Origin of the sequence: Enterobacter cloacae complex sp. P14RS, from assembly GCF_014895895.1 — a bacterium.
Taxonomy (GTDB): domain Bacteria; phylum Pseudomonadota; class Gammaproteobacteria; order Enterobacterales; family Enterobacteriaceae; genus Enterobacter; species Enterobacter bugandensis.
In genome coordinates this window covers 57,358-113,304 of sequence record NZ_JADBQM010000002.1, presented here as the reverse complement: position 1 = coordinate 113,304, position 55,947 = coordinate 57,358, and the positions used below count along the sequence as shown (strand labels likewise).

General features: G+C 59.1%; 55 protein-coding genes, 2 tRNA genes and 1 pseudogene (1 of these 58 only partly in view). 32 read left to right on the top strand and 26 right to left on the bottom strand.

What is annotated here, in order from left to right; all coding sequences use genetic code 11:
• On the top strand, positions 1-507 hold the 3' portion of the coding sequence (nlpD, locus tag IM295_RS01695) for a murein hydrolase activator NlpD (protein ID WP_041908436.1). Its footprint begins 618 nt before the window's first position; only the last 507 of its 1,125 coding nucleotides appear in the window; its start codon lies beyond the left edge, outside the window; its stop codon occupies positions 505-507.
• Between the two features lie 59 nt (positions 508-566).
• The gene (rpoS, locus tag IM295_RS01690) at positions 567-1,559 is read left to right on the top strand and encodes an RNA polymerase sigma factor RpoS (protein ID WP_013098493.1); all 993 of its coding nucleotides are present in this window, start codon (positions 567-569) and stop codon (positions 1,557-1,559) included.
• A 52-nt stretch (positions 1,560-1,611) separates the two neighbouring features.
• On the opposite strand, the gene IM295_RS01685 is transcribed toward rpoS, so the two are convergent.
• A complete protein-coding gene (locus IM295_RS01685) occupies positions 1,612-1,989 on the bottom strand; it encodes a DUF4440 domain-containing protein (protein WP_041908440.1) in 378 nt (125 codons plus the stop codon).
• Positions 1,986-3,188 carry an MFS transporter gene (locus IM295_RS01680; RefSeq protein ID WP_193050570.1) on the bottom strand — a complete coding sequence of 401 codons (1,203 nt, stop codon included), beginning with the start codon at positions 3,186-3,188 and terminating at the stop codon, positions 1,986-1,988. The genes IM295_RS01685 and IM295_RS01680 overlap by 4 nt, the downstream gene beginning before the upstream one ends.
• A gap of 108 nt (positions 3,189-3,296) precedes the next feature.
• Here IM295_RS01680 and IM295_RS01675 point away from each other — a divergent pair, with 108 nt between their 5' ends.
• Positions 3,297-4,184 (top strand): LysR family transcriptional regulator, encoded by an 888-nt coding sequence (locus IM295_RS01675; RefSeq protein WP_193050618.1) that lies wholly within the window; start codon positions 3,297-3,299, stop codon positions 4,182-4,184.
• On the opposite strand, the gene IM295_RS01670 is transcribed toward IM295_RS01675, so the two are convergent.
• On the bottom strand, positions 4,181-4,588 hold the full coding sequence (locus tag IM295_RS01670) for a MarR family winged helix-turn-helix transcriptional regulator (protein ID WP_028014232.1): 408 nt from the start codon (positions 4,586-4,588) through the stop codon (positions 4,181-4,183). The genes IM295_RS01675 and IM295_RS01670 overlap by 4 nt on opposite strands.
• A gap of 173 nt (positions 4,589-4,761) precedes the next feature.
• On the opposite strand from IM295_RS01670, the gene IM295_RS01665 reads away from it, so the two are divergent.
• The 3 genes from IM295_RS01665 to IM295_RS01655 are packed head-to-tail and all read left to right on the top strand — an operon-like array spanning position 4,762 to position 7,013.
• On the top strand, positions 4,762-5,364 hold the full coding sequence (locus IM295_RS01665; RefSeq protein ID WP_028014231.1) for a non-oxidative hydroxyarylic acid decarboxylases subunit B: 603 nt from the start codon (positions 4,762-4,764) through the stop codon (positions 5,362-5,364).
• On the top strand, positions 5,354-6,781 hold the full coding sequence (locus tag IM295_RS01660; RefSeq protein ID WP_193066132.1) for a non-oxidative hydroxyarylic acid decarboxylases subunit C: 1,428 nt from the start codon (positions 5,354-5,356) through the stop codon (positions 6,779-6,781). Before IM295_RS01665 ends, IM295_RS01660 begins: the two co-directional genes overlap by 11 nt.
• Positions 6,782-6,791: 10 nt before the next feature.
• On the top strand, positions 6,792-7,013 hold the full coding sequence (locus IM295_RS01655) for a non-oxidative hydroxyarylic acid decarboxylases subunit D (protein ID WP_003862116.1): 222 nt from the start codon (positions 6,792-6,794) through the stop codon (positions 7,011-7,013).
• 93 nt (positions 7,014-7,106) lie between these two features.
• Here IM295_RS01655 and mutS read toward each other — a convergent pair whose 3' ends face one another.
• Entirely contained in the window at positions 7,107-9,668 is a 2,562-nt protein-coding gene (gene mutS / locus IM295_RS01650; protein WP_045261242.1) for a DNA mismatch repair protein MutS, read from the bottom strand.
• A 113-nt stretch (positions 9,669-9,781) separates the two neighbouring features.
• Positions 9,782-10,012 (bottom strand): SymE family type I addiction module toxin, encoded by a 231-nt coding sequence (locus tag IM295_RS01645; protein WP_041908449.1) that lies wholly within the window; start codon positions 10,010-10,012, stop codon positions 9,782-9,784.
• A gap of 175 nt (positions 10,013-10,187) precedes the next feature.
• Between IM295_RS01645 and IM295_RS01640 the strand changes: the two genes are divergently transcribed.
• Positions 10,188-10,532 carry a nitrous oxide-stimulated promoter family protein gene (locus IM295_RS01640; RefSeq protein ID WP_047364429.1) on the top strand — a complete coding sequence of 115 codons (345 nt, stop codon included), beginning with the start codon at positions 10,188-10,190 and terminating at the stop codon, positions 10,530-10,532.
• Between the two features lie 5 nt (positions 10,533-10,537).
• Here IM295_RS01640 and IM295_RS01635 read toward each other — a convergent pair.
• From IM295_RS01635 to hypA, 10 genes and pseudogenes are all read right to left on the bottom strand, one after another.
• Positions 10,538-11,700: pseudogene (locus IM295_RS01635) on the bottom strand (MFS transporter).
• Positions 11,701-11,716: 16 nt separating this feature from the next.
• Complete coding sequence (locus IM295_RS01630; protein WP_193066131.1) at positions 11,717-12,478, bottom strand: ABC transporter ATP-binding protein; 762 nt, start codon at positions 12,476-12,478, stop codon at positions 11,717-11,719.
• Complete coding sequence (locus IM295_RS01625) at positions 12,478-13,515, bottom strand: iron ABC transporter permease (protein ID WP_061097255.1); 1,038 nt, start codon at positions 13,513-13,515, stop codon at positions 12,478-12,480. Before IM295_RS01625 ends, IM295_RS01630 begins: the two co-directional genes overlap by 1 nt.
• Entirely contained in the window at positions 13,515-14,513 is a 999-nt protein-coding gene (locus tag IM295_RS01620; RefSeq protein ID WP_193066130.1) for an ABC transporter substrate-binding protein, read from the bottom strand. Before IM295_RS01620 ends, IM295_RS01625 begins: the two co-directional genes overlap by 1 nt.
• A 151-nt stretch (positions 14,514-14,664) precedes the next feature.
• Positions 14,665-16,737 (bottom strand): formate hydrogenlyase transcriptional activator FlhA, encoded by a 2,073-nt coding sequence (gene flhA, locus IM295_RS01615; RefSeq protein ID WP_193066129.1) that lies wholly within the window; start codon positions 16,735-16,737, stop codon positions 14,665-14,667.
• A 63-nt stretch (positions 16,738-16,800) separates the two neighbouring features.
• Positions 16,801-17,811, bottom strand: a complete 1,011-nt coding sequence (gene hypE / locus IM295_RS01610) for a hydrogenase expression/formation protein HypE (RefSeq protein ID WP_193066128.1) — start codon at positions 17,809-17,811, stop codon at positions 16,801-16,803.
• Positions 17,808-18,929 (bottom strand): hydrogenase formation protein HypD, encoded by a 1,122-nt coding sequence (gene hypD / locus IM295_RS01605; RefSeq protein WP_192978738.1) that lies wholly within the window; start codon positions 18,927-18,929, stop codon positions 17,808-17,810. Before hypD ends, hypE begins: the two co-directional genes overlap by 4 nt.
• Before the next feature lie 3 nt (positions 18,930-18,932).
• Positions 18,933-19,205: a HypC/HybG/HupF family hydrogenase formation chaperone gene (locus tag IM295_RS01600; RefSeq protein WP_028014219.1), complete on the bottom strand. Its 273-nt coding sequence runs from the start codon at positions 19,203-19,205 to the stop codon at positions 18,933-18,935.
• The gene (gene hypB, locus IM295_RS01595; RefSeq protein ID WP_193066127.1) at positions 19,196-20,059 is read right to left on the bottom strand and encodes a hydrogenase nickel incorporation protein HypB; all 864 of its coding nucleotides are present in this window, start codon (positions 20,057-20,059) and stop codon (positions 19,196-19,198) included. The genes IM295_RS01600 and hypB overlap by 10 nt, the downstream gene beginning before the upstream one ends.
• A gap of 3 nt (positions 20,060-20,062) precedes the next feature.
• Positions 20,063-20,413 carry a hydrogenase maturation nickel metallochaperone HypA gene (hypA, locus tag IM295_RS01590; protein WP_193066126.1) on the bottom strand — a complete coding sequence of 117 codons (351 nt, stop codon included), beginning with the start codon at positions 20,411-20,413 and terminating at the stop codon, positions 20,063-20,065.
• A 211-nt stretch (positions 20,414-20,624) separates the two neighbouring features.
• On the opposite strand from hypA, the gene hycA reads away from it, so the two are divergent.
• From hycA to hycI, 9 genes are all read left to right on the top strand, one after another.
• Complete coding sequence (hycA, locus tag IM295_RS01585) at positions 20,625-21,089, top strand: formate hydrogenlyase regulator HycA (protein ID WP_193066125.1); 465 nt, start codon at positions 20,625-20,627, stop codon at positions 21,087-21,089.
• Between the two features lie 73 nt (positions 21,090-21,162).
• Entirely contained in the window at positions 21,163-21,771 is a 609-nt protein-coding gene (locus IM295_RS01580) for a 4Fe-4S dicluster domain-containing protein (RefSeq protein ID WP_028014215.1), read from the top strand.
• Entirely contained in the window at positions 21,768-23,582 is a 1,815-nt protein-coding gene (gene hycC, locus IM295_RS01575) for a formate hydrogenlyase subunit 3 (protein ID WP_193066124.1), read from the top strand. Before IM295_RS01580 ends, hycC begins: the two co-directional genes overlap by 4 nt.
• A gap of 1 nt (position 23,583) precedes the next feature.
• The gene (locus IM295_RS01570; RefSeq protein ID WP_193066123.1) at positions 23,584-24,507 is read left to right on the top strand and encodes a respiratory chain complex I subunit 1 family protein; all 924 of its coding nucleotides are present in this window, start codon (positions 23,584-23,586) and stop codon (positions 24,505-24,507) included.
• 15 nt (positions 24,508-24,522) lie between these two features.
• Positions 24,523-26,232 carry a formate hydrogenlyase subunit HycE gene (gene hycE, locus IM295_RS01565; protein ID WP_049138413.1) on the top strand — a complete coding sequence of 570 codons (1,710 nt, stop codon included), beginning with the start codon at positions 24,523-24,525 and terminating at the stop codon, positions 26,230-26,232.
• 9 nt (positions 26,233-26,241) lie between these two features.
• Positions 26,242-26,784 carry a formate hydrogenlyase complex iron-sulfur subunit gene (locus tag IM295_RS01560; RefSeq protein WP_193066122.1) on the top strand — a complete coding sequence of 181 codons (543 nt, stop codon included), beginning with the start codon at positions 26,242-26,244 and terminating at the stop codon, positions 26,782-26,784.
• Entirely contained in the window at positions 26,784-27,551 is a 768-nt protein-coding gene (locus tag IM295_RS01555; RefSeq protein WP_028014210.1) for an NADH-quinone oxidoreductase subunit B family protein, read from the top strand. Before IM295_RS01560 ends, IM295_RS01555 begins: the two co-directional genes overlap by 1 nt.
• Complete coding sequence (locus IM295_RS01550; protein ID WP_028014209.1) at positions 27,548-27,958, top strand: formate hydrogenlyase maturation HycH family protein; 411 nt, start codon at positions 27,548-27,550, stop codon at positions 27,956-27,958. Before IM295_RS01555 ends, IM295_RS01550 begins: the two co-directional genes overlap by 4 nt.
• Positions 27,951-28,406, top strand: a complete 456-nt coding sequence (gene hycI / locus IM295_RS01545; protein ID WP_048960103.1) for a hydrogenase maturation peptidase HycI — start codon at positions 27,951-27,953, stop codon at positions 28,404-28,406. The genes IM295_RS01550 and hycI overlap by 8 nt, the downstream gene beginning before the upstream one ends.
• A 79-nt stretch (positions 28,407-28,485) precedes the next feature.
• Here the strand turns inward: hycI and IM295_RS01540 are convergent, their stop codons facing one another.
• A complete protein-coding gene (locus IM295_RS01540; RefSeq protein WP_045261255.1) occupies positions 28,486-29,910 on the bottom strand; it encodes a 6-phospho-beta-glucosidase in 1,425 nt (474 codons plus the stop codon).
• Positions 29,911-29,928: 18 nt separating this feature from the next.
• Positions 29,929-31,380 (bottom strand): PTS cellobiose/arbutin/salicin transporter subunit IIBC, encoded by a 1,452-nt coding sequence (ascF, locus tag IM295_RS01535; RefSeq protein WP_193066121.1) that lies wholly within the window; start codon positions 31,378-31,380, stop codon positions 29,929-29,931.
• 213 nt (positions 31,381-31,593) lie between these two features.
• Here ascF and IM295_RS01530 point away from each other — a divergent pair, with 213 nt between their 5' ends.
• The 4 genes from IM295_RS01530 to IM295_RS01515 all read left to right on the top strand — a co-directional run bounded on the left by IM295_RS01530 (position 31,594) and on the right by IM295_RS01515 (position 36,533).
• On the top strand, positions 31,594-32,607 hold the full coding sequence (locus IM295_RS01530; RefSeq protein ID WP_032644912.1) for a LacI family DNA-binding transcriptional regulator: 1,014 nt from the start codon (positions 31,594-31,596) through the stop codon (positions 32,605-32,607).
• A 133-nt stretch (positions 32,608-32,740) separates the two neighbouring features.
• Positions 32,741-33,286 carry an electron transport protein HydN gene (gene hydN / locus IM295_RS01525; protein ID WP_008499565.1) on the top strand — a complete coding sequence of 182 codons (546 nt, stop codon included), beginning with the start codon at positions 32,741-32,743 and terminating at the stop codon, positions 33,284-33,286.
• Between the two features lie 6 nt (positions 33,287-33,292).
• Positions 33,293-35,509, top strand: coding sequence for a carbamoyltransferase HypF (gene hypF, locus IM295_RS01520; protein ID WP_193066120.1), 2,217 nt, complete (start codon positions 33,293-33,295; stop codon positions 35,507-35,509).
• Between the two features lies 1 nt (position 35,510).
• Positions 35,511-36,533, top strand: coding sequence for a HoxN/HupN/NixA family nickel/cobalt transporter (locus IM295_RS01515; RefSeq protein WP_045261259.1), 1,023 nt, complete (start codon positions 35,511-35,513; stop codon positions 36,531-36,533).
• Between the two features lie 90 nt (positions 36,534-36,623).
• On the opposite strand, the gene norW is transcribed toward IM295_RS01515, so the two are convergent.
• Positions 36,624-37,757 carry an NADH:flavorubredoxin reductase NorW gene (gene norW, locus IM295_RS01510; RefSeq protein ID WP_193066119.1) on the bottom strand — a complete coding sequence of 378 codons (1,134 nt, stop codon included), beginning with the start codon at positions 37,755-37,757 and terminating at the stop codon, positions 36,624-36,626.
• On the bottom strand, positions 37,754-39,196 hold the full coding sequence (gene norV, locus IM295_RS01505) for an anaerobic nitric oxide reductase flavorubredoxin (protein WP_193066118.1): 1,443 nt from the start codon (positions 39,194-39,196) through the stop codon (positions 37,754-37,756). Before norV ends, norW begins: the two co-directional genes overlap by 4 nt.
• Positions 39,197-39,383: 187 nt before the next feature.
• On the opposite strand from norV, the gene norR reads away from it, so the two are divergent.
• Positions 39,384-40,898 carry a nitric oxide reductase transcriptional regulator NorR gene (norR, locus tag IM295_RS01500; protein WP_193066117.1) on the top strand — a complete coding sequence of 505 codons (1,515 nt, stop codon included), beginning with the start codon at positions 39,384-39,386 and terminating at the stop codon, positions 40,896-40,898.
• On the opposite strand, the gene gutQ is transcribed toward norR, so the two are convergent.
• The 7 genes from gutQ to srlA form a co-directional block, all read right to left on the bottom strand.
• Positions 40,895-41,860 carry an arabinose-5-phosphate isomerase GutQ gene (gutQ, locus tag IM295_RS01495; protein ID WP_041908497.1) on the bottom strand — a complete coding sequence of 322 codons (966 nt, stop codon included), beginning with the start codon at positions 41,858-41,860 and terminating at the stop codon, positions 40,895-40,897. The two genes, norR and gutQ, sit on opposite strands and share 4 nt — an antisense overlap.
• The gene (locus IM295_RS01490; RefSeq protein WP_010434430.1) at positions 41,853-42,626 is read right to left on the bottom strand and encodes a DNA-binding transcriptional repressor; all 774 of its coding nucleotides are present in this window, start codon (positions 42,624-42,626) and stop codon (positions 41,853-41,855) included. The genes gutQ and IM295_RS01490 overlap by 8 nt, the downstream gene beginning before the upstream one ends.
• 63 nt (positions 42,627-42,689) lie before the next feature.
• Positions 42,690-43,049, bottom strand: coding sequence for a transcriptional regulator GutM (gutM, locus tag IM295_RS01485; protein ID WP_041908501.1), 360 nt, complete (start codon positions 43,047-43,049; stop codon positions 42,690-42,692).
• A gap of 67 nt (positions 43,050-43,116) precedes the next feature.
• The gene (gene srlD / locus IM295_RS01480; RefSeq protein WP_023294411.1) at positions 43,117-43,896 is read right to left on the bottom strand and encodes a sorbitol-6-phosphate dehydrogenase; all 780 of its coding nucleotides are present in this window, start codon (positions 43,894-43,896) and stop codon (positions 43,117-43,119) included.
• 14 nt (positions 43,897-43,910) lie between these two features.
• Positions 43,911-44,273: a PTS glucitol/sorbitol transporter subunit IIA gene (gene srlB / locus IM295_RS01475; RefSeq protein WP_045261263.1), complete on the bottom strand. Its 363-nt coding sequence runs from the start codon at positions 44,271-44,273 to the stop codon at positions 43,911-43,913.
• A gap of 12 nt (positions 44,274-44,285) precedes the next feature.
• Positions 44,286-45,245, bottom strand: a complete 960-nt coding sequence (locus IM295_RS01470; protein WP_192971695.1) for a PTS glucitol/sorbitol transporter subunit IIB — start codon at positions 45,243-45,245, stop codon at positions 44,286-44,288.
• Entirely contained in the window at positions 45,242-45,805 is a 564-nt protein-coding gene (srlA, locus tag IM295_RS01465; RefSeq protein WP_003862164.1) for a PTS glucitol/sorbitol transporter subunit IIC, read from the bottom strand. The genes IM295_RS01470 and srlA overlap by 4 nt, the downstream gene beginning before the upstream one ends.
• Positions 45,806-46,058: 253 nt before the next feature.
• Here srlA and mltB point away from each other — a divergent pair, with 253 nt between their 5' ends.
• The 11 genes from mltB to IM295_RS01410 all read left to right on the top strand — a co-directional run bounded on the left by mltB (position 46,059) and on the right by IM295_RS01410 (position 55,866).
• On the top strand, positions 46,059-47,159 hold the full coding sequence (mltB, locus tag IM295_RS01460; protein ID WP_170228335.1) for a lytic murein transglycosylase B: 1,101 nt from the start codon (positions 46,059-46,061) through the stop codon (positions 47,157-47,159).
• A 257-nt stretch (positions 47,160-47,416) separates the two neighbouring features.
• On the top strand, positions 47,417-48,070 hold the full coding sequence (locus tag IM295_RS01455) for a metal ABC transporter ATP-binding protein (protein ID WP_193066116.1): 654 nt from the start codon (positions 47,417-47,419) through the stop codon (positions 48,068-48,070).
• Positions 48,067-48,927 (top strand): metal ABC transporter permease, encoded by an 861-nt coding sequence (locus tag IM295_RS01450; protein ID WP_188246054.1) that lies wholly within the window; start codon positions 48,067-48,069, stop codon positions 48,925-48,927. The genes IM295_RS01455 and IM295_RS01450 overlap by 4 nt, the downstream gene beginning before the upstream one ends.
• Positions 48,928-48,941: 14 nt before the next feature.
• Positions 48,942-49,820 carry a metal ABC transporter substrate-binding protein gene (locus IM295_RS01445; protein WP_028014191.1) on the top strand — a complete coding sequence of 293 codons (879 nt, stop codon included), beginning with the start codon at positions 48,942-48,944 and terminating at the stop codon, positions 49,818-49,820.
• Positions 49,821-49,949: 129 nt separating this feature from the next.
• Positions 49,950-50,447, top strand: coding sequence for a nicotinamide-nucleotide amidase (gene pncC / locus IM295_RS01440; RefSeq protein WP_028014190.1), 498 nt, complete (start codon positions 49,950-49,952; stop codon positions 50,445-50,447).
• Positions 50,448-50,536: 89 nt separating this feature from the next.
• Positions 50,537-51,595 (top strand): recombinase RecA, encoded by a 1,059-nt coding sequence (recA, locus tag IM295_RS01435; protein WP_028014189.1) that lies wholly within the window; start codon positions 50,537-50,539, stop codon positions 51,593-51,595.
• A gap of 68 nt (positions 51,596-51,663) precedes the next feature.
• Complete coding sequence (recX, locus tag IM295_RS01430; protein ID WP_028014188.1) at positions 51,664-52,164, top strand: recombination regulator RecX; 501 nt, start codon at positions 51,664-51,666, stop codon at positions 52,162-52,164.
• 131 nt (positions 52,165-52,295) lie between these two features.
• Entirely contained in the window at positions 52,296-54,923 is a 2,628-nt protein-coding gene (alaS, locus tag IM295_RS01425) for an alanine--tRNA ligase (RefSeq protein WP_028014187.1), read from the top strand.
• Between the two features lie 241 nt (positions 54,924-55,164).
• Positions 55,165-55,350, top strand: a complete 186-nt coding sequence (gene csrA, locus IM295_RS01420; RefSeq protein WP_000906486.1) for a carbon storage regulator CsrA — start codon at positions 55,165-55,167, stop codon at positions 55,348-55,350.
• Between the two features lie 342 nt (positions 55,351-55,692).
• Positions 55,693-55,785 (top strand) — tRNA-Ser (locus tag IM295_RS01415).
• Between the two features lie 4 nt (positions 55,786-55,789).
• Positions 55,790-55,866: transfer RNA gene (locus IM295_RS01410), tRNA-Arg, on the top strand.
• Positions 55,867-55,947 lie beyond the last annotated feature (81 nt).

Below are 55,947 nucleotides of genomic sequence, written 5' to 3'. Positions count from 1 at the left end.
GATTCAGGTGATCAGACTGCTAACAAAATGTTGCCGAATAATAAAGGGACTGCGACTGTTGTCACAGCACCGACCACGGCACCTGTGGTTAGCTCTACTGAACCGACTGCAAGCAGTCAGAATGCCAGTTCGTCCATCACCGCATGGCGCTGGCCAACCGACGGCAAGATTATCGAGAACTTCGCAACCTCTGAGGGTGGGAACAAAGGGATCGATATCGCAGGCAGTAAAGGACAGGCTATCATCGCGACCGCAGACGGACGCGTTGTGTATGCCGGTAACGCGCTGCGCGGTTACGGTAATCTGATTATCATCAAACATAACGATGATTACCTGAGTGCCTACGCCCATAACGACACAATGCTGGTCCGGGAACAACAAGAAGTTAAGGCGGGGCAAAAAATCGCTACCATGGGTAGCACCGGAACCAGTTCTACACGCTTGCATTTTGAAATTCGTTACAAGGGGAAATCCGTAAACCCGCTGCAGTACTTGCCGCAGCGATAAATTGACGGGGCATGCCAGCCAGGGTGTCTCGTTCAGGGATCACGGGTAGGAGCCACCTTATGAGTCAGAATACGCTGAAAGTTCATGATTTAAATGAAGACGCGGAATTTGATGAGAACGGAGCAGAGGCTTTTGACGAAAAAGCCTTAGTAGAAGAGGAACCCAGTGATAACGATTTGGCTGAAGAAGAGCTGTTATCGCAGGGCGCCACACAGCGTGTACTGGACGCGACTCAGCTTTACCTTGGGGAGATTGGTTACTCTCCACTGCTAACGGCCGAAGAAGAAGTCTATTTCGCACGTCGTGCTTTGCGTGGTGATGTTGCCTCGCGTCGTCGCATGATCGAAAGTAACCTGCGACTGGTCGTGAAAATTGCCCGCCGTTACGGCAATCGTGGTCTGGCTCTGCTGGATCTGATTGAAGAGGGCAACTTAGGTCTCATCCGCGCAGTTGAGAAGTTTGACCCGGAACGCGGGTTCCGTTTCTCAACCTACGCGACCTGGTGGATTCGTCAGACCATCGAACGGGCTATTATGAACCAGACCCGTACGATCCGACTGCCGATTCACATCGTCAAAGAGTTGAACGTCTATCTGCGTACCGCGCGCGAGTTGTCCCATAAACTGGACCACGAGCCAAGCGCAGAAGAAATTGCCGAACAACTCGACAAACCGGTTGATGACGTAAGCCGTATGCTGCGTCTCAACGAGCGCATTACCTCGGTTGACACCCCGCTGGGTGGCGATTCCGAAAAAGCGCTGCTGGACATCCTGGCCGATGAAAAAGACAACGGCCCGGAAGACACCACGCAGGACGATGACATGAAGCAGAGCATCGTCAAATGGCTGTTCGAACTGAACGCCAAACAGCGTGAAGTGCTGGCACGTCGTTTCGGTTTACTGGGGTATGAAGCTGCGACACTGGAAGACGTCGGCCGCGAAATTGGCCTGACCCGTGAACGTGTTCGTCAGATTCAGGTAGAAGGTCTGCGCCGCCTGCGTGAAATCCTGCAGGGGCAAGGTCTGAATATCGAAGCGCTGTTCCGCGAATAAGCATCCTTTCGTCAAAAAAGGCCCGTCGTGAGACGGGCCTTTTTCTTTTGTGCTACGGCTGGGCCGTTTCGTGCAGCAGACGCCATGTAATCCCGCCGCCTTCCTGATTAAGCACCGCGGTTGACCAGCGCACGTTGACGGGCAGGTCCGGCCGGGTTTGCGTCTCCCGGTAGTGCAGTAGCGCGCCACGATCCCAGCGCTCGATCGTGGATAATTCGTCAATGACGATCTTCAGTCCGGGGCGGCTTCCTCGCTGACTGTGCAGAAAGTCCACAAGGCCGTGATAGTCGATATGAACGCCACCCGGTGGGATCATCAGAAAATCTGGCCGGAAACGGGCGAGCAGGGCGTCGGAGTCGCCTTCGCCTTTGCCTAACCAGTTTTCAAGCGCAATGTGGAGGTCGATAATGTCGTGTTCAAAAGGCGTCATGAATTCTCCTGTCGCAGCTGGGCGAGCACCTGCGTATTGTTAAGTCGGAAAACGTACAGTACAGGCAATAGGGTCATGCCTGCGGCAAAAAGAAACATTCCGTGCCATGCGGCAAGCGGCGCCAGATAACTCTGCGCCAGACTCAGCACCTCTGCCAGCAGCAGGGCTCCGGCAAAAAAGCTCAACTGACGATTGAGATTCCACAGCGCGCTGGCATCCGGCATCTCTTCCCGGCGCGTTGTCAGAAAAGCGCTGCTCTGAGCGGTACTGCTGCACAGGCTTCCCCCCGCGCCCATCAGCGTAAACGCAACGACAGGAAGCAGCGTAGCCGAACTGACGTTAAGCAAAAGCAGAATGCCCGTCGCCTGCAGCAGGCAGCCGATAACAATCAGCGGCTGTGGGCCGATACGATTAAAATAGCGTCCCGTCGCCGTGATGGCGATAAACGATGCCACGGACCACGGCAGCATGAGCATACCCGTTGCGGCTGGGCTCATGTTCGCCTCGTGCTGAAGATAAAACATGCCCGTAACGTTCACCCCGATAAATACGCCAGGAACGCATACATAGACAAGCATGGCAAAACGCAAAAGCGGGTCCGCGAGCAACCGCAGGTTGAGCAGCCTGGCCGCTTTCATCGCGGGTATTTCATGTTTAAGCCACAGGCAGGCCAACAAAAAGGTCACGATGGCCACCGGAAGCGTCGCGAAAAATATCCACCGCCAGCTTAGCATCTGGACCAGCAGGCCCCCGATAGCGGGGGAGCAGGCGGGAGCAAGCAGCGCGACCAGCATGACCGCCGAGGAGAGTCTGGCTCGCTCGTGAGGCTGAAACAGTTGCCAGGTCAGCGCCTGTCCGACGGGGATCAGTAAGCCACCGCCCACGCCCTGCAGCACGCGCCAGGCGATCAGACTTTCCAGCGTTGCAGACAAGCCTGCCGCAGCAGAAGCCGCGCTGAACAGAAAAAGCGAGATCAGGATGACCCGCTTTGGTCCGAAGCGGCGCGTGAGCATGCTGCTAAACGGGATCGCCAGCGTCAGGCCGGCAATGTACCCGTTACTGACCCAGGCAAGCGCTGAAGGCGTGGCGTTAAGAGCTTGCGCCATCGCCGGAAAAGCGACGCTGGCAATAAACATGTTGATCAAATCAAGAAAAAAGCCCAGCAGATAGACAGCGGCGACTTTGCTGCGATACGTCATGGTGGATCCTCCCGTGAGGTGGCGTATCGTATCGACCCCGGAAGCACGGATAAACCTGACAAAGCGCGATATACTGTCAAAAAAATTTTGACGGTAAAAGGCGTAATGATGATTAACCTACAGCGGACGCAGATGTTTGTTGCGGTGGCCGATACCGGCAGCTTTACTGCCGCAGCCGATGCGCTGGGCCTGACAAAAGCCGTGGTCAGCTTCAATATTCGCCAGCTCGAAGCCGAGCTGGGGGTGACGCTGCTGCTGCGCTCCACCCGCCGCCTGACGTTAACCGAGGCGGGAGCGCTTTTTCATCAGCGCAGCGTGGCGCTTCTGAAGGACGCAGAACGGCTGCAGGATGATGTTCGCGCGAATCATGCAGGACTCACGGGGGAATTGCGGATCACCACCACGCCTGAGTATGGTTCGCGGGTCGTGGTACCGTTGCTGGCAAGGTTTAGCCTGCTGCACCCGGAGCTTCGCGTGCGTCATGTTTCGTCTTCACTCCATGCCGACCTGATCTCAGAGCGCTTTGACGTGGCTATTCGGTTGGGAACGCTTACCGACTCGCGCTACCACGCCGCATTGATTTCACATTTTTCCATCCTGCCCGTCGCGACGCCGGAATGGCGGATGAATCATCCGGTTGAATCGCTTGCGCAGCTGGCGCAAGCCGACTGGATTATTCACGAGCGCTTAGCGTCGCCGCTGCGCTGGCAGGTAAAAGATGCCAGCGGTGCGTCTGAAATGCTTGAGATAAAAAAAGCGCCGCGCCTGTTTGCCGACAGCGCGCAGGCGCTTATGGCTTTTGCGCTTGCGGGAAGTGGCGTGGCGTTACTGCCGGAATGGCTGGTGCGCGATACGCTTGATGCGGGAAAACTGGTCCCGGTTTTACCGGAATATACCTTCGCGCGGCAGGGCATCCACGCGGTTTATCCGGATGCCCGGCACGTGCCTGCGAAAGTGCGCACCTTTATTGATTTTATGCGCGCCAGCGTGAATTAATCGTGCATCATCTTTTTGATGAGCGCAGAGAACTGCTCCCGTTCGGCCTTATTAAGACGCCCTAAAAACGCCTCATCCACCTCGTTGCCGACCGGCTGGCAGTCTGCAAGCAGGGCTTCGCCTTCCGGCGTCAGGAAGACAAACCGGCGGCGCTTGTCTGCGGGATCGTGCTCGCGTTTGACCAGCCCGCGCGCCTCCATTCGGCTGAGCATCTCCGCCAGCGTCGCCTTCGTGCTGACCGCCACTTCGGTCAATGCCACCTGCTCAATGCCCGGGTGCTCGGCAATGGAGCGCATAACCGCATACTGCGGCTTGGTCAGTTCCGGCAGGGAATGTTGCCACTTAGCTGTATGCTGTTGAAAAAGCTGACGTAACAGGTGGAACGCCTCTTGTCTTAGTTCCATGAACACTCCGACAGAAAAAATCACCCCCTATGATAGCCGCTAAAGCCCGGGATGATAACGCGGGATTTTTTAGCAATTAATGTGATCGTGTGCGAACGATCTTGTCAGTAGAGCGATCCGGGAGTAGTTTATCTTTAAATGTTCGTACACGAACAAATTGATTGAGGTGATGAATGAGATTGATCGTGGGAATGACAGGAGCAACGGGGGCTCCGCTGGGCGTGGCGCTGCTGCTGGCGCTGAGGGAAATGCCGGAGGTAGAGACCCATCTGGTCATGTCGAAGTGGGCAAAAACAACCATTGAGCTGGAAACGCCTTACAGCGTGCAGGACGTTGCTGCGCTGGCTGACGTTGTTCACAGCCCGGCTGACCAGGCCGCCACCATCTCCTCCGGCTCGTTTCGCACCGACGGCATGATCGTCATTCCCTGCAGCATGAAAACGCTGGCGGGGATCCGCGCGGGCTACGCCGAAGGGCTGGTGGGCCGTGCGGCAGATGTGGTGCTGAAAGAGGGCCGCAAGCTGGTGCTCGTTCCCCGCGAAACGCCGCTCAGCACCATTCATCTGGAGAACATGCTGGCGCTTTCCCGCATGGGCGTGGCGATGGTGCCGCCCATGCCTGCGTATTACAACCACCCGCAAACCGCCGATGACATCACCCAGCATATCGTCACCCGTGTGCTCGACCAGTTTGGTCTGGAGCACAAAAAGGCGCGCCGATGGAACGGGTTGCGGGAGGCGAAACATTTTTCACAGGAGAACAAAGATGGCATTTGATGATTTGAGAAGCTTCCTGCAGGCGCTCGATGAGCAAGGGCAACTGCTGAAAATTGAGGAAGAGGTGAATGCGGAGCCGGATCTGGCGGCGGCAGCCAACGCCACAGGCCGTATTGGCGACGGCGCGCCCGCGCTGTGGTTCGACAATATTCGTGGCTTTACCGATGCCCGCGTGGTGATGAACACCATCGGCTCGTGGCAAAACCACGCCATATCGATGGGGCTGCCAGCGTATACCCCGGTAAAAAATCAGATCGACGAGTTTATTCGCCGCTGGGATAAATTCCCCGTTACGCCGGAGCGCCGCGCTAACCCGGCCTGGGCGCAAAATACGGTCGACGGTGAAGACATTAACCTGTTCGATATCCTGCCGCTGTTTCGCCTGAACGACGGTGACGGCGGTTTTTATCTCGATAAAGCGTGCGTTGTCTCGCGCGATCCGCTCGACCCGGACCATTTCGGCAAGCAGAACGTCGGGATCTACCGCATGGAGGTCAAGGGCAAGCGCAAGCTCGGCCTGCAGCCGGTACCGATGCACGATATCGCCCTCCATCTGCACAAAGCGGAAGAGCGCGGACAAGATCTGCCGATCGCGATTACTCTCGGCAACGACCCGATCATCACCCTGATGGGCGCCACGCCGCTGAAATACGATCAGTCTGAGTATGAAATGGCCGGCGCGCTGCGCGAAAGCCCGTACCCGATTGCCACCGCGCCGCTGACCGGCTTCGACGTGCCGTGGGGGTCTGAAGTGATCCTGGAAGGGGTGATTGAAGGCCGCAAACGTGAAATCGAAGGGCCGTTCGGCGAGTTTACCGGACACTATTCCGGTGGCCGTAATATGACGGTGGTCCGTATCGACAAAGTTTCTTACCGCACCAAACCGATCTTCGAATCCCTTTACCTCGGCATGCCGTGGACCGAGATTGACTATCTGATGGGACCAGCCACCTGCGTGCCGCTTTACCAGCAGCTGAAGGCGGAATTCCCGGAAGTGCAGGCGGTGAACGCGATGTACACCCACGGTCTGCTGGCAATTATCTCCACCAAAAAACGCTACGGTGGTTTTGCCCGCGCGGTCGGTTTACGCGCCATGACCACGCCGCACGGTCTGGGCTACGTGAAGATGGTGATTATGGTGGATGAGGATGTCGATCCGTTCAACCTCCCGCAGGTGATGTGGGCGCTCTCATCGAAGGTCAATCCTGCAGGGGATCTGGTGCAGCTGCCGAACATGTCAGTGCTTGAACTTGACCCTGGCTCCAGCCCGGCGGGCATTACCGACAAACTGATTATTGATGCCACCACGCCTGTTGCACCGGACACCCGTGGCCACTACAGCCAGCCGGTACAGGATCTGCCTGAAACTAAAGCCTGGGCTGAAAAACTGACCGCGATGCTGGCAGCACGCCAATAAGGAGGAAAAGATGATTTGTCCACGTTGTGCCGATGAGCATATTGAAGTGATGGCGACGTCACCGGTGAAAGGGGTCTGGACCGTTTACCAGTGCCAGCATTGTCTTTATACCTGGCGCGATACCGAACCGCTGCGTCGTACCAGCCGCGAGCATTACCCGGAAGCGTTCCGCATGACGCAGAAGGATATTGATGAAGCACCGCAGGTGCCGACGATCCCGCCGCTGTTGTAAAAATAAGCCCGGTGGCGCTGCGCTTACCGGGCCTAAAGGTTTTGTAGGTCGGGTAAGGCGAAGCCGCCACCCGACAAAACAGACCGCAGAAAACTAAACCAGACTCTTCAAACGATAAATCCACTCCAGCGCCTGACGCGGCGTCAGTGAATCCGGGTCGAGGTTCTCCAGCGCTTCCACCGCAGGCGACGTTTCTTCAGCTGGTGCCAACAGCGACATCTGGGTGCCATCAATCTGCGTCGCCGCCGCATTCGGCGAGAGGCTTTCCAGCTCACGCAGCTTCTGGCGAGCGCGCTTGATCACCTCTTTTGGTACACCTGCCAGCGCCGCAACGGCCAGGCCATAGCTCTTGCTCGCCGCGCCATCCTGCACCGTGTGCATAAAGGCAATGGTATCGCCGTGCTCCAGCGCATCAAGATGAACGTTAGCCACGCCTTCCATTTTCTCCGGCAGCTGCGTCAGCTCGAAGTAGTGGGTGGCGAACAGCGTCATGGCCTTGATTTTATTCGCGAGGCTTTCAGCACAGGCCCAGGCCAGCGACAGGCCGTCATAGGTTGAGGTTCCGCGTCCCACTTCGTCCATCAGCACCAGGCTGTGCTCCGTCGCGTTATGCAGAATATTAGCCGTTTCGGTCATCTCGACCATGAAGGTTGAGCGACCGCTCGCCAGATCGTCCGCTGCCCCAACGCGGGTGAAGATACGATCGATGGGGCCAATCTCCACTTTTTGCGCCGGGACGTAGCTGCCGATATACGCGAGCAAAGCAATCAGCGCCGTCTGGCGCATGTAGGTACTCTTACCGCCCATGTTCGGGCCGGTAATGATCAGCATTCTTCTCTGCGGCGACAGGCTCAGCGGGTTGGCGATGAACGGTTCGTTCAGCACCTGCTCAACGACCGGGTGACGGCCTTCCGTAATGCGAATGCCGGGCTTGTCGGTAAAGGTCGGGCAGGTATAGTTCAGCGTTTCAGCCCGTTCTGCCAGGTTCACCAGCACGTCCAGCTCCGCCAGCGCGCTGGCGCTGAGCTGCAGGTCAGCCAGGTGTGGCATCAGCATGTCAAACAGCTCGTCATACAGCTGTTTTTCCAGCGCCAGGGCTTTACCTTTCGAGGTGAGTACTTTGTCCTCGTACTCTTTCAGCTCGGGAATGATGTAACGCTCGGCGTTTTTTAAGGTCTGACGACGTACGTAGTGAATCGGCGCCAGATGGCTTTGCCCGCGGCTGATCTGAATGTAGTAACCGTGTACCGCGTTATACCCCACTTTCAGCGTGTCGAGCCCAAGACGCTCGCGCTCGCGGATTTCCAGCTTATCCAGGTAGTCCGTCGCACCATCAGCCAGCGCGCGCCATTCATCCAGCTCCTCGTTGTAGCCTGGGGCAATCACGCCGCCGTCGCGCACCAGAACCGGAGGGGCATCAATAATGGCGCGCTCCAGCAGCTCGCGAAGCTCGGTGAATTCGCCCATCGTTTCACGGAGTTTCTGTACCGGCGCGCTGTCAACGTCGCTCAGCTGCGCACGCAGCTCCGGCAGCTGCTGGAAAGCATGTCGCATCCGCGCGAGGTCGCGTGGTCGCGCGGTGCGCAATGCCAGACGGGCAAGAATACGTTCCAGATCGCCCACCTGGCGCAGGACCGGCTGCAGCTCGGTATAGCGATCCTGCAGGGCGGCAATGGTCTGCTGACGGCAGACAAGCGTATCGGTATCGCGAATCGGCATATGCAGCCAGCGCTTCAGCATGCGGCTGCCCATTGGCGTCACCGTGCTGTCGAGCACCGACGCGAGCGTGTTTTCAACGCCACCTGCCAGGTTCTGGGTGATCTCCAGGTTACGGCGCGTGGCGGCATCCATGATGATGCTGTCCTGCTGGCGCTCCATGGTGATAGAACGGATATGCGGCAGGGCGGTGCGCTGGGTGTCTTTCACGTACTGCAGCAGGCAACCAGCGGCACACAGCCCGCGCGGAGCATTTTCCACGCCAAAGCCAATCAGATCGCGGGTACCGAACTGCAGGTTCAGCTGCTGGCGCGCGGTATCAATTTCAAATTCCCACAGCGGGCGACGGCGCAATCCGCGACGGCCTTCAATCAGCGCCATTTCGGCGAAGTCTTCGGCGTAGAGCAATTCTGCCGGGTTGGTGCGCTGCAGTTCGGCAGCCATCGTTTCGCGGTCAGCCGGCTCACTCAGGCGAAAACGCCCGGAGCTGATGTCCAGCGTGGCGTAGCCAAACCCTTTGCCGTCCTGCCACAGCGCTGCCAGCAGGTTATCCTGGCGCTCCTGAAGCAGGGCTTCATCACTGATGGTGCCTGGCGTGACGATGCGCACGACTTTGCGCTCAACCGGGCCTTTCGAGGTTGCCGGATCGCCGATTTGTTCGCAGATGGCAACGGACTCACCCTGATTCACCAGCTTGGCCAAGTAGTTTTCAACCGCGTGGTGCGGGATACCGGCCATCGGGATGGGCTCGCCTGCGGATGCGCCACGTTTGGTTAGCGAGATGTCGAGCAACTGCGACGCACGTTTAGCATCGTCATAAAACAGCTCGTAAAAATCGCCCATGCGGTAAAACAGCAGGATTTCCGGATGCTGTGCCTTCAGCTTCAGGTACTGCTGCATCATCGGCGTATGTGCGTCGAAATTGTCGATTGTGCTCATGGAGTTATGATGTCCATTTCTTTGAAAATAAACCGTTTTGAGCGGCTCAGTGGCCGTTTGTTCGTTCTATTGTCGCATGAAAAAAAGGTACGGCGCAGAAAAATGTGGCGGCTTTACGAGGCGCCTTCAGACATTAACTCAATGACGATTTTTCCATGCTCAACGCCCACCCTGACCTGGGAGTTGGTGGTAAAGCCCGCCTTTTCAAGCCAGTCTCCTTTTAAGCTCAGCGCCGCATGCACGCTGTATCGCTTTGGTATCTTCGTTTTTCGATCCTCGTGACGTTTTCTGAAATATCCCACTTTTAAATGGCGGTAGGGTTTGCCGATCGCGATCTCTTTCATAGGGTCTCCAGACTATACGGACAACGGTCATTCCTGATGCCTGTATAAAATACCAGTGATTTTCAGGAGGTGCAGGGTTAATAGTGGAATCAGGCTTCAGAAAACGGAATGCAACACCTGAAATCCACAGTTTTAAAGTGTATTATTGATGCATCTTATTATTTGGTAAGTCGCTATGACCGGTAAACGCATATCACGTGAAAAAGAGACCATCGCGAAAATGATCGCGTTGTACGCAAAGCAGTGTCCACAGGCTTCTCAGGAAGCGGGGCATTATCAGGCGCTCAACGCGTATGCTGATAAGCGCCTGGATAAGTGCGTTTTTGGTGAAGAAAAGCCCGCCTGTAAACAATGCCCGGTGCACTGCTACCAGCCTGCCAGACGTGAAGAGATGAAGCAGATTATGCGCTGGGCAGGCCCGCGTATGTTATGGCGTCACCCCATTCTGACCGTCCGCCATCTGATGGATGACCGTCGTCCGGTGCCGGAACTGCCGGAGAAGTATCGCCCGAAAAAGTGAACCGATCAGCTTCGTAGCGGGCGGCAAATCACGTTCAGGGCCAGCGCGCTGCAGAGTGGAAAGAGCGCCAGCAGCAGCCACGGGTAAATCGCCTGCGTTGAAGGCACCAGTGCGCGATCCAGCAGGCTGCCAAATAACAAGTTTCCAGCCAGTACCGCAATGCCTCCGGCGGTGGAGAGTGCGCCATAGTGCGCGCCCAGCGTGGATTCATCGGCGAACCGCGGAATGAGATCTTTTGCCGACGGCACCAGCAGCATCTGCCCCAGCGTCAGCAGCGTGACAAACGAGACCGAGGGCAGAAGCCGCAGCCAGCCCTCAGGCGGTTCTGTTGCCGCAAACATTGCCACGCTCGCAAAGGCGGCGGAAAGCAGCAAAAAGCCCACCGGAAGAATGTTCACCGCGCCCACGCGTCGGGCGAAACGCGCCAGCGGAAGCTGTAAGGTAATGATCAGAACGGAGGCCAGCATNNCAGATAGAGCTGGTTATAGCTTAACAGCCAGGAGCTGTAGGCAATGATAAAGGCGACAAAGCGCGGCTGGCGGAACGTCGTCCACCAGGGCACTATTTTTATCTTCTGTGAACGTTGCCCGGCAGCAGGCAGACAGAAGTAAAGCACCACTAGCGCAATGATAAAGACGCCTGCCCCCGCCAGCGCTACCTGGCGGAAGCCAAGCCCCGTTAGCAGAGCGCCAGCAACCGGGCCCAGTACCGCGCCGAGCTCCCCGCAGACGGCAAAGAGCGCAAACCACTCCGCCCGGCTTCGTTTCCCTTTCGCCTCGCTGTGGGTACCCGCTTTCGCCAGCAGAGCCTCAATTGAGGGAGAAAATAGCGCGCCGCCGACGCCCGTCAAACACGCGCCCAAAATAATCGGCCACAGCGATCCCCCGAAGGCCAGCAGCAGATAGCCTGAAACACGAACTATACAGCCGCTGAGGATGATGACCTTCGCGCCAAATCGGTCCGAGAGCGCACCGCCAACGATAAACATCCCCTGCTGCGAGAACGTGCGCAGGCCCAGGATCAGCCCGATGAGCCCGCCGGAGAGCAGCATGTCGTCACGCAGAAATATCGCCAGGAAGGGAACGACGGCGTAAAAACCAATGTTAAAAACAAACTGGCTACCCAGTAAAACGGGCGGCCAGAGCGTGGTGGCGGGGCGAAGGGACATTGTCGATCACTCGTCCCTAAACGATAAAGTGAATGTGCTTTTTGCCATGAAACGGCGAGATCTCAATTTTGGTTTTGACCCGGAAGACATCCCAGAGCAACGACTCGGATAAGATGTCCTGCGGCGTTCCGGTCGCCACAATTTGCCCTTTCTGCATCACAATCAGCGAGTCGCAGAACATTGAAGCGTGGTTGAGATCGTGGATGGCGACGATACTGGTAACGGGTAATTGGCTGATCAACTGCATCAGTTGCATCTGATGATGGATATCCAGGTGGTTGGTCGGTTCATCCAGCAGGATTTCGGTTGGCGTTTGCGCCAGCGCGCGGGCAATATGCACCCGCTGACGCTCGCCGCCGGACAGGCTCAGCCAGCCCTGCTCGCTGCGGTCCAGCATACCGACACGCTGCAGAGCCGCGGTGACGGTGTCGTCATCCTGCGCGCTCCAGTTAGAAAAAGGGGAGTGGTGCGGAATACGTCCAAGTTTAACCACGTCGCGCACGCGCATATTGGCGTCGGTCATCCCGTGCTGCTCAACGAACGCCACCCGGCGGGCAAGCTGCTTTTTGGCGATGCGGGAAATGTCCTGCCCGTCCAGGGTCACGCTGCCCGAATCCGGGCGACGCAGGCCTGCCAGGATACGCAAAAGGGACGATTTGCCGCAGCCGTTAGGACCAAGCAAACCCACCGTTTCGCCGCGTGAAACCTTCAGCGAGACACCATTGACGATAACTTTTTTGCCTACCTTCCAGGTAATATTTTCAGCGCAGATACTCATCACTTATTCCTTGAGCGGTAGATAATCACGGCAAAGAAAGGTACGCCCACCAGCGCGGTGACCACGCCGACGGGCAGGCTTTGCGGCGCAATCAGCATCCGCGAGGCGATATCGGCCAGCACCATCAGGATCGCCCCCGCCAGCGCGCTGGCAATCAGCAGCGTGCGGTGCAGCGGCCCGAACAGGAAGCGCATGACGTGCGGCACCACCAGCCCTACAAAGCCGATTGAGCCCGCCATACTGACGATGGTCGCGGTGATCAGTGCCGTGGTGGTAAACAGGGCAAGACGCACCCAGGGCACGGCAATGCCTAAGGAGGCTGCCGCGTCATCACCAAAGGTAAAGGCGTCCAGCGCCCGGGAATAGTAGAGGCAGACGGCAAGGCCCGCCAGCACGACAACCAGCGCCAGCTGGAATTCCGGCCAACGCACGCCGCTAAAGCTGCCCAGCAGCCAGAACATCACGTCGCGCGCCTGCTGCGCGCTGGCGGAGGTGCTGATGGTGTAGGCGGTAATGGCGTTGAAAAGCTGAGATGCAGCAACGCCTGCCAGAATGGTGCGTTCATTGCCGCCGCGCGCGCCGTTCGTCAGAAAGGCGACAAACGCAAAGGCGGCGAACGCCCCGGCAAACGCCCCCGCAGAGAGCGATACCGCGCCGGTGCCGATGCCCAGGACGACGACCGACACCGCCCCGGTTGAGGCACCCGCCGACACGCCGAGCACGTAAGGTTCCGCCAGCGCGTTCTTCAGCAGGCTTTGCAGCACGGCACCGCAGATGGCTAAACCGGCCCCGCAGCAGGCCGCCACCAGCGCGCGGCTCAGGCGAAAGTCCCAGATCACGCTCTCATAGATGCGGTTGAGCGGAACGTCGGTCAGCCCCAGCTTATTACCAATAGCGTAAAAGACGTTGGACAGCGGAATCGACAGCTCGCCGACGCTGACACCAAGAGCAATCACTAAAAACAGCAGGACAACGGCAAGCAGAGCGGATGTGGTCAGGATCAGGCCCTGGCGGGCCTGAAGTACGGCTACCGTCATCAGTTCAGCCCCAGTTTTCTGAGCTGTTCACCCACCTGTTCAGCACCGTAAATCGTACGAATCGTCGGGTTCATCGCCTGACCGTCCATCACCACGATATGGCCTTTTTTGACGGCATCAAGCTGGCTCACGGCAGGATCGCTTTTCAGGAATTTGATTTTCTCATCCGCGTTATCCAGCGCCCAGCGGTTGCGGTCCAGACTGGAGACGACAATCACATCAGGGTTCGCGGCAATAATACTTTCCCAGCCGACGGTCGGCCATTCGGTCTCAGCGGTAATGGCGTTATGGCCACCCAGCACGTTAGCAATAAAACCGGAGGCGCTGTTTTTCCCGCCGACATAGGCGTCTGCCGAAGGCGAGGCGCTTGAGAACCAGAAAACAAACGAGAGATCTTTTTTGTTTTTACCAAATTCCTGACGCAGGTCGGCCTCACGTTTTTTGAAATCAGCGATAACGGCCTGGCCGCGCGCTTCAACGTTGAAAATCTTCGCGAAATCTTCAATCTCTTTATAAAGGTACGTCATATCCCACAGCGTCTGGCGGCTGCCGTACATATCGCCTGCCGCTTTTTTGGTGGCGCACATGCCTGGAGATAAATAGCTGTTCACGCCGACGGTAGCCAGATCTTCACGTTTTGCGACCTTACTTTCCGGCCCAAGCAGCAGCGGCAGCTGGGCAGGAACAAAATCGGGGTTTTGCGCAAGGATGGATTCAAGAGTCGGAATTTCGACGGTCAGGGTTTTGATTTTTGCATTCTGCTCAGCCAGCTGCGGCAGCACCTTGGTCGGCCAGAAGGCACTGGCTTTGACCTTATCTTCCAGCCCCAGCAGGAGCAAAATTTCCAAGGTGTTCTGACCGAGGGCCACGACGCGTTCCGGCGCTTTAGTGAATGTCTCTTTATAGCCACAGTTTTCAATCGTCAGAGGATATGTGGTTGCCAGAGCAGAACTGACCGACGCAATCGCCAGGCCTAACGCGCAGATGACCTTCTTCATGAAACGCTACCCTTCATTAATATTATTTTTGATGCAAATGAAACGCATTATTAAGGCGGAATTTTATACAGAGGAAAATATATTGTGTCAATGAGGGACAATTGCGCAGGGTGACGAAAAGCGGCGCCATAAGCGGCGCCGGAATGACGGGTTAAAGCAGGCTCTCTTTATCGATTCCCAGACGCTTCATGCGAGAGAGCAGGGTAGTGCGTTTCAGCCCCAGCCGCTGAGCTGCGCCCTTCGGTCCGGCTACCACGCCGTTGGTCTCTTTCAGTACGCGCATAATGAGCTGATATTCATCTTCGCCTTCCTGCGCGACTTCTGCCGAAAGCGTGGGGGCTTCCTGAAGGGAGACTTCAGGCAAAGAGAGCTGCAGCACGTTCCCGCGCGTCAGCAGCACCGCGCGTTCAATGACGTTTTCCAGCTCGCGCACGTTGCCGGGCCACTCCATCGCCGAGAGGGTGCGCAGCGTCTCGGCGGGAATGCTGTCGATGTTTCGCCCCATCCGGCGCGCGATCTTGGCGGTAAAGGCTTTAACCAGCAGCGGAATATCTTCCGGGCGCTCGCGCAGCGGCGGCAGGCAGATCGGAAAGACGTTCAGGCGATAGTAGAGATCGCTACGAAACTCGCGGTCGGCGACCATTTTTTTCAGGTCGCGGTTGGTGGCGGCAATCAGCCGCACGTCGGTCTGGATCAGCTTGTTGCTGCCGAGGCGCTCAAACTCCTGCTCCTGCAAAACGCGCAGCAGCTTGGGCTGCAGCTCCAGCGGCATATCGCCCACTTCGTCGAGGAACAGCGAGCTTTTATCCGCCAGTTCAAAACGGCCCAGCCGCTGGCTGCTGGCCCCGGTAAACGCGCCGCGCTCGTGGCCGAAGAGGTCACTTTCCAGCAGACCCGCGGGCATCGCCGCGCAGTTCATCTTCACCATCCGCCGGCTGTTGCGGTTGCTCAGGTTATGAATGGCGCGGGCTATCAGCTCTTTACCGGTGCCGGTTTCACCGAGGATCAGCACCGTGCTGTCGCTCTGGGCCACCATTTCCACCTGCTTGAGGAGGCTGTACATGGCATCGCTGCGCCCGATGATTTCGCCAAACTCGCTGTCCACGTTGTTGAGCTGTTCGGTCAGGGCCAGGTTTTCGTCCACCAGCCGCTCTTTCAGGCGGTGGATCTCCTGATAGGCGAGGGCGTTATCCAGCGCGATAGAAATACGCTCGGCGATCTGGCGCAGCAGCTTCAGGTTGGCGGTGGTAAACACGGCTTCATCGCACTGCGCCAGTTTGAGCACCCCAAGCATGGTGCTGCCGGACATCAGCGGCAGCAGGCACAGGGTCTGAATTTTGTTGCCCCAGGTGTTAAACAGCATCCGCTCGTACGGCGCCACCGGGTCCTGCTCGCTGAGATTCAGCAGCAGGATCTCTTTGCTTTTAAATACCCGCTCAGAAAGGGTGCCCGCTTCGTCCACCTCGCTCTGCTCGTGCGCCGGGTTGGCCTCATCAAGATAGTGGGTGGAGTAGATGTTCAGCTTGCCTTTGCGGTTCCCGCGTAGCGCGATGCTGATGGCGTCGATCCTGAAATAGTGGTGGATCTCCTTGGCGACTTCGCTGACCAGCTCGTCCATGTCGAGCCTTGAGAGTACGGCGTTGGTGATGGCGACCAGAATGCGGAAGTTATCGCGCTCGCGGCTCAGCAGGTCGTAATCCACGTTATTGGTGACGCGGCTTTGGATCTGCTCCGCGACGACGGCCACAATCTGCGTGAAGGTATGCAACCGCTCGTACTCCGCCTCGCTCCAGGGCTGGTCGGTATTGCGGATAAACTCGCAGCCGCCAAAAATATGGCCCTCCGCCGCCAGCGGCAGCATGCCGTAATGACCGAAAGGCTGATAGAGATTGCTCTCTGCCAGCCGCGGCCATGCCATCCGAAACTCTTCAAAATTGCAGTGCAGCACTTCAGGCCGGGAGAGAATGCGGCGCACCGGGCCGTGCGCGAGGTACGTTTCGTCTTCATATTCAAACGTTTTGCCATTCTCGCGCGTGGAATAGTAGCTCGCGCGGTGCGTTCCACTATGCCAGAGCACAATCGCCGCGCTGTCCGCCAGCGCTGATTGCCTGACCAGCCGTGTCAGGGCATCGCTCAGCGCGCCGAGATCGGGCTGTTGTAAAAGTGTGCGCGTGATGTCAAACAGGCCCTGCTGTCCAAGATCGCTCATCGGTGTATACGGCATTATTGCTTTCCAATAGAAACTGGCAAAAAAGAGACTTCACTGCTGACCGCTTATGGCGCGGTTCTAGCAAATTCGGGGTAACGGCTCAGCGTGCGGCAGATCCAGCGTGTGCTTCACGCCGTAAAGTCCGGTCAGGCGCACCCCTTTGCGCTCAACCACGTCGCCAATGATGGCCGCGTCTTTCCCTAAGGGATGCGCTCTAAGCTGTTCAAGTACGGCTTCCGCCGCCGAACGTTCCACGCCGATCGCCAGCTTGCCCTCGTTGGCAAAGTTTAGCGGGTCAAGCCCTAAAAGCTCACACAGCCCCCGCACGGCAGGCTTAACGGGCAGGTCGCGCTCGCTCAGTTCAATCCCGCACCCGCTGCTTGCGGCGAACTCGTGGACAACGGCATTCACCCCGCCCCGGGTGGCGTCGCGCAGGGCTTTGACGCCAGGTATGTCGCGCAGCGTCTGGATAAGCGGGGTGAGCACCGCGCAGTCGCTGCGAAGCTCGCCGTCCAGCCCCAGGCCTTCGCGCAGGTTCAGGATGGTTGCCCCGTGGCAGCCCAGCGTTCCGCTGACAATCAGCACGTCGCCCACCGAAAGCTGCTGCGCGCCCCAGTGAACGTCGGCGGGGATCGCCCCCATTCCGGCGGTGTTGATGAAGAGCTTATCCGCCGCGCCGCGCTGGACCACTTTGGTATCCCCGGTGACGATAGCGATCCCCGCCTCGCGGGCGGTGTGCGCCATGCTGTTGACCACTGCCGCAAGCGTCTCCATCGGTAATCCTTCTTCGAGGATAAATCCGCAGGAGAGGTAGCGCGGAATGGCGCCGCTGACGGCCACGTCGTTGGCCGTACCGCAGACGGCGAGCTTGCCAATATCGCCGCCCGGGAAGAATAGCGGGTCAATCACGTAGCTGTCGGTGGAGAACGCCAGCCGGTCGCCGTGTGCGGTGAGGGTTGAGAGCGCGATGCGCGCCTGATCCTCCTGCTCGGCGAGCCAGGGGTTATTAAAGGCCTCCATGAACAGCCGGTTAATCAGCTGCTGCATCGCCTGCCCACCGCTTCCGTGCGCCATTTCCACCGTGTTCATGCTTCACACTCCTGGTTGCGATACTGATACCACGCGGCGCATGCCCCTTCAGAGGAGACCATCAGCGCGCCAAACGCGGTTTGCGGGTTACAGGTGTTGCCAAATAGCGGGCAGTGATGAGGTTTGCATTTGCCGGTAAGCACCTCGCCGCAGCGGGACCGGGGATCGTCGCACACCTGCTGCGGCTGCGGGCGGAAGTGCGCTTCGGCATCAAATTCGCGATAGGCAGGCGTCAGGCGCACGCCGGATTCCGCAATCAGCCCCAGCCCGCGCCACTCGCTGTCGCCCTCAACGCTAAACACGTCGGCTATCGCCTGCTGTGCTCGTTCATTTCCCGCATCGGGCACCACGCGGCGGTACTGGTTTTCGACCGCGCTCAGGGACGCTATTTTCTGCTCAACCAGCATGGCTACGCCTTGCAGTAGATCAAGCGGTTCGAAACCAGCCACCACTAACGGACGATTGTACTGCTCAGCGATAAAACCGTAGGCGTCTGTGCCAATTACCATGCTGACGTGGCCCGGCGCCAGAAACGCATCGATGCCGTTGTCTGGCTCTTCGAGCAGGCTGCGCAGCGTGGGAATGAGCGTAATATGCTGGCAGAAAAAGAAAAAGTTAGTGACGTTGCGCGCTTTCGCCTGCTGCAGCGTGATGGCCGTAGCGGGCATGGTGGTTTCAAAACCCAGCCCGAAAAAGACGACCTTGCGCTCAGGGTTAGCCTCTGCCAGCGTCAGAGCATCCATCGGCGAGTAAACGATCCGCACGTCCGCGCCGCGCGCCTTCGCCTGCAGCAGCGAGCCGTTTTTCCCCGGCACGCGCATCGCGTCGCCAAAGGTGCAGAAAATGACGTGGGGCTGGCCGGCAATTTCGATGCAGCTGTCGATACGCCCCATCGGCAAAACGCACACCGGGCAGCCGGGGCCGTGAATAAACTCGATGTTCTCCGGCAGCAGCTGGTCGAGGCCAAACTTGAAGATGGCGTGCGTGTGCCCGCCGCACACCTCCATGATCCGCAGCGGCCTTTTGTTCGTGTAGTCCAGCAGCGCCGCGCGCGTTTTCAGATGTCCGATAAGCTGCATCACCTGTTCTGGCGCGCGGTATTCATCAACGTAACGCATAGGCTAGCGCTCCTCGCCGTACAGGAGCGCGCCCACGTCCGGCTCCACGTCAAACATGTTTTGCAGCGCGTCCAGCGTGTCGCGGGCTTCCGCTTCGTTAATCACGCTCATCGCAAACCCCACGTGGACCAGCACCCACTGGCCGAGGCGCGACGCGCCCGTCTCATCGGTGCTGCCCACCAGCGTCAGGTCGACGTCGCGCAGGATGCCGCAAACCTCCACTTTAGCCTGATTGCCGTCGAGGGAATGGATTTGTCCCGGTACGCCTATGCACATCGTTCGCTCTCCAGCCAGTCCAGCCAGGCGTCCATGCCGTCGCCGCGCGTGGCGGAAACCAGCAGGATGTGAATGTCCGGGTTCACCTCGCGGGCATAGGCAAGGCACTTATCCACGTCGAAGTTCAGGTACGGCAGCAGGTCAACTTTGTTCAGCAGCATGAGGGAGGCGGCGGCGAACATTTGCGGGTACTTCAGCGGCTTGTCCTCCCCTTCGGTCACGGAGAGCACAGCCACTTTATGCCGTTCGCCGAGGTCGAAGCTTGCCGGGCATACCAGGTTACCGACGTTTTCGATAAACAGGATGCCGTTATCCGCCAGCGGCAGGCGAGGGGCGGCGTCGGCAATCATCTGCGCATCCAGGTGGCAGCCCTTGCCGGTGTTAACCTGAATGGCGGGCGTCCCGGTTTCGCGGATGCGCGCTGCGTCGTTAACGGTTTGCTGATCGCCTTCGATCACCGCGCAGGAGATGCGTTGGTTCAGCCGTTTGAGGGTTTCGGTCAGCAGGGTGGTTTTACCGGAGCCGGGGCTGGAGACCAGGTTCAGCACCAGCAGTTGACGCGCGGCAAAGCGGGCGCGGTTGAGGGCGGCGATCTGGTTATTTTTGTCCAGCACGTCGATCTCCACCTCCAGCATCTGGCGCTGGCTTATGCCCGGCGCGTGGGTCCCCGCTTCGCCGTGGCCGTAATGCAGGTCGCCCGCGTCGGAACGCTGCGGCGCAAAAGTGATGCCGGTCAGGGCCGCCGCAGGACGCGGGGCGGGGGAAAAGGGCGCGGAGCGAAACGCGGAGTGGGGATGGTGTTCATCCCCTTCTATATACAGGTTGCCTTCAGCGCAACCGCAGGTGCTACACATACATTACTCCTTCTCGATTTCGAGGCGTTGGATCTGCATACCGTCATCCGCCACGATGCGAAGACCCGTGCTCTGACACTGCGGGCAGCGCTGAACCTTTGATGAGAGCAGGGTGACGTACTGCTGGCACTGCTCGCACCAGCACTCCGCCTGCTGCTCGTTGATATGCAGCGCGCAGCCTTCCGCCAGCGTGCCGCGACACACCAGCTCAAAACAAAAGTTCAGGGCGCTGGTCTCGACGCAGGAAAACGCCCCGACCTTCAGCCAGACGCCGGTGACGCGTTTCGCGTGGTTTTGCACTGCCTGCTGTTCGATAAGTTCCAGAGCCCGCTGGCAGAGGGTGATTTCGTGCATGACGCCTCCTCAATGATTTGCGCCAGTAAATGCAATAACGGTGCCAGCTTGATTTGCGTTACGGCGTGACGATGTCAGCGCTGTCGAAATGACACGTCGACACGGCGGCGTTGACAGTGTGTTTTTTGATAAAAATCATTCAAATCAACACATTGAAAACTGGCACGGAATCTGCTTAACAGCCGCTATCTCCATTAACCGGATACCTTCTATGACTATTTGGGAAATTAGCGAAAAAGCGGATTACATCGCGCAGCGCCACCAGCAGCTTCAGGATCAGTGGCACCTCTACTGTAACTCTCTGGTTCAGGGGATCACCCTGTCAAAAGCCCGACTGCACCATGCGATGAGCTGTGCGGCGCAGGGGGATATGCGCTTTGTCCTGTTCGGTCATTTCACGGTCTTTGTGACCCTGGCAGACAGCTTTAACAGCCACACCATCGAGTACTACGTTGAGAATAAAGAGGGTGAAAAACAATGTATTGCGCAGGCGCAGCTGATGGCCGACGGCATGGTTGACGGCTACGTCAGCAACCGCGATCGCCAGCAGGTGCTTGAGCACTATCTGGAGAAAATCGCGCCGGTTTACAACGGTCTCTACGCCGCGGTTGAGCACGACTTGCCGGTCGACCTGAAACAGCTCGTCGCGGGAAAGGCCCCCGCAAATCTTGCCTGATAACCGAATGTCGAAAAGTGTCGATGAGACAGTTTTTCGTCGTCAAAAATGACCATCACCAGAGGATTGCCCGGTGAACCGTTTTGTAATTGCTGACTCGACGGTCTGTATTGGCTGTCGGACCTGTGAGGCGGCGTGTTCGGAAACGCACCGCCTGCACGGGCTGCAGTCCATGCCGCGCCTGCGCGTCATGCGTAATGAGAAAGAGTCTGCCCCGCAGCTCTGCCACCACTGTGAAGATGCCCCGTGCGCGGGCGTCTGTCCCGTCAATGCCATCACCCGCGTCGATGGCGCGGTCCAGCTGAACGAAAGCCTGTGCGTGAGCTGCAAGCTGTGCGGCATCGCCTGCCCGTTCGGTGCCATTGAATTCTCCGGCAGCCGCCCGCTGCATATCCCGGCGAACGCCAATACCCCGAAAGCGCCGCCTGCGCCACCGGCTCCGGCACGCGTGAGCACGCTGCTGGACTGGGTGCCCGGCATCCGCGCTATTGCGGTGAAGTGCGACCTGTGCAGCTTTGACGAACAGGGCCCGGCCTGCGTGCGGACCTGCCCGACCAAAGCGCTGATCCTGGTTAACATCCGCGATATCGCCCGCACCAGCAGGCGCAAGCGCGAGCTGACCATTAATACCGACGTCGGCGATCTTTCGCTTCTGCAGGCGCTTAACGAGGGGGCGAAATGAACGCGATATTTATGATTAACAGCGCCGTGGCGTACTTTGCCGCTGCCGCCGCGCTGGCGCTGGTGTTCTCTTTCCATAAAACCCTGAGCGGCTGGATAGCCGGTATCGGCGGGGCGGTCGGCAGCCTGATGACGCTGGCGGCGGGCGGTGTCGTCCTGCTCGGCGGACAATCCGTGGAAACACTCATGCCGATGATTCGCCATACCGTGGCGATTACGCCGCTGAACGCCATCTGGCTGGTGACCTTTGGCCTGTGCGGGCTGTTTATCAGCCTGTTCAATATTGACTGGCACCGCCATCAGCAGACCAAAGCCAACGGCCTGCTGGTCAATCTGCTGATGGCCGCCGCGGTCTGCACGGTTATCGCCAGCAACCTCGGCGCGCTGGTGGTGATGGCGGAGATCATGGCGCTGTGTGGCGTGTTCCTGACCGGCTGCAGCGCCTCCGGCAAGCTATGGTTTGCGCTCGGACGCCTCGGCACGCTGCTGCTGGCGCTGGCCTGCTGGCTGGTGTGGCAGCGTTTCGGCACCCTGGACTTTGCCGCGCTTAACGGCCAGCCGCTGGGGAACGACGTCTGGCTGCTGGGCGCAGTCGGCTTTGGCCTGCTGGCCGGGATTATCCCGCTGCACGGTTGGGTCCCGCAGGCGCACGCGAATGCCTCTGCGCCCGCCGCCGCGCTGTTTTCGACGGTGGTAATGAAGGTCGGTCTGTTCGGCATTTTGACGATTACCCTGACGGGCGGTCAGCCGCCGCTGTGGTGGGGTGTAGCGCTGCTGATTGCGGGAATGATCACCGCCTTTGTCGGCGGGCTGTACGCCCTGATGGAGCACAACATCCAGCGTCTGCTGGCGTACCACACCCTGGAAAATATCGGGATTATCCTGCTCGGCATGGGCGCGGGCGTCACCGGGCTGGCGCTCAACCAACCGGCGCTGATTGCCGCCGGGTTTGTCGGCGGTCTGTATCACCTTGTCAACCATAGCCTGTTTAAAACCACTCTGTTCCTCGGCGCGGGCAGCGTCTGGTTCCGCACCGGCCATCGCGATATCGAAAAGCTCGGTGGGATTGGCAAAAAGATGCCGATGATTTCACTCGCCATGCTGGTGGGGCTGATGGCGATGGCCGCGCTGCCGCCGCTGAACGGCTTTGCCGGGGAGTGGGTGATCTATCAGTCCTTCTTCGCGCTCGGCCAGAGCGACGCGTTTATCGCGCGGCTGCTCGGCCCGCTGCTGGCGGTGGGCCTGGCGATTACCGGGGCGCTGGCGGTGATGTGCATGGCGAAAGTCTATGGCGTCACCTTCCTCGGCGCGCCGCGTACCCGCGAAGCGGAAAACGCCTGCTGCGCCCCGGTACTGATGGCCACCAGCGTGGTCGCGCTGGCGCTGTGCTGCATTGCGGGCGGAATTGCCGCGCCGTGGCTGCTGCCGCTGCTGGGCCACGCCGTTCCGCTGCCGCTGTCGACGGCGCATACCGTTGCCTCCCAGCCGATGATGGCGCTGCTGCTGATCGCCGGGACGCTCCTGCCGTTCGTGCTGATGCTGTTCTTCAGACGCGACCGTCTCGCCTCCCGCTCTCGCGGCGCGGCGTGGGTCTGCGGTTACGAACACGAGCCGTCAATGGTTATCACCGCCCACGGTTTTGCCATGCCGGTGAAGGAGAACTTTGCCGCCGTGCTGAAGCTGCGCCAGTGGCTTAACCCGCAGGGCTGGGTGCCGGGCTGGCAGAGTGCTGCCGTGCCCGTGCTGTTCCGCCGACTGGCGCTGATCGAGCTGGCGGTGCTGGTAGTGATTGTGATTTCACGAGGAGCCTGACATGAATCTTTTACTGGCAATTCTTCAGGCGCTGGTGCTGTTCGCCGCCGCGCCGCTGCTGTCGGGCATCACGCGCGTGGCGCGCGCCCGAATGCACAACCGTCGCGGGCCTGGCGTGCTCCAGGAGTACCGCGATCTCTTCAAGCTGCTCTCCCGCCAGAGCGTCGCGCCGGATGCCGCAGGCTGGGTGTTCCGCCTGACGCCGTTCGTGATGGTCGGCGTGATGCTCACCATCGCCACCGCGCTGCCGGTGGTCACGGTAGGCTCGCCGCTGCCGGTGCTCGGCGATCTGATTACGCTCATCTACCTCTTCGCTATCGCGCGCTTCTTCTTTGCGATTGCCGGGCTGGATACCGGGAGCCCGTTTACCGGCATCGGCGCCAGCCGCGAGGCGATGCTCGGCGTGCTGGTTGAGCCGATCCTGCTGCTGGGGCTGTGGGTGGCCGCGCAGGTTGCAGGTTCGACCCACATCAGTTTTATCACCGACACCGTTTACCACTGGCCGGTGGCCCGCTCCATCCCGCTCGTGCTGGCACTCTGCGCCTGCGCGTTCGCCACGTTTATTGAGATGGGCAAGCTGCCGTTCGATCTCGCGGAAGCGGAGCAGGAGCTGCAGGAGGGGCCGCTCACCGAGTACAGCGGCTACGGCTTCGCGGTGCTGAAGTGGGGCATCAGCCTTAAGCAATTGGTGGTGTTGCAGATGTTTGTGGGCGTTTTCTTCCCGTGGGGGCAGATGACGCACTTCTCTGCAGGCGGCCTGCTGCTGGCCGTGGTGGTTGCCGCCCTCAAGCTGCTGGTCGGCGTGCTGGTCATCGCCCTGTTTGAAAACAGCATGGCGCGCCTGCGTTTTGCGGCAACCTCGCGCATCACCTGGGCCGGTTTTGGTTTTGCATTTTTAGCGTTCGTCTCCTTGCTGGTGGCGTGATTAAAGAGAGTGTTTATGTCTGAAGAAAAGAAAGGTCAGCAGTATCTCGCCGCGTTGCATCAGGCTTTCCCCGGCGTGGTGCTGGAGGAGTCCTGGCAAACCAAAGATCAGATCACCATTACCGTGAAGGTGAACTACCTGCCGGAAGTGGTGGAGTTTCTCTATTACCAGCAGGGCGGCTGGCTGTCGGTGCTGTTCGGCAACGACGAGCGCCAGCTGTGCGGTAACTACGCGGTGTACTACGTGATGTCGATGGAGCAGGGCGAGAAGTGCTGGCTCACCGTGCGCGTCGAAGTCGACCCGAATAAGCCGGAATACCCGTCCGTGACGCCGCGCGTTCCTGCCGCCGTCTGGGGTGAGCGCGAGGTGCGCGACATGTACGGCCTGGTGCCGGTCGGCCTGCCGGACGAGCGTCGTCTGGTGCTGCCGGACGACTGGCCGGATGAACTCTATCCGCTGCGCAAGGACAGCATGGATTACCGCCAGCGTCCGGCCCCGACCACCGACAGCGAAACCTACGAGTTCATCAACGAGCTGGGCAGCAAGAAGAACAACGTGGTGCCGATCGGCCCGCTGCACGTCACCTCCGACGAACCGGGCCACTTCCGCCTGTTCGTCGACGGCGAAAATATCATCGATGCCGACTACCGCCTGTTCTACGTCCACCGCGGCATGGAGAAGCTGGCGGAAACCCGCATGGGCTACAACGAGGTCACGTTCCTCTCAGACCGCGTGTGCGGCATCTGCGGCTTCGCCCACAGCACCGCCTACACCACCTCGGTGGAAAACGGCATGGGGATCGTGGTGCCGGAGCGCGCGCAGATGATCCGCGCCATTCTGCTGGAGGTGGAGCGCCTGCACTCGCACCTGCTGAACCTCGGCCTGGCCTGCCACTTCGTCGGCTTTGACTCCGGGTTTATGCAGTTCTTCCGCGTGCGCGAAGCGTCGATGAAGATGGCGGAGATCCTCACCGGGGCGCGTAAAACTTACGGCCTGAATCTGATCGGCGGGATCCGCCGCGACCTGCTGAAAGACGACATGATCAAGACCCGCCAGCTGGCGCAGCAGATGCGCCGGGACGTGCAGGATCTGGTGGACATGCTGCTCAGCACGCCAAACATCGAGCAGCGCACCGTCGGGATTGGTCGCCTCGATCCGGAAATTGCCCGCGACTTCAGCAATGTCGGCCCGATGGTGCGCGCCAGCGGCCACGCCCGCGACACCCGCGCCGATCACCCGTTCGTCGGCTACGGCCTGCTGCCGATGACCGTCCACAGCGAACAGGGCTGCGACGTTATTTCTCGCCTCAAGGTGCGTATCAACGAGGTCTACACCGCCCTGAACATGATCGACTTTGGTCTGGACAACCTGCCGGGCGGCCCGCTGATGGTGGAGGGCTTCACCTACATCCCGAACCGCTTTGCCCTCGGCTTTGCCGAAGCGCCGCGCGGGGACGACATCCACTGGAGCATGACCGGCGACAATCAGAAGCTTTACCGCTGGCGCTGCCGCGCGGCGACCTACGCCAACTGGCCAACCCTGCGCTACATGCTGCGCGGCAACACGGTTTCCGACGCGCCGCTGATCATCGGCAGCCTCGATCCGTGCTACTCCTGCACCGACCGCATGACGGTGGTGGACGTGCGCAAGAAGAAAAGCCAGGTGGTGCCGTACAAAGAGCTTGAGCGCTACAGCATCGAGCGCAAGAACTCGCCGCTGAAATAAGGACACGCCATGTTTACCTTTATCAAAAAAGTAATCAAAACCGGCGCGCAGACCAGCAGCTATCCGCTGGAGCCGATCCCGGTGGATAAAAACTTTCGCGGCAAGCCGGTGCACAACCCGCAGCAGTGCATCGGCTGCGCGGCCTGCGTCAACGCCTGCCCGTCGAACGCCTTAACGGTGGAAACGGATCTTAAAACCGGCGAGCTGGCCTGGCAGTTTAACCTCGGGCGCTGCATCTTCTGCGGCCGCTGCGAGGAGGTTTGCCCGACGGTCGCCATTCGACTTTCTCAGGAGTACGAACTGGCGGTGTGGAAAAAAGAGGATTTTCTCCAGCAGTCGCGCTTCGCGCTGTGCAATTGCCGCGTCTGCAAGCGTCCGTTCGCCGTGCAAAAAGAGATCGACTACGCCATCGCGCTGCTGCAGCACAACGGCGACGCCCGCGCAGAGCATCACCGCGAAAGCTTCGAAACCTGCCCGGAGTGTAAGCGCCAGAAATGCCTGTTGCCGTCTGACCGCATTGATATTACCCGCCATATGAGAGAGGCCAGCTGATGGAAAACTTACTCGGCCCGCGCGACGATAACGGCATTCCGGTGCCGCTGACGGTGGAGGAGTCCATCGCCAGCATGAAGGCGTCGCTACTGAAAAAAATCAAACGCTCGGCCTACGTTTACCGCGTGGACTGCGGCGGCTGCAACGGCTGTGAGATCGAGATCTTCGCCACCCTGTCGCCGCTGTTTGACGCCGAGCGCTTCGGCATCAAAGTGGTGCCGTCCCCGCGCCATGCGGACATTCTGCTGTTTACCGGGGCGGTGACCCGCGCCATGCGATCGCCCGCGCTGCGCGCCTGGCAGTCCGCGCCGGATCCGAAAATCTGCATCTCCTACGGCGCCTGCGGCAACAGCGGCGGCATCTTCCACGATCTTTATTGCGTCTGGGGCGGCACCGATAAAATCGTGCCGGTGGATGTCTATATTCCGGGCTGCCCGCCGACGCCTGCCGCCACGCTGTACGGCTTTGCGATGGCGCTCGGCCTGCTGGAGCAGAAGATCCACGCCCGCGCACCTGGCGAGATCGACAACCAGCCCGCGGCCATTCTGCATCCGGACATGGTCCAGCCGCTGCGCGTGAAGGTGGACCGCACGGCGCGCAGGCTGGCGGGCTATCGTTATGGGCGTCAGATTGCCGACGATTACCTGCGCCTGCTGAGCCAGGGCGACCATCAGGTGGCGCGCTGGCTGGAGGCGGAAAACGATCCGCGTCTCAATGAGATCGTGGCAAACCTGAACAGCATTGTGGATGAGGCGCGTATCCGATGAGTGAAACGGTGGTGTTCAGCCAGCTGAGCCGTAAGTTTATTGATGAGAACGATGCCACGCCGGATGCGGCGCAGCAGGTGGTCTATTACAGCCTGGCGATTGGGCACCACCTCGGGGTGATCGACTGTCTGGAGGCGGCGCTAACCTGCCCGTGGACGGAATACCTGGCGTGGATCGCCACGCTGGAGGAGGGCAGCACCGCGCGGCGCAAGATGGAGGGCGTGCCGAAGTATGGCGAGATCGTCATCGACGCCAACCATATCACGATGCTCGCTAATGCCTTTGACGCGGCGCTCGGCAGGCAAACCCCGGCGCAGCAGGCGTGGAGCAAAACGCTGCTCGGCATGCTGCACGATATTCATCAGGAGAGCGCCATCTACCTGATGGTGAGGAGATTACGTGACTGACGTTTTACTGTGTGTCGGCAACAGCATGATGGGCGACGACGGCGCGGGCCCGCTGCTGGCGGAGATGTGCGCCGCGAACCCGCAGGGCGATTGGGTGGTAATCGACGGCGGTAGCGCGCCGGAAAACGATGTGGTCGCCATTCGCGAGCTGCGTCCGGAAAGGCTGTTGATTGTCGATGCCACCGATATGGGGCTCAACCCGGGCGAGATCCGCCTGATTGACCCGGACGACATCGCCGAGATGTTTATGATGACCACCCACAATATGCCGCTGAACTACCTGGTCGATCAGATTAAAGACGACGTGGGCGAGGTGCTGTTTTTGGGGATCCAGCCGGACATTGTCGGGTTTTATTACCCGATGACGCCGCCGGTGAAGGCGGCGGTGGAGGAGGTGTATTCGCGGCTGGCGGGGTGGGTTGGGGATGGAGGGTTTTCTCCGCTCTGAGCAGTGCCGGGTGGCGGCTACGCCTTACCCGGCCTACAAAACCGTAGGCCCGGTAAGCGCAGCGCCACCGGGCAACAGGCTACGCCAGATCCGCCCCGTTACTCGCAATCACCTTCTTATACCACCAGAACGATTTCTTGCGCTTGCGGTCCAGCGTGCCGTTCCCGGCGTCGTCGCGGTCAACGTACACAAACCCGTAGCGCTTGCTCATCTCCCCCGTTGAGGCCGACACCAGGTCGATGCAGCCCCAGGTGGTGTAGCCCATCAGCGGCACGCCGTCCTCAATCGCATCGCCCATCGCGCGGATATGCTCGCGCAGATAGCTGATGCGGTAGTCGTCGTTGATCTCGCCGTTTTCATCAATGACGTCCTTCGCTCCCAGGCCGTTTTCCACCAGGAACAGCGGCTTCTGGTAGCGGTCGTACATCATGTTCATGGTGATACGCAGGCCGAGCGGATCGATGCCCCAGCCCCACTCGCTTACCTGAATATGCGGGTTACGCAGGGACTTCACGATGTTTGCCGCGCTGGTGTTGCCCGCGTTCATGTCCGCCGACGCGCAGCGCGAGGCGTAATAGCTGAACGAGACAAAGTCGACGGTGTTTTTCAGCAGTTCGTCGTCGCCGGGATCTTTCACAATCACAACGCCTTTTTCGCGGAACACGCGGGCGGAGTAGGCCGGATAGCTGCCGCGCGCCTGCACGTCGATAAAGAACAGGTTCTCTCGGTCTTTCTCCAGCGCCATCCACACGTCTTCCGGCTTGCAGGAGTACGGGTAGAAGTTACCGCCAGCCAGCATGCAGCCGACCTGGTTTTCCGGGTTCACCTCGTGAGCGATTTTTGTCGCCAGCGCGCTCGCCACCAGCTCGTGATGCGCGGCCTGGTATTTCACCTGATCCTCGTTTTCACCTTCCTCAAACACCAGCCCCGCGCCGGAAAACGGGCTGTGCAGCATGATGTTGATTTCGTTGAAGGTCAGCCAGTATTTCACCAGCCCGTTAAATTCCTCGAAGCAGGTGCGGGCGTAGCGGGCGAAGAAATCGACCATCTTACGGTTGCGCCAGGAGCCGTACTCCGTCACCAGGTGCATCGGCACGTCGAAGTGGCAAAGCGTTACCAGCGGCTCAATGTTGTACTTTTTGCACTCCTCGAACACCGCGCGGTAGAAGGCGATGCCCTCTTTATTTGGCAGCGGCTCGTCGCCGTTCGGGTAGAGGCGGCTCCAGGCAATCGAGGTGCGGAACACCGTAAAGCCCATCTCCGCCATCAGGGCGATGTCCTCTTTATAGCGATGGTAAAAATCAATCGCCTCGTGGCTCGGGTAAAACTCATCGTCACGCAGCGAAAAACGCTTTTCCTTACCCAGCTTCACCGCCAGGCGGTTCGCGCCGTGGGGGATCATATCGACCGTCGTCAGTCCTTTGCCGCCTTCACGGTAAGCACCTTCACTCTGGTTGGCGGCAAGCGCGCCGCCCCATAAAAATCCTTGTGGAAAAACAGACATTCTTACCTCGCTTTCAATTTATGCTTTTGCTGCGTTGTTCTGTACCGGTGCGGTCTGCAGGGCGCGCGCTTTTTCAGCCTCGTCTTCGACCGGGATATCCTCAAACCCTAACAGCAGGGTCAGAACAAATGACAGCACCACGGCCAGCCCCATTACGCCAAACACCCAGATGATGGTCATCGGGTTGGCCGGGTCGAAGAACTGCACGCTGGTAAACAGCCCCGGCGCCGCCATCGAGTGGCTGGCAAGGCCTGCCATACCCGCCACCGCGCCGCAGATAAAACCGCTGATCAGGCTCGCAATCAGCGGACGCTTCAGGCGTACCGCTACGCCGTACAGGGCCGGTTCAGAGATCCCCGCCATGATGGCGGAGGCCGCCGCGGCCAGCGCCGTCTGGCGCAGTTCCGGGTTTTTCGTTTTCCATGCCACCGCCAGCGACGAGCCGCCGAGCGACAGGTTGGCGCCGATTTCTGACGGCATCACCATTCCTTCTTTGCCCGTTTCGGCAATGGTCTGAATGATGGTCGGCGTAAACACGCGGTGCATCCCGGTCATCACCAGCAGCGGCCACAGTGCGCCCATGATGGCGACGGAGAGCCAGCCCAGGTAGCCGTGAATGGTGTAAACCAGCGCGGAGATGGCGCTACCGATCCAGATCCCCAGCGGGCCAATCAGCACGATGGCGAGCGGGGCGGCAATCAGCACGATCAGCATCGGCTTGAGGAAATTTTTGGTCACCGCCGGGGTGATGCGATCCACCCAGCGTTCGATATACGACAGGCACCAGGTCATGACCAGCGCCGGGATGACGGTATAGGTGTATTTCACCGCCGTCACCGGAATAAAGGCGAACTCAACGTGCTCGCCCTGCGCGGCTTTCGCCATTAGCTCGATGAAGCTCGGGTGCACCAGCACGCCCGCGATGGCAATCGCCAGCGACATGTTGGTTTTAAACTTCACCGCCGCCGAGGCCGCCACCATCAGCGGCAGGAAGAAGAACGCCCCGTCGCCGATGACGGTTAAAATGGTGAGCGTCGGCGCGCCTTTTTCCAGCACGCCAGTCATTTCGAGGATCATCGCCAGCAGCTTGACCATCGAACCGCCGATGATCGCCGGGATCAGCGGCGACATGGTGCCGATCAGCGCGTCGAGGATCCCGGCACCAATGCGGCGTAACGTCAGCTTCTGCGGGCCTTCCGGTACCACGGGCTGCAGGTCAACGGGCAGCAGGCTCACTACTTCGCGGTACGCCTGTGAAACCGTGTTGCCAATAATCACCTGGCACTGGTTGTCGTTACGCACCACGCCAAGCACGCCGCTGACGCTTTTCAGGCGCGCAACGTCGGTAAGATTTTCGTCTTTCAGAACGAAACGCAGGCGCGTCATGCAGTGGGTGACGGCGACGATGTTCTCTTTGCCGCCCAGCGCGCTGATAACGTCGTTTGCCAGCGCAGCGTAGTTTTTGGCCATCGGATCTGTTCCTGTTATCGTTGTGTGAAATGTAGGAAACCGGTTCCACATAATCATCATGAGTTTCTTTTGTTGAAACAAGACCGCTTTTTGGACATTTTTTCTTTTCGTGATGAAGATCGCAGTGGGGTGTAGAAAGCGTGACGCCGTCGCTGCGACAATTTTTTCGCGGTGCAGTACACTGCCCGCATGAGTTTCGGATGGAAGAACAATATGACCACGATGCTGGAAGTGGCGAAGCGGGCAGGCGTGTCGAAAGCGACGGTTTCCCGGGTGTTGTCGGGCAACGGCTACGTTAGCCAGGAGACCAAAGACCGGGTTTTTCAGGCCATTGAAGAGAGCGGCTATCGCCCGAACTTGCTGGCGCGAAACCTGGCGACCAAACGCACCCAGACGCTTGGGCTGGTAGTGACCAACACCCTGTATCACGGCGTCTACTTTAGCGAGCTGCTGTTTAACGCCGCGCGGATGACGGAAGAAAAAGGGCGGCAGCTGATCCTCGCCGACGGCAAGCACAGCGCCGAAGAAGAGCGCGAGGCGATCCAGTATCTGCTGGATATGCGCTGCGATGCGGTAATTATCTACCCGCGTTTTCTGAGCGTGGAAGAGCTGGACGAGCTCGTCGAGAAATGCGAGCAGCCGATTATGGTGCTTAACCGCCGCCTGCGGAAAAACAGCAGCCACAGCGTCTGGTCCGATCATAAAGCCTCGTGTCAGGACGCGGTGTCGCAGCTGATTGCGAAAGGGCACCGGGAGATTGCCTTTATCACCGGTTCGCTGGATTCCCCCACCGGGGTTGAGCGTCTTTCCGGTTACAGGGATGCGCTGGCGCAGCACGGTATTGCAGCGCGTGACGCGCTAATCGCCGAAGGGAAGTGGAACCCGGCCAGCGGCGCGGCGGCGGTCACTCAACTCCTCTCCCGCGGCGAACCGTTTACCGCGCTGGTGGCGAGCAACGACGATATGGCGATCGGCGCCATTAAGCAGCTGCACGACAGCGGCGTCGCCACCCCGGACGCGGTGTCCGTTATCGGCTTTGACGACGTGGCGATTGCGCCCTACATCGTGCCGTCGCTCTCCAGCGTGCGTATTCCGGTGACGGCGATGATCCAGGAGATCGTCAGTCGCCTGATTTTTATGCTCGACGGCGGAGAGTTCAAATATCAGCAAACCTTTTCTGGCGAGCTTGTCCTGCGCGACTCCGTTACCGATGGTCCGCACCGCTGACGTCGACATCTGTCATCGTCACTAATGACGATGACAGAAACGCTGCGTTTTCATTATTGTTAAAAATCAGTGGGTTAAATATTGGCACGGTTTGTGAATAGCTTCGCGCATAACAGTTATGCCGGAGAAGCAGATGAACCGTTTTATTATGGCCGATGCCAGCAAGTGCATTGGTTGCCGTACCTGTGAAGTGGCGTGCGTGGTTTCCCACCAGGCGGAGCAGGATTGCGCCTCTCTCACTCCCGATACCTTCCTGCCGCGCATTCACGTCATTAAAGGTGTGAATATTTCCACCGCCGCCATCTGTCGCCAGTGCGAAGATGCGCCGTGCGCGAACGTCTGCCCGAACGGGGCGATTAAGCGCGAGAAGGGCTTTGTGCACGTGATGCAGGAGCGCTGCATCGGCTGCAAAACCTGCGTGGTGGCCTGTCCGTATGGCGCGATGGAGGTGGTTGTCCGCCCGGTGGTGCGCAACAGCGGCATGGGGCTGAGCGTGCGGGCAGAGAAAGCCGAAGCCAATAAATGCGATCTTTGCTATCACCGCGAAGCCGGCCCGGCCTGTATGGAGGCCTGCCCGACGCACGCGCTGGTCTGCGTGGATCGTGACAAGCTTGAGCAGATGAGCGCAGAAAAACGCCGTCGCGCGGCGTTCGACACCTCGTCATCGCTGCTGTTTTAAGCTGCGATGAGCGTTAACGGCGTACTGCTTCGGGTGCGCGGCAAAGTGCAGGGCGTGGGGTTTCGGCCCTTCGTCTGGCAGCTGGCGCACCGGCTGAAGCTTGTGGGCGATGTCTGCAACGACGGAGAGGGTGTCCTGGTGCGTCTCGCGGGTAATGGGGGGGACTTTACCGCGAGGCTGCATCAGGACTGCCCACCGCTGGCACGCATCGATCGCGTTGAAACGCAGCCGTTCACCTGGGCGGACATGCCTGAGGACTTTACCATCCGCCACAGCGATCGCGGGGCGATGGATACGCAAATCGTACCGGATGCCGCCACCTGCCCGGCGTGTCTGGCTGAAATGCGCGATCCCCGCGAGCGCCGCTATCGTTACCCGTTTATCAACTGCACCCACTGCGGGCCTCGGTTTACCATTATCCGCGCCATGCCGTACGACCGTCCGGCCACGTCGATGGCCGCATTCCCGCTCTGCGCGCCGTGCGAAACCGAGTACCGCAACCCGGCCGACCGCCGCTTCCACGCCCAGCCGGTGGCCTGCCCGGACTGCGGGCCGCAGCTGGAATGGCGAGCCGGAGATGCTGTTGCCATACGCGAGTCGGCTTTACGCGCGGCGGTGTCGATGCTGAAAGGCGGCGGCATTGTCGCGGTGAAAGGGCTGGGCGGTTTCCACCTCGTTTGCGACGCGCTGGATCCGCAGGCGATACAGAAACTGCGAATGCGCAAGCAGCGCCCGACGAAGCCGCTGGCGGTGATGCTACCGGATGCGGACGATCTGCCGGAGACGATACAGACGCTGTTACGCTCGCCCGCGGCACCGATCGTGCTGACGCCGAAAGCTTCGCTTCCCGCGTTTCCCGAGGAAATTGCCCCAGGGCTCGACTGCGTTGGCGTGATGCTGCCCGCGAACCCGCTCCAGCATCTTTTGCTGATGGACTGCCGGCGCCCGCTGGTGATGACCTCCGGCAACCTCTGCGGCAGGCCGCCTGCCGTCACCAACGCGCAGGCGCTGGAGGATCTCAGCGGCATCGCGGACGGCTTCCTGCTGCACAACCGCGACATCCTGCAGCGCATGGATGATTCGGTGATGGATCGGGATGGCGCTATCCTGCGTCGTGCCCGGGGTTTTGTGCCCGATGCCGTCACGTTGCCCGCGGGTTTTGAGAATATCCCCGCCATGCTGTGCACCGGTGCAGAGATGAAAAATACCTTCTGCCTGGTGCGCGGCAACCAGGCGGTGCTGAGCCAGCACTTTGGCGATCTGAGCGACGAGGGCGTAGAGGCGCAGTGGCGCAGCGCGCTCTCGACGATGCAGGGCATCTACGCTTTCCAGCCTGATAAGCTGGTGTGCGATGCCCATCCGGGGTATCGCGCGCGCCGGTGGGCGCAGGAGCAGGCGCTGCCCGTCGAAACCGTGCTGCATCATCACGCTCACGCGGCGGCGTGCCTGGCGGAGAACGGCTGGCCGCTCGGCGGCGGAGACGCTATCGCTCTGACGCTGGACGGGATCGGCATGGGCGAGAACGGCGCGCTGTGGGGCGGAGAGTGCCTGCGGGTGAACTATCTCGACTGCGAACGGCTCGGCGGCCTGCCTGCCGTGGCGCTGCCGGGCGGCGATCTGGCGGCAAAGCAGCCGTGGCGTAATCTGCTCGCCCACTGCCTGGCGTTTGTCCCGGACTGGCAACGCTACCCGGAAACGCGAGCGGTTCAGCGCCACAGCTGGCCGCTGCTGGCAACGGCGATCCAGCGTGGCATCAACGCGCCGCAGGCGTCGTCCTGCGGTCGTTTGTTTGACGCGGTCGCCTGCGCGCTGGGCATTGACACGCAGCGCTACGAAGGCGAGGCAGCGTGCAGGCTGGAGGCGCTGGCATCGCAGTGCGCGGGCGTTGACCATCCGGTGATTCTGAAAGCGAATAACCTTGCGCTGTTCTGGCAGCAGTGGCTGAACTGGCAGGCGGAGCCCTGCGAGCGCGCGTGGGCGTTTCACGACGCGCTGGCAAAAGGGCTGGCTCAGCTCGCCGCGCGCCATGCCCGACGCTTATCGATTTCGACAATCTGCTTCAGCGGCGGCGTGTTGCACAACCGCCTGCTGCGCGCGCGCCTGCGTCATCATCTCTCTGACTTTACGCTTCTTTTTCCTTCGCGCCTGCCCGCAGGTGACGGAGCGATCTCCTTCGGGCAGGCGGTGGTTGCCGCTGCCCGGTCATGTTCAAAAAGGATTTAAAATGTTACGACTGTTACGCAACGAACCTCGCGCCGCGCTTCTGCTGCTGGCTCTGGTAATGGCAAACCTGCTGGCCTGGGGATGGGCATGGCACTCTTTTAGCGGCAGCACGGCGCTGATGGCCGCCAGCCTGCTGGCGTGGTGCTACGGGCTGCGCCATGCGGTGGATGCCGACCACATCGCGGCCATTGATACCGTGACGCGTAAGATGATGCAGCAGGGCAAACGCCCGTGCGGGGTGGGGGCGTGGTTCTCGCTGGGGCACTCCACCATCGTGGTGCTGGCCTCCATTGCCATCGCCGCCACCGCCACGGCGTTTCAGAAAAACATGGAATGGTTCCACGAAACCGGCAGCCTGATTGGCACTGCGGTATCCGCTACTTTCCTGCTGGCGATGGCGCTGGTGAATATGGTGATCCTGCGCGGCGTCTGGCGCAGTTTCCAGGCGCTGAAAAAGGGCCAGACGGTGCAGGGTGACGTCACTCTGCCTGCCCAGGGGGGCGTTATGAACTGGCTGTTCGGTAAAACCTTCCGCCTCGTCAATAAAAGCTGGCAGATGTATCTGGTGGGTTTCCTGTTTGGCCTCGGCTTCGACACGGCCACCGAAATTGGCGTGCTGGGGATCTCCGCCGCCAGCGCCTCCAGCGGGATGTCCGTGTGGTCAATCATGATCTTCCCGGCGCTCTTCGCCAGCGGCATGGCGCTGGTGGATACGCTCGATAACCTGCTGATGGTCGGTGCCTACGGCTGGGCGTTTGATAAACCGCAGCGCAAGCTCTACTACAACATGACCATCACCGGCACCTCTGTGGTGGTTGCGCTGTTTATCGGCGGGCTGGAAGCGCTGGGCCTGCTGATGGATAAATTTGCCCTCAGTGGCGGCATCTGGGATCTGATCGGCGCGGTAAATGACAACCTGGGCAACGCCGGATTTGTGGTTGTCGGGCTGTTTGTTGCCTGCTGGCTCATCTCCATGGCCAACTATCGCTGGCGCGGCTACGACGCGCTGGTGGTGCGCTCCTGAACTCCCCACCCTGTTTTACCCGGCGGCGCTACGCTTGCGCGGGTCTGCATGTAGGCCGGGTAAGCGGAGCGCTACCCGGCAATACGAGGGTTAAGCAGGCAGCGATTTCAGCAGGGCGAAGGCCTCCTTCATCCGGTCTTCGCTGACGACAAAGGCGCGCATCTGACCGTCTGCATCGGTGCCGCGCGCCACCATTCCCTGTGGTTCGAGGGTAATTTGCCAGTTCAGATCCTGACGCTGCGTTTCACCTGCAAGATGCAGCGGCAATTCCGGCGTTTTGACCTTTACCAGCATGGCGGGTAATTTCAGCGGCGCGCTGCCGCCGAGCAGGTTTTTTGCCAGATACATGGCGCTTAATTGTATCGGCTGCAGGAAGGGCAGCACCTGGCCGTTAATTTCCGCGCAGTCGCCCAGGGCATAAATATCCGGCCGCGTGGTTTGCAGGTAGCTATTTACCTTCACGCCGCGGTTTATTTCAGCCCCTGCGCGATGCGCCAGCGCGGTTTCCGGGCGCAGACCCGTCGCGGCAACCACCGCATCCACTTCTAGGCTGCGGCTTCGGTCGAGCGTGGCACGGATACCGCCTTCGGTTTTGCTCAGGCTTTGTAGCTGCGATTTCAACATCAGATGCACGCCCATATAAGTCAGACGATGCTGTAAGCGACTGCTTACTTCTGCCGGCATCAGCGCCGACAGAATGCTCGCTGCGTGGTCAACCAGGGTCACGGATTTTCCCGCCCGACAGAAGTCCATCGCCAGCTCGGTGCCGATCAGCCCGCCGCCGACAATCATCACCCGTTGCGCATCGCGTAACAGGGTTTCGCTGCCCTGATACTCCTGCTGGCTGTTGAGGGTAATCATCAGCTCGCGGCCCTCAACCGGCGGCACAAACGCAGATGCCCCGGTCGCCAGCACCAGCCTGTCGTACTGCCAGGTATGATCTTTCGCTTTCACCACATGGGCGTCGGCGTCAATATCCGTAACCCAGGTGTACGGAAACAGGCGCAGGTTGAACTGCTCTGCGAACTCCCCCGCCGTCTGGCGGGTGAGTTCGTCGGCGCGCTGATTCTGGCTGATGACGTGGCTTAAATCAGGCTTGTTGTACTCGTCCATGCTGTCGGCGGCGATCAGCGTCAACGGCACGTTTGCATCCTGTTTGCGGATATTTTTCACCAGCTGGCGGGCAGCAAAGCCCGAGCCGATGATAACGATGCCGTGGCTCATTTTGCCTCCGTTGCCAGTTCATCAAAGACGTCTTTGCCGAGGGAGCATTCCGGGCAGAGGAAGTTGTCCGGCACCTCGCTCCACGGCGTGCCCGGGGCAACATCCTGCAGCGGCTCGCCCCGTTCCGGGTCGTAAATCCACTGGCATACGCTGCACTGCATGCAAGGCCCGAGGTCGGCAGCGACGGCTTCCGCTTCGGCTTCCGGCGGAACCGCCGCGGCGGGGGCGGTTTCCGGCAGCGGGGCGAGCGCCCACTGACGGGCGATGTCGCGGCCATGCTGGCGGCAGATTTCCAGGGCGTCGATATCCGGACGCCATTTCGCCTTCAGGCTCATGGACATCTCAAAACCTGCATCCTGTAAACGGGTGGAAAGACGGTCTACCGCGCCGCCGCTCCAGCCGTGTGAACCAAAGGCGCTGGCGCGTTTGTTACGAAAGCGCAGGCCGGTCATCTCTTCCACCAGGCCGGCAATCTTCGGCATCATCACGTTATTCATGGTGGAGGTTCCCACCAGCACGCCCTTGGAGCGGAAGACGTTGGTCAATACCTCGTTCTTATCGCTGCGCGCCACGTTGAAGATTTTCACCGCCACGTTCGGGTCAACTTCATTGATCCCCTGGGCAATCGCGTCCGCCATCATGCGGGTGTTGTTGGACATGGTGTCGTAGAAGATAGTGATGCGGTCTTCCTGGTAATCCGCGGCCCACTTCAGATACAGCTCGACGATCTGGGTGGGGTTTTCACGCCACACCACGCCGTGGGAGGTGGCAATCATCTCCACCGGCAGGTTGAAGCCGAGGATCTCGGTAATTTTAGGCGTCACCAGGCGGCTGAACGGGGTCAGGATGTTGGCGTAGTAGCGCTGACACTGTTCGAACAGCTCGGTCTGATCCACTTCATCATTAAACAGGCGTTCGTCGCAGTAGTGCTGGCCGAAGGCGTCGTTGCTGAACAGCACCGCGTCGCCGGTCATGTAGGTCATCATGCTGTCCGGCCAGTGCAGCATCGGGGTTTCGACGAAGATCAGCTGCTTGCCGTTGCCGATATCCAGCGTGTCGCCGGTTTTTACAGTGTGGAAGTTCCACTCTGGATGATGGTGGTGGCCGTTAATTGAATCAATGGCGTTGGTGGTGCAGTAGATTGGGGTATCCGGAATGTGGGACATCAGTTCGGTCAGCGCCCCGGCGTGGTCCTCTTCCGCATGGTTGATGATGATGTAGTCGATGTCATTCAGGTCGATTTCACCGCGCAGGTTCTGCACGAACTCACGGCTGAATTTGTGATCGACGGTATCGATCAGAACGTTTTTACCTTCGCGGATGAGATAGCTGTTGTAGCTGCTGCCGCGCAGCGTTTTGTATTCCGTCCCGTGGAAATCGCGCACTTCCCAGTCACGTTGACCCACCCAATGAATGTTATTTTTAACCAGAATAGACATAGCAACCTCAACTTAATACAGCGTTTTCAAATAAGATGGTTTGCTTATATCAAGTTGCATGCCAACTTTTTAAACTATTAATATTCAATGGGTTGTGATTTAATGCCCCGTAATGAGTAGTCATTATGACTATCCTAAAAAGAGTCAATATGACATTATTCATTGTCAAAATGACAGTGAGGCAGTCATGAGCTTTTCCGTAGACGTCCTGGCGAAGATCGCCATTGAGCTGCAAACCGGTATCGGCCATCAGGACCGCTTTCAGCGCCTGATCTCCACGCTGCGCCACGTGCTGGATTGCGATGCGTCGGCGCTGCTGCGTTACGAAGGGCGGCAGTTTATTCCGCTGGCTATCGACGGCCTGGCGAAGGACGTACTCGGGCGGCGCTTTACGCTGGAGGGCCATCCGCGTCTGGAAACCATCGCCCGCGCGGGCGACGTGGTGCGTTTCCCGGCAGACAGCGATCTGCCCGATCCGTACGACGGTCTGATTCCGGGGCAGGAGAGCCTGAAGGTGCACGCCTGTATTGGCCTGCCGCTGTTCGCCGGGCAGAATCTGATTGGCGCATTAACCCTCGACGGCATGTCGCCGGATCAGTTCGACACCTTCAGCGACGAAGAGCTGCGCCTGATTGCGGCGCTGGCCGCCGGGGCGCTGAATAATGCGCTGCTGATAGAGCAGCTGGAGAGCCAGAATTTTCTTCCCGGTAGCCCGACGGCGTTTGAGCCGGTGGCGCACACCGAGATGATCGGCCTTTCACCGGGCATGGCGCAGCTCAAAAAAGAGATTGAGATTGTCGCCGCGTCCGATCTGAACGTGCTGATCTTCGGAGAGACTGGTACCGGTAAGGAGCTGGTGGCGAAGTCCATCCATGAAGCTTCGCCGCGCGCGGTCAACCCGCTGGTGTACCTCAACTGCGCCGCGCTGCCGGAAAGCGTGGCGGAGAGCGAGCTGTTCGGTCACGTCAAAGGGGCGTTTACCGGGGCCATCAGCAACCGCAGCGGCAAGTTTGAAATGGCCGATAACGGCACGCTGTTTCTTGATGAGATTGGCGAGCTTTCCCTTTCACTTCAGGCCAAGCTGCTGCGCGTATTGCAGTACGGCGACATCCAGCGCGTGGGGGATGACCGCAGCCTGCGGGTGGACGTGCGGGTCCTTGCTGCGACCAACCGGGATCTGCGCGAAGCGGTGCTGGCCGGGCAGTTCCGCACCGACCTGTTCCATCGCCTGAGCGTGTTCCCGCTGTCCGTGCCGCCGCTGCGCGAGCGCGGAGACGACGTGGTGCTGCTGGCGGGTTATTTCTGCGAACAGTGCCGTCTCAAAATGGGGCTGTCCCGCGTGGTGCTTAGCCCGGGGGCGAGAGCGCATCTGCTCAGCTACGGCTGGCCGGGCAACGTGCGCGAGCTGGAGCATGCGATTCACCGCGCGGTGGTGCTGGCGAGGGCGACGCGCTCGGGGGATGAAGTGGTGATTCATGCGCGCCATTTTGCGCTGCATGAGGAAAATGCCCCGACCGTGAAGCCTGCTGTGCCTGAGAGCGCAATCGAAAACCTGCGCGAAGCGACGGAAGAGTTTCAGCGTCAGATGATTACCCGCGCGCTGGAGCTGAATAACCGCAGCTGGGCGGCGTGCGCGCGGGCGCTGGAGATGGACGTCGCCAACCTGCACCGGCTGGCGAAGCGACTTGGGCTGAAGGGTTAAATAATCCCGGCCTGGTAGAAGTCCTGCAGGTTGATAGCGCCGCACAGCCTGCCGTGCTCGTCCACCACCGGTGCGGCGGTGATTTTGCGCTTCATCAGCACCTCTTTGGCTTCAATGGCACGGCTGTCGGCGTTGAGCGTCAGCCCGCCTTTGGTCATGGCGTCAGACACGTTTGTTTCCAGCCTGCCGCCGCCCACCAGCCAGCGGCGCAGGTCGCCGTCGGTGAACACGCCCTTCACGTTTCCGCCGTCATCGCATACCGCCACCAGCCCCAGACCGGTGCGGCTCAGCTCCAGCATCGCGTCCATCACGCTGGTATCGAGTTTGACCTGCGGAATGGCATCGTCAGTGCGCATCAGATGGTGAACCTTATTGAGCAGTCGCGCGCCGAGCGCACCTGCCGGATGCGAACGGGCAAAATCTTCCTCATTGAATCCGCGCGCCTGCATTACCGCCATCGCCAGCGCGTCGCCCATCATCAGGGTGTTAACGGTGCTGGAGGTCGGGGCGAGGTGCATCGGGCAGGCTTCACGCTCAACGGAAATATCCAGCGTCGCTTTGGCGGCCAGCGCCAGCGGCGAGCGGGGTTTCCCGGTCATCGCCAGCAGGGCGACCGATTTTTCCTGCAGGCGCGGAATAATCAGATCCAGCTCTTTGGCCGAACCGGAGTAGGAGATAAACAGCATCACGTCGCGGCTTTCGATCATCCCGAGATCGCCATGCAGTGCCTCTGCCGGATGCACGAAGAACGCCGGGGTACCGGTGCTGGCGAGCGTCGCGGCAATCTTCTTGCCGATATGGCCGGATTTACCGATACCCGCCACAATCACTTTGCCTTCGCAGTGGATAATGGTGTTGGCGGCGCGGACAAAATCCTCGCCCAGACGTTCCGGCAGGCGGCTGGCTTCCTGCAGCTCCAGCATCAGCGTCTGGCGGCCCGTTTCTAACAGAAAATCACTCATCTCTTTCTCCGGTTACGATCACGTCGATCCCTTTCTCTTCCAGCGCTTTTTTGAACGCCGGATCGATACCCGCGTCGGTAATCAGCTTATCAACGCTTTCGAGGCTACAGACAATATTGGGGCTTTTGCGGCCAAACTTCGACGAGTCGGCCATTAAAATCACCTCCCGCGCGGCGTTACACATGGCTTTGCTGACGCTGAACACCTCGTTAAACGTCGTGACGCCTGCGTTCAGGTCGATGCCGTCGGTGCCCATAAACAGTTTATCGAAGCTAAAGTGGTCGAAAGCGTTCTCCGCCAGCTGGCCGTGAAAGGACGCCGATTTTTTGCGGAAGGTGCCGCCGGGCATCAGGATGGTCTGCTCGCTGTCGAACTCCGACAGCGCGTTGACGATGTGCAGGCTGTTGGTCATCACCGTGATGTTGTTGAAGCGGCTGAGCAGGGGGATCATCTGCAGGACGGTACTGCCTGCGTCGAGGATGATGGAATCGCCGTCCTGGATAAATTTGACGGCGGCTTCGGCAATCAGCGCTTTCTGGTGGGTATTGATCAGCGTTTTGTGATCGATTGGCGGGTCCGCTTCGTCCTTGTTGAGCACCACGCCGCCATAGGTGCGAATAACGGCGCCAGAGTTTTCGAGCAATACCAGGTCCTTGCGTATTGTCGTGCCGGTGGTGTCAAAGTAGTGGGCCAGATCCTCTACCGAGCATTTTCCCTGCTTTTGCAGATGCTCGAGAATGGCCGCCTGCCGCTGACGTGGTTTCATAGGCGCTTTGTTCCTTAGGTTGCGAAATGATAATTTCGCAAGTCTATAACTTTCACAACGAAATTATCCATGTTTCAGATTGAGCGCTAATGATAGTGCATTCTGACAGAGTGAATCATGGGGAAAGATCACATCAGGCTGCAATTCCTGTAACAAGAGGCCGTTGATTGCCTGGATTTTGGCCGGACGGGCAAATACCGTCATGCCACGCATGAGGAGGGAATCGCACACCCGGTCGTGCTCGTCCAGCGCTACAGCGACGACCACGCGCGGTTTAAAGCGTCCGCCGGAACGCCCGACGCCGACGCGGCCCTTCTGACACAGCGCATCAAACGCGCGGTTAAACTGGTGGATCTGCCAGCCGCCAAACGCCATCTGGCACAGCCAGGCGAGGGCGGCGACGGTGATGAGTGCGGTTACCATATCGACTCCTTGTTTTGTTCCCTCTCCCGGTGGGAGAGGGTTAGGGTGAGGGCATCAGGCCGCTCGATCAGAACATCACCTGCCCACCGGTCACGTTAATCGACTGCCCGGTGCAGTACGACGCTTTCGGACTGGCGTAAAACAGCAGCATGTTCAGCACGTCCTGATAGTCACACCCGCGCTTCAGCGGCACTTTATCGATGTAGTACTGCTCCACTTCCTCAGCCTTGATGCCGAGCTTGGTGGCGTACTGCGGCAGCAGGGACTGGAACATCGGCGATTTCAGCAGGTTGCCCAGCATCAGCGAGTGCACGGTAATCCCGTATTCGGCCAGATCCAACGCCAGGGACTGCGTCAGCCCCACGCCGCCAAACTTCGCCGCGCTGTACCCGGAGTTGTGCTTGCTGCCCACTTTCCCGGATTTTGAGTTGATCTGAATGATGCGCCCCTGAATCCCGTCGCGGATCATCAGGCGGGAAAACTCGCGGGCGCAAAGGAAATAGCCCACCAGATTCACCTGCAGCGAACGGTCAAAATCCCCCAGCTCGAAATCGCTGATAAACGCCGCTTTCGCAATCCCCGCGCTGTAGACCAGCAGGTCGGTGCGCCCAAAAATCTCGTCCACGCCGCGAGCTAGCGCCATCACGCTCTGCTCGCTGGTGGCGTCGGCACCAAACCCGTACGCCATCCCTTCGCCAAACTCGGTGTTAATGGTGTCCGCCACGCGGGCGGCTTTTTCACTCTGAATGTCCACTACCGCCACGCGGTAGCCCTCTGCGGCAAGCCCACGGCAGAGGAACTCGCCTAAGGTTTGTCCCCCACCAATGACAACGGCAACCTGACTCATGAGATTCTCCTTAATTACGCAACAAATTTTAACGTGCAGCCTGGGGTGACAGCCTGCGGAACCGGGCCATCCACGTGAACCGTACCGGGGTATTCCGCCTGCGGCTGGCCGTCGAAGCGCAGGGTGATGTGGCCGAGCTCGCGCAGGTTTTGCTCGGCCACGTCGCCGACGGCGGTGACGGCATAGCGCGCCTCGCCCAGCTCCAGCTGGCTTCCGGCCTTCAGCTCGCCGTTCAGTTCGCCGTGGCAGTGGATAAAGCAAAACTCTTCGATATCCGCCGGAGCGCCTTCGCGGAAGGTGATCAGCATCTGGTCGCTCAGCGCGTCCGCTGCGCTCTGGCCGATGCGGGTAATGGTGGTCTGGTAAATGACGTTCATTGCAGGAACCTCTTATTGATAGATAAAGCCGGAGACAAACCAGGCAATCAGCACCGTCGGCGCGCCCGTCAGGAAGCGGCTCACCAGCACGGACGGTACGCCCACGCGCACGGTGTCCTGGCGCGCTTCGGCCAGCGACAGCCCCACGGGGATGAAGTCGCACGCCGCCTGGGCGTTAATGGCAAACAGGGCGGGCAGGGCGAGGTGCGGGGGAATGTTGCCCAGACCAATCTGCACCCCTATCAGCACGCCGATGACCTGGGCAATCACCGCGCCCGGGCCGAGGAACGGCGACAGCAGCGGGAAGGAGCAGATCAGTGCCAGCGTCACCAGCCCGAGCGGGTGACTGGCGAGCGGGGCGAGGCCATGGGCAATCCAGTCGCCCAGACCGGACGCCATGATGATGCCGATCAGCGCCGAGACGAACGCCATAAACGGCAGAATCGTTTTCAGCACCGTGTCGATAGTGTCGCGCCCGGACTGGAACAGCACCGCCACGGCGGAGCCCATCCCCATCCCGACCTTCGCCAGCAGGCCGTCGCTCTGCTCGGTGATCTTCTTGCTGGTGTCGTACTCGCGCGGGGCTGCTTTTTGCGGCGCGGCAGTGCCATTCATCAGAGTGATGTTGTCCTCCTTCACGCCCGAGACATAAATGTCCTCAAGGATGTACTGCGCCAGCGGACCGGATTTCCCGGTGGAGTGAATATTCACCGTCGGAATGCGGCGCTTCGGATAGATGCCGCAGCGCAGCGTGCCGCCGCAGTCAATCACCGCCACGCCGATGTCCGCTTCCGGCGGCTCGCCCTCTTTAAAGCCGTCAACCGCTTCCCATCCGGTCAGCTCGCGCAGCTTGTCAACAATCGCCGGGCGCGTGCCCGCGGTGATGTAGACGATCTTTTTGCCTTCGGTGGCGTCGAACTCCAGCGGGCCGCCCCAGCCGCCCGTGCCTTTCTCAATGCGGATCCGGTTCATGCTGTCGCTCCTGAAAGATGGACCTTCTGTTCAAGCTGGATGCCCATTTTTTTCTCGAAAATAGCGGTGGTGAGGTCGGTCACCCAGCCGCGGAAGAAGTTGGTCACCAGGCCAACCAGCAGGTAGCTAACCGCCAGCGGGCCGAGCGGCAGGCCAAGCGTGGTCAGGCCGCTGGCGATCCCGAGATAGACAAACAGCTCTCCGGGGTTGATGTGCGGGAACAGGCCGTTCATCGAGTGGCAGCTGTAGGAGGCGGCGGCGTAGTAGCTCGGCTTGTACTTTTCCGGCATAAAGCGGCCGAGGCTTAAGGTCATCGGGTTACAGAAAACAAAGGTGCCGATGAATGGCAATATCAGGTAGCGGGACAGCGGGTTACCGGCGCAGCGCTGGGCAAAGCGTTCGATGCGCTGCTGGCCGATAAAGTTGATCAGCGCGTTCATGATCACCAGCAGGCTGATCAGCAGGGGCAGGATCCCGGTCACCATGCCGGTGAACACTTCTCCGCCTTTCTGAAACAGCCCGATGAACCACTCGGCGCCGTGGGTAATGGTTTCTATCATTCTTCTCTCCTGTGGGGCTTTTTTGTTTTTGTATAACTGCGGCTAATAATAATCACTTTGAAAGGTTTTAAAGTGTTAGTTAGATCTCACAATGAAAGAAAAATGTATTATTTTGAAAGTTAATTGATGGGGTGAATAATTTTCGGTGGAAAAAAGCGCGGATTTGCGTTGTGGAGGCGCGTACCGCTTCCTTGAGGTGTTGCGGATGCTTTACCATACTGGGTTCTTATCGAACCCGTTAAATGGATGTCTCATGTTCAAGCGTCGTTATGCAGCGCTGTTGCCTGCGCTTATCCTGCTGTCTGCCTGTAGCAGCAAACCTAAGACCGAAGCCGTTCAGCAAACGGCGGGCGCGCCTTCCGGGGGATTCCTGCTGGAGCCGCAGCACAATATGATGCAGATGGGAGGCGACTTCGCGAATAACCCGGCGGCCGAGCAGTTCATTGATAAAATGGTGAGCAAACACGGTTTCGACCGCCAGCAGCTGCATGAAATTTTGTCTCAGGCGAAGCGTCTGGACTACGTTCTGCGCCTGATGGACAGGCAGGCACCGTCCGCCCAGGTGCCGAGCGGGCCGAACGGCGCATGGCTGCGCTACCGCAAACAGTTTATTACCCCGGACAACGTGCAAAACGGCGTGGTGTTCTGGAACCAGTATGAAGATGCGCTCAACCGCGCGTGGCAGGTTTACGGCGTGCCGCCGGAAATCATCGTCGGGATTATCGGCGTAGAGACCCGCTGGGGGCGCGTGATGGGCAAAACCCGCATCCTCGACGCACTGGCGACGCTCTCCTTTAACTACCCGCGCCGCGCGGAGTATTTCTCTTCCGAGCTGGAAACCTTCCTGCTGATGGCGCGCAACGAGCAGGACGATCCGCTCGATCTGAAAGGGTCATTTGCCGGCGCGATGGGCTACGGCCAGTTTATGCCGTCCTCCTATAAGCAGTATGCCGTCGACTTTAACGGGGATGGTCACATTAACCTGTGGGATCCGGTGGATGCCATCGGCAGCGTGGCGAACTACTTCAAAGCGCACGGCTGGACGCCGGGCGGCCAGGTTGCCGTGCAGGCGAACGGCGAAGCGTTTGGTCTGGAAAACGGCTTTAAAACCAAATACAGCGTTGCACAGCTGACGGCGGCAGGCTTAACGCCAACCCAGCCGCTGGGCAATGTTGACCAGGTGAGCCTGCTGCGTCTGGACGTGGGAACCGGCTACCAGTACTGGTACGGCATGCCGAACTTCTACACCATCACCCGCTACAACCATAGCACCCACTATGCGATGGCGGTGTGGCAACTGGGGCTGGCGGTATCGCAGGCTCGCGTCCCGGCGGCGTCGCCGTTTAGTCAGTAACTCGCCTTATTCCGCCCTCTCCCTGTGGGAGAGGGCACCCGCGCGCACCTCTTTCCCGCAGAAACATTTCGCCACACTCCCATGTCACTCCCGCCGTTTACATCTTCATCGCCTTTCATTATTGTTATGTTATAACATTATTTTTGAGTTGAAATATCCATGTCCCTGTTTTCTCTCTCATCCCCGGTTCGGCTGCTGCTGGCGATGGTGCTCATTCTTTTTCTCGGGCTGGCCGTGCGCTGGGCGGTGGCGCTGCCATGATCGTGATGAACGCACTGGTTGCGGGCTACGACCGCCAGCCCGTCACGCGTCCGCTTTCGGGCGTGATTGAACGCGGCAGCATGACCGCGATTATCGGCGCCAACGGCTGCGGCAAATCCACGCTGCTGAAAACCCTCGCCGGATTTATTCCGCCCGTCAGCGGCAGATTTCACTGGCAGGGTAGACGACCGGTAATCGGCTGGCTGGCGCAGCGTCACGCGCTGGAAGCGCAATTTCCGCTGACCGTCCAGGACGTGGTGAGCATGGGCTGCTGGCCCGGAATTTCGCTTTTCGCCGGTTTTCGTCGCGAAGCGCGTCTGCGCATTAGTGGTGCACTTGAGCGCGTGGGGCTGGAGTCGATGGCGCTCTCCACCATTGATGAACTCTCCGGCGGCCAGTTTCAGCGCATGCTTTTTGCCCGCGTGTTAGTACAGCAGGCGCCGCTGGTGATGCTCGACGAGCCCTTCACCGGCGTTGATGAAGCGACCTGCAACGTGCTGATGGACCTGATGCTGGAGATGTATATGCAGGGGCAAACGCTGCTCGCGGTACTGCACGACAGCGAGCGCGTGGCGCGCCACTTCCCGCAGACGCTGCGGCTGGATACTGACGCCCCCCAGTGGAAAACCGAATGGGTGAGGGTGGCATGATCTGGCACACATTCTTCCAGCCGTTTATCGAATTCGGCTTTATGCGCCGCGCGTTGGTGGTTTGCCTGGCGCTCTCCGTCAGCACCACCGCGCTCGGCGTGTTTCTTCAGCTGCGCCGGATGAGCCTGATGGGCGATGCGCTTTCTCACGCCATTTTGCCCGGCGTCGCCGTGGGGTATTTGCTCAGCGGGATGTCGCTGTTGGCTATGACCGTCGGCGGGTTTATCGCCGGGATTGCCGTTGCGCTGGTGGCCGGGCTGGTCAGCCGCCGCACGCCGCTGAAAGAGGATGCCAGCTTTGCCGGTTTTTACCTGGGGTCACTGGCGCTGGGCGTCACGCTGGTATCTCTGCGCGGCTCGAATGTCGATCTGCTGCATCTGCTGTTTGGCTCAATCCTCGCGGTGGACAACGACGCCGCGCTGTTTGTGACCGGCGTGTGCATCTTCACCCTTATCATGCTGGCCCTTTTTTACCGCGGGCTGGTGACGGAGGCGTTTGACACCGCCTGGCTGCAGGTGAATGCCCGCTGGCTACCCGGCGTATTGCACGGTCTGTTTCTGGCGCTGCTGGTCCTGAACCTGGTGGCCGGTTTTCAGGTGCTCGGCACGCTGATGGCCGTCGGGCTGATGATGCTCCCGGCGGTGGCGGCGCGCTGTTGGGTCCGCACCTTACCCGGATTACTCCTGATGGCTGGTATCAGCGGTATTTTCTGCGCGTGGCTGGGGCTAAGCCTCTCCTGGGCGGCAAGTTTACCCGCGGGGCCATCTATTGTGCTGACCGCCAGCGCGCTGTTCTTTATTTCCGTTTTATTTGGCACGCGCAGCAGGCTGGCTGGCAGCCTGCGGGCGCTTTATTAACGCAAGGGGAAACGATGAAAAGTACAGGATTAATCATGGCGCTAGCGCTGGGGATGATGTCGCATAGCGTGATGGCGAAAACGCTGAATGTGGTCACCAGCTTTTCGATACTGGGGGATATCGCACAGGAGGTGGGGGGCGATCGTGTAAACGTGACGACGTTGGTGGGGCCGGACGGCGATCCCCATACCTTCGAACCGTCGCCTAAGGACAGCGCGGCGCTGAGCAAGGCTGACGTGGTCGTGGTCAACGGTTTGGGGCTGGAAGGCTGGCTCGACCGCCTGGTGAAAGCCTCCGGGTTCAAAGGCCAGCTGGTCGTCGCCTCAAACGGGGTGAAAACCCACACGCTTGAGGAAGATGGAAAGACCGTGACCGATCCGCACGCCTGGAACAGCGCGGCGAACGGTGCGCTGTATGCGCAAAATATTCTGAACGGGCTGGTGAAAGCCGATCCGGAAGACAAAGCGGCGCTGGAGGCTTCAGGAAAACCATACATTGCGCAACTGACTCAACTGGACAGCTGGGCCAAAACGCGCTTTAGCCAGATCCCGCAGGAAAAGCGCAAAGTGCTGACCAGCCATGACGCGTTTGGTTATTTTGGCCGCGCTTACGGCGTAACCTTCATGGCACCTCAAGGACTCTCTTCAGAGAGCGAGGCCAGCGCGTCTCAGGTGGCGGAGATTATCAAGCAGATTAAAGCCGACGGCGTGAAAACATGGTTTATGGAAAACCAGCTCGATCCGCGTCTGGTGAAGCAGATTGCGTCGGCGACGGGCGCACAGCCGGGCGGCGAACTTTACCCGGAAGCCCTGTCGGCAAAAGGTGGGGCAGCAGACACCTACGTTAAGGCGTTTCGCCATAATGTCGATACGCTTGCGAACAGCATGAAATAATATTTTTACAGCCGGTGCGCCCGCACCGGCTTTTTTCTGAAGCCCCCTCGTAAAACCTGAAGCGCATCCCCATATCTGACGAGAAAGTGCTATCTTGTGCTGCACGTTTTTCTCAAGCCTGGAGCAAGAATGACTGACCATGAATTGATGCAGCTTAGCGAGATCGTTGGCCTTGCCCTGAAGCAGCGTGGCGCGACTATTACCACCGCGGAATCCTGCACCGGCGGCTGGGTGGCGAAAGCGATTACCGATATCGCCGGCAGTTCCGCCTGGTTTGAACGTGGCTTTGTGACCTACAGTAACGAAGCTAAGGCGCAGATGATTGGCGTGCGCGAAGCCACGCTGGAACAGCATGGCGCGGTCAGCGAACCGGTTGTCATTGAAATGGCCATTGGCGCGCTGAAAGAGGCGCGGGCAGATTACGCCATTTCCATCAGCGGCATCGCGGGGCCGGACGGCGGCAGCGACGTGAAGCCTGTCGGCACCGTCTGGTTCGGGTTTGCCACGTCCAAAGGGGAAGGGATCACCCGTCGGGAGTGCTTCAGCGGCGATCGCGAAAGCGTGCGTCGTCAGGCTACCGTTTATGCGTTAAAAACGCTCTGGCAACAATTTCTACAAAATACTTGATACTGTATGACTATACAGTATAATTGCACCAACAGAACAGAAGTCCATGGTGAAGCGCAGTTGCTTCTCCCGGCATGACAGGAGTAATAATGGCTATCGACGAAAACAAACAGAAAGCGTTGGCGGCAGCACTGGGCCAGATCGAAAAGCAATTCGGTAAAGGCTCCATCATGCGCCTGGGTGAAGACCGTTCCATGGATGTGGAAACTATCTCCACCGGTTCGCTTTCTCTGGATATCGCACTGGGCGCGGGCGGTTTGCCGATGGGGCGTATCGTAGAAATCTACGGTCCGGAATCCTCAGGTAAAACGACGCTGACCCTGCAGGTTGTTGCAGCGGCGCAGCGCGAAGGTAAAACCTGTGCGTTTATCGATGCCGAGCACGCGCTGGACCCGGTCTATGCCCGTAAGCTGGGCGTTGATATCGACAACCTGCTGTGTTCCCAGCCGGACACCGGCGAGCAGGCGCTGGAAATTTGTGACGCGCTGGCACGCTCCGGTGCGGTTGATGTGATCATCGTCGACTCCGTTGCGGCGCTGACGCCAAAAGCGGAAATCGAAGGTGAAATCGGTGACTCTCACATGGGCCTCGCGGCACGTATGATGAGCCAGGCGATGCGTAAGCTGGCCGGTAACCTGAAGCAGTCCAATACGCTGCTGATCTTCATCAACCAGATCCGTATGAAAATTGGTGTGATGTTCGGTAACCCGGAAACCACCACCGGTGGTAACGCCCTGAAATTCTACGCCTCTGTCCGTCTGGATATCCGCCGTATCGGCGCGGTGAAAGAGGGCGAGAACGTGGTGGGTAGCGAAACCCGCGTGAAGGTTGTGAAGAACAAAATCGCAGCACCGTTCAAACAGGCCGAATTCCAGATCCTCTACGGCGAAGGTATCAACTTCCTCGGCGAACTGGTTGACCTGGGCGTGAAAGAGAAGCTGATTGAAAAAGCGGGCGCCTGGTACAGCTACAACGGTGACAAGATTGGTCAGGGTAAAGCGAATGCTATCTCCTGGCTGAAAGAGAACCCGGCTGCGGCGAAAGAGATTGAGAAGAAGGTGCGTGAGCTTCTGCTGAACAACCAGGACTCCAAACCTGATTTCGTGGTGGATGCCGCGGATGCTGAAGAAACCAACGAAGACTTTTAAGTCTCTCGTGTAAAGATGAAGGGCTGCTGACGCGGCCCTTTTTGCATTTCTGATTCTGCAGGTTTTTTATGAGTGAACCGACATCACGCCGACCCGCCTACGCGCGCTTGCTGGATCGTGCGGTACGCATTCTCGCCGTGCGCGACCACAGTGAACAGGAGCTGCGGCGGAAGCTGTCAGCGCCCGTCATGAGCAAAAACGGGCCGGAGGAGATTGATGCCACTGCGGAAGACTACGACCGCGTGGTGGCCTGGTGCTATGAGCATCATTACCTGGACGATGACCGGTTTGCCTCGCGTTTTCTCGCCAGCCGTGGTCGCAAAGGGTATGGGCCCGCGCGCATCCGCCAGGAGCTGAACCAGAAAGGGGTAGCCAGGGAGTCCATCGAAAAAGCGATGCGCGAAAGCGACACGGACTGGTGCGAACTGGCAAAAGAGCAGGCGATTCGTAAGTACGGCGAACCGTTGCCGCGTGAATTTTCAGAAAAAGTCAAAATCCAGCGCTTTTTGCTCTACCGCGGCTTTCTGATGGAAGATATTCAGGATATCTGGCGTAATTTTGCCGATTGAACGCATGCGGGATTTTACTTCCCACTAAAGAAAACTTATCTTATTCCCACTTTTTCCAGTAGCTGGTCCGTCCAACGGTTTACCGATACAGGCTGGCTACGACATTTCGTTAGCTTGATTTCAGGATAATTATGAGCAAGAGCACCGCTGAGATCCGTCAGGCGTTTCTCGATTTTTTCCATAGTAAGGGACACCAGGTTGTTGCCAGCAGCTCCCTGGTACCGAACAACGATCCGACTCTGCTGTTTACCAACGCCGGGATGAACCAGTTCAAGGATGTGTTCCTTGGTCTCGACAAGCGTAATTATTCCCGCGCCACAACCTCACAGCGTTGCGTGCGTGCGGGCGGTAAACACAACGACCTGGAAAACGTCGGTTACACCGCGCGCCATCACACCTTCTTCGAAATGCTGGGTAACTTCAGCTTCGGCGACTACTTCAAACATGATGCCATTCAATACGCATGGGAGCTGCTGACCGGTGAGAACTGGTTCAACCTGCCGAAAGAGCGTCTGTGGGTGACCGTCTACGAAACCGATGACGAAGCGTTCGAAATCTGGGAAAAAGAAGTGGGTATCCCGCGCGAGCGTATTATTCGCATCGGTGATAACAAAGGCGCGCCATATGCGTCTGATAACTTCTGGCAGATGGGCGACACCGGTCCTTGCGGTCCGTGCACCGAGATCTTCTACGATCACGGCGACCATATCTGGGGCGGCCCTCCAGGCAGCCCGGAAGAAGACGGCGATCGCTATATTGAGATCTGGAACATCGTCTTCATGCAGTTCAACCGCCAGGCTGACGGCACTATGGAGCCGCTGCCGAAGCCATCCGTTGATACCGGTATGGGCCTGGAGCGTATCGCCGCGGTTCTGCAGCACGTTAACTCCAACTACGAGATTGACCTGTTCAGCACTCTGATCAAAGCCGTTGCGAACGTTACCGGCGCGACCGATCTGAACAACAAATCGCTGCGCGTTATCGCAGACCATATTCGTTCCTGTGCGTTCCTGATTGCCGACGGCGTTATTCCGTCGAATGAAAACCGTGGCTACGTGCTGCGTCGTATCATTCGCCGTGCGATCCGTCACGGCAACATGCTGGGCGCGAAGGATACCTTCTTCTATAAACTCGTTGGGCCACTGATTGGCGTGATGGGGTCAGCCGGCGACGAGCTGAAACGCCAGCAGGCGCAGGTTGAGCAGGTTCTGAAAACCGAAGAAGAGCAGTTCGCTCGTACGCTGGAGCGCGGTCTGGCGCTGCTGGACGAAGAACTGGCGAAGCTTAAGGGCGACACGCTGGATGGCGAAACCGCTTTCCGCCTGTACGACACCTACGGCTTCCCGGTTGACCTGACGGCGGACGTTTGCCGCGAGCGCAACATCAAAGTTGATGAAGCAGGATTTGAAGCCGCGATGGAAGAGCAGCGTCGTCGTGCGCGTGAGTCCAGCGGTTTCGGTGCAGACTACAACGCGATGATCCGCGTTGATAGCGCGTCTGAATTCAAAGGTTATGAAGCGCTGGAACTGACCGGCAAAGTGACCGCCCTGTTTGTTGACGGTAAAGCCGTAGACAGCATCAGCGCGGGTCAGGAAGCCGTCGTTATTCTGGACAAAACGCCGTTCTATGCGGAATCCGGCGGTCAGGTTGGCGATAAAGGCGAACTGAAAGGCAACGGTTTTAGCTTCAGCGTTAGCGACACCCAGAAATACGGTCAGGCGATCGGTCACCAGGGCAAACTGGTATCCGGTTCTCTGAAAGTGGGCGAGGGCGTACAGGCTAACGTTGATGAAGCACGCCGTGCGCGCATTCGTCTGAACCACTCTGCAACCCACCTGATGCACGCAGCCCTGCGCGACGTGCTGGGTACCCATGTTGCACAGAAAGGTTCTCTGGTAAACGATAAAGTGCTGCGCTTCGACTTCTCGCATTTTGAAGCGATGAAGCCGTCTGAAATTCGCGCGGTGGAAGACCTGGTGAACGCGCAGATCCGTCGTAACCTGCCAATTGAGACCCACATCATGGATCTTGAGGACGCGAAGAAAAAAGGTGCGATGGCGCTGTTTGGCGAGAAATATGACGAGCGCGTTCGCGTGCTGAGCATGGGCGACTTCTCTACCGAACTGTGCGGCGGTACCCACGCCTCGCGCACCGGTGACATCGGCCTGTTCCGCATTGTTTCCGAATCCGGTACGGCTGCAGGTGTGCGTCGTATTGAAGCGGTGACCGGTGAAGGCGCAATCGCCAGCCTGCATGCGCAGAGCGATCAGCTGCACGACATCGCGCAGCTGCTGAAAGGCGATAGCCAGAATCTGGGCGAGAAAGTGCGCGTTGCGCTGGATCGCACGCGTCAGCTGGAAAAAGAGCTGCAGCAGCTGAAAGAGCAGGCTGCGGCGCAGGAGAGTGCAAACCTCTCCAGCAAGGCTGTAGACATTAAGGGCGTCAAACTGCTGGTCAGCGATCTGGCGGGCGTTGAGCCTAAGATGCTGCGCACTATGGTCGACGATCTCAAGAACCAGCTTGGTTCTACCGTTATCGTGCTGGCGACGGTGGCAGAAGGTAAGGTTTCTCTGATTGCGGGCGTCTCTAAGGATGTGACCGACCGCGTTAAAGCAGGGGAACTGATTGGTATGGTCGCCCAGCAGGTGGGCGGTAAGGGTGGCGGTCGTCCGGACATGGCGCAAGCCGGTGGTACGGATGCGGCGGCACTTCCTGCGGCATTAGCCAGCGTTGAAAGCTGGGTAAGCGCGAAACTGTAATAACTACAAAGCACAAGCAGACGCCATAGCGGCAACGTTATGGCGTCTTGTTCACTGTGCTATCGATAACGATAAAGTCAGGTTGAGTTTGTGTATATCGGCTAAACTTACGTTTAACAGAATGTGATGCCGTGACTGCTTACACTTTACGTGTTTGTCATCGCTTACTTTTTGGCGTTATATGATGGATAATGCCGGGATACAAGAGACCCGACTCTTTTAATCTTTCAAGGAGCAAAGAATGCTGATTCTGACTCGTCGAGTTGGTGAGACCCTCATGATTGGGGATGAGGTCACCGTGACAGTTTTAGGGGTAAAGGGTAACCAGGTACGTATTGGTGTTAACGCTCCTAAAGAAGTATCTGTCCACCGTGAAGAGATCTACCAGCGTATCCAGGCTGAAAAATCCCAGCAGTCCAGTTACTGATATTGTCGCGTCTCGCTGTCGGGCGAGACGCAACCCTCCCGCTATTTTTCCTGCTCAAAGTTACCGTTTAATTTCAATCGCTCTCTTTTTAACCACTCCGTTACCCTTAACTCGTCTCAATACCGCCATTTCGGCAGATGTTTTCTGTGGCGTTGCCTGCAAAATCCGCTTATAAAACACCCTCTTTGCGGCTTTTACATGCGAATTGCGTGTGATTTGTGCAAACGATAAAAGCTTTTGGAAAATTGTTTGACTTATAAGTCCCAGAAAGTAATATATGCGCCACGCAGCGACGAGAAGCTCTTAACGAGTCACTCGAAGCACTCGAAAGAGGCGTTGTGTGGTGAGGTGGCCGAGAGGCTGAAGGCGCTCCCCTGCTAAGGGAGTATGCGGTCAAAAGCTGCATCCGGGGTTCGAATCCCCGCCTCACCGCCATTTTGCATCCGTAGCTCAGCTGGATAGAGTACTCGGCTACGAACCGAGCGGTCGGAGGTTCGAATCCTCCCGGATGCACCATCTATTACTTCATATTGCTTTCGAAGTGATATGAATATCGAGCAGTACAGTAGTAAATCCCGATGCATCCGTAGCTCAGCT

Bases quoted from the DNA above. Each gene is read 5' to 3' on its own strand.
- rpoS (WP_013098493.1), top strand. From the start codon at position 567: ATGAGTCAGAATACGCTGAAAGTTCATGATTTAAATGAAGACGCGGAA.
- IM295_RS01685 (WP_041908440.1), bottom strand. From the start codon at position 1,989: ATGACGCCTTTTGAACACGACATTATCGACCTCCACATTGCGCTTGAA.
- IM295_RS01680 (WP_193050570.1), bottom strand. From the start codon at position 3,188: ATGACGTATCGCAGCAAAGTCGCCGCTGTCTATCTGCTGGGCTTTTTT.
- IM295_RS01675 (WP_193050618.1), top strand. From the start codon at position 3,297: ATGATTAACCTACAGCGGACGCAGATGTTTGTTGCGGTGGCCGATACC.
- IM295_RS01670 (WP_028014232.1), bottom strand. From the start codon at position 4,588: ATGGAACTAAGACAAGAGGCGTTCCACCTGTTACGTCAGCTTTTTCAA.
- IM295_RS01665 (WP_028014231.1), top strand. From the start codon at position 4,762: ATGAGATTGATCGTGGGAATGACAGGAGCAACGGGGGCTCCGCTGGGC.
- IM295_RS01660 (WP_193066132.1), top strand. From the start codon at position 5,354: ATGGCATTTGATGATTTGAGAAGCTTCCTGCAGGCGCTCGATGAGCAA.
- IM295_RS01655 (WP_003862116.1), top strand. From the start codon at position 6,792: ATGATTTGTCCACGTTGTGCCGATGAGCATATTGAAGTGATGGCGACG.
- mutS (WP_045261242.1), bottom strand. From the start codon at position 9,668: ATGAGCACAATCGACAATTTCGACGCACATACGCCGATGATGCAGCAG.
- IM295_RS01645 (WP_041908449.1), bottom strand. From the start codon at position 10,012: ATGAAAGAGATCGCGATCGGCAAACCCTACCGCCATTTAAAAGTGGGA.
- IM295_RS01640 (WP_047364429.1), top strand. From the start codon at position 10,188: ATGACCGGTAAACGCATATCACGTGAAAAAGAGACCATCGCGAAAATG.
- IM295_RS01630 (WP_193066131.1), bottom strand. From the start codon at position 12,478: ATGAGTATCTGCGCTGAAAATATTACCTGGAAGGTAGGCAAAAAAGTT.
- IM295_RS01625 (WP_061097255.1), bottom strand. From the start codon at position 13,515: ATGACGGTAGCCGTACTTCAGGCCCGCCAGGGCCTGATCCTGACCACA.
- IM295_RS01620 (WP_193066130.1), bottom strand. From the start codon at position 14,513: ATGAAGAAGGTCATCTGCGCGTTAGGCCTGGCGATTGCGTCGGTCAGT.
- flhA (WP_193066129.1), bottom strand. From the start codon at position 16,737: ATGCCGTATACACCGATGAGCGATCTTGGACAGCAGGGCCTGTTTGAC.
- hypE (WP_193066128.1), bottom strand. From the start codon at position 17,811: ATGAACACGGTGGAAATGGCGCACGGAAGCGGTGGGCAGGCGATGCAG.
- hypD (WP_192978738.1), bottom strand. From the start codon at position 18,929: ATGCGTTACGTTGATGAATACCGCGCGCCAGAACAGGTGATGCAGCTT.
- IM295_RS01600 (WP_028014219.1), bottom strand. From the start codon at position 19,205: ATGTGCATAGGCGTACCGGGACAAATCCATTCCCTCGACGGCAATCAG.
- hypB (WP_193066127.1), bottom strand. From the start codon at position 20,059: ATGTGTAGCACCTGCGGTTGCGCTGAAGGCAACCTGTATATAGAAGGG.
- hypA (WP_193066126.1), bottom strand. From the start codon at position 20,413: ATGCACGAAATCACCCTCTGCCAGCGGGCTCTGGAACTTATCGAACAG.
- hycA (WP_193066125.1), top strand. From the start codon at position 20,625: ATGACTATTTGGGAAATTAGCGAAAAAGCGGATTACATCGCGCAGCGC.
- hycC (WP_193066124.1), top strand. From the start codon at position 21,768: ATGAACGCGATATTTATGATTAACAGCGCCGTGGCGTACTTTGCCGCT.
- IM295_RS01570 (WP_193066123.1), top strand. From the start codon at position 23,584: ATGAATCTTTTACTGGCAATTCTTCAGGCGCTGGTGCTGTTCGCCGCC.
- hycE (WP_049138413.1), top strand. From the start codon at position 24,523: ATGTCTGAAGAAAAGAAAGGTCAGCAGTATCTCGCCGCGTTGCATCAG.
- IM295_RS01560 (WP_193066122.1), top strand. From the start codon at position 26,242: ATGTTTACCTTTATCAAAAAAGTAATCAAAACCGGCGCGCAGACCAGC.
- IM295_RS01555 (WP_028014210.1), top strand. From the start codon at position 26,784: ATGGAAAACTTACTCGGCCCGCGCGACGATAACGGCATTCCGGTGCCG.
- IM295_RS01550 (WP_028014209.1), top strand. From the start codon at position 27,548: ATGAGTGAAACGGTGGTGTTCAGCCAGCTGAGCCGTAAGTTTATTGAT.
- IM295_RS01540 (WP_045261255.1), bottom strand. From the start codon at position 29,910: ATGTCTGTTTTTCCACAAGGATTTTTATGGGGCGGCGCGCTTGCCGCC.
- ascF (WP_193066121.1), bottom strand. From the start codon at position 31,380: ATGGCCAAAAACTACGCTGCGCTGGCAAACGACGTTATCAGCGCGCTG.
- IM295_RS01530 (WP_032644912.1), top strand. From the start codon at position 31,594: ATGACCACGATGCTGGAAGTGGCGAAGCGGGCAGGCGTGTCGAAAGCG.
- hydN (WP_008499565.1), top strand. From the start codon at position 32,741: ATGAACCGTTTTATTATGGCCGATGCCAGCAAGTGCATTGGTTGCCGT.
- hypF (WP_193066120.1), top strand. From the start codon at position 33,293: ATGAGCGTTAACGGCGTACTGCTTCGGGTGCGCGGCAAAGTGCAGGGC.
- IM295_RS01515 (WP_045261259.1), top strand. From the start codon at position 35,511: ATGTTACGACTGTTACGCAACGAACCTCGCGCCGCGCTTCTGCTGCTG.
- norW (WP_193066119.1), bottom strand. From the start codon at position 37,757: ATGAGCCACGGCATCGTTATCATCGGCTCGGGCTTTGCTGCCCGCCAG.
- norV (WP_193066118.1), bottom strand. From the start codon at position 39,196: ATGTCTATTCTGGTTAAAAATAACATTCATTGGGTGGGTCAACGTGAC.
- norR (WP_193066117.1), top strand. From the start codon at position 39,384: ATGAGCTTTTCCGTAGACGTCCTGGCGAAGATCGCCATTGAGCTGCAA.
- gutQ (WP_041908497.1), bottom strand. From the start codon at position 41,860: ATGAGTGATTTTCTGTTAGAAACGGGCCGCCAGACGCTGATGCTGGAG.
- IM295_RS01490 (WP_010434430.1), bottom strand. From the start codon at position 42,626: ATGAAACCACGTCAGCGGCAGGCGGCCATTCTCGAGCATCTGCAAAAG.
- gutM (WP_041908501.1), bottom strand. From the start codon at position 43,049: ATGGTAACCGCACTCATCACCGTCGCCGCCCTCGCCTGGCTGTGCCAG.
- srlD (WP_023294411.1), bottom strand. From the start codon at position 43,896: ATGAGTCAGGTTGCCGTTGTCATTGGTGGGGGACAAACCTTAGGCGAG.
- srlB (WP_045261263.1), bottom strand. From the start codon at position 44,273: ATGAACGTCATTTACCAGACCACCATTACCCGCATCGGCCAGAGCGCA.
- IM295_RS01470 (WP_192971695.1), bottom strand. From the start codon at position 45,245: ATGAACCGGATCCGCATTGAGAAAGGCACGGGCGGCTGGGGCGGCCCG.
- srlA (WP_003862164.1), bottom strand. From the start codon at position 45,805: ATGATAGAAACCATTACCCACGGCGCCGAGTGGTTCATCGGGCTGTTT.
- mltB (WP_170228335.1), top strand. From the start codon at position 46,059: ATGTTCAAGCGTCGTTATGCAGCGCTGTTGCCTGCGCTTATCCTGCTG.
- IM295_RS01455 (WP_193066116.1), top strand. From the start codon at position 47,417: ATGATCGTGATGAACGCACTGGTTGCGGGCTACGACCGCCAGCCCGTC.
- IM295_RS01450 (WP_188246054.1), top strand. From the start codon at position 48,067: ATGATCTGGCACACATTCTTCCAGCCGTTTATCGAATTCGGCTTTATG.
- IM295_RS01445 (WP_028014191.1), top strand. From the start codon at position 48,942: ATGAAAAGTACAGGATTAATCATGGCGCTAGCGCTGGGGATGATGTCG.
- pncC (WP_028014190.1), top strand. From the start codon at position 49,950: ATGACTGACCATGAATTGATGCAGCTTAGCGAGATCGTTGGCCTTGCC.
- recA (WP_028014189.1), top strand. From the start codon at position 50,537: ATGGCTATCGACGAAAACAAACAGAAAGCGTTGGCGGCAGCACTGGGC.
- recX (WP_028014188.1), top strand. From the start codon at position 51,664: ATGAGTGAACCGACATCACGCCGACCCGCCTACGCGCGCTTGCTGGAT.
- alaS (WP_028014187.1), top strand. From the start codon at position 52,296: ATGAGCAAGAGCACCGCTGAGATCCGTCAGGCGTTTCTCGATTTTTTC.
- csrA (WP_000906486.1), top strand. From the start codon at position 55,165: ATGCTGATTCTGACTCGTCGAGTTGGTGAGACCCTCATGATTGGGGAT.